This window comes from Streptomyces sp. NPDC030296, assembly GCF_055572815.1.
Window position 1 is genome coordinate 64,048 of the sequence record NZ_JBVICQ010000018.1, and the last position, 57,671, is coordinate 121,718.

Consider the following 57,671-nt stretch of genomic DNA (forward strand, 5'->3'; position numbering starts at 1 on the left):
CCCACACCCTGACCAGCCGTGGCAACCTCGCCACCGCCCTGCGCAAGATGGGGGAGCATGCGCGGGCGGCCGAGCTTAACCAGCAGACCCTCGACGACCGCACCCGCATCCTGGGCCCCAACCACCCCGACACCCTGACCAGCCGTGGCAACCTCGCCACCGCCCTGCGCAAGATGGGGGAGCATGCGCGGGCGGCCGAGCTGCACCAGCAGACCCTCGACGACCGCACCCGCATCCTGGGCCCCGACCACCCCCACACCCTGACCAGCCGTGGCAACCTCGCCACCGCCCTGCGCAAGATGGGGGAGCATGCGCGGGCGGCCGAGCTTAACCAGCAGACCCTCGACGGCCTCACTCGCGTCCTGGGCCCCGACCACCCCGACACCCTGACCAGCCGCAACAACCTCGCCAACGCCCTGGACGGGATGGGGGAGCATGCGCGGGCGGCCGAGCTGCACCAGCAGACCCTCGACGACAGCACCCGCGTCCTGGGCCCCGACCACCCCGACACCCTGACCAGCTGCAACAACCTCGCCAACGCCCTGGACGGGATGGGGGAGCATGCGCGGGCGGCCGAGCTGCACCAGCAGACCCTCAACGACCGCACCCGCATCCTGGGCCCCAACCACCCCCACACCCTGGCCAGTAGCCAGGCCCTGGCGGCGGCGTTGGCCCCCTCGCGCACAACACGTCGCAGGCGAGGCCACTGGCTACGGCGCAGGGCAAGCACCGACTGAGCCGGTGGCGCGTAACGAACGGCATCCTTCAAACGATGCGTACGAACGACCTCTGACCTGCGATAAGAAGTTCGCACGCGCTTATGGGGCCGGGCGCTCGGGCGTTGGTCAGGTCAGCAGTGGACGCGGACGCAGGGGGTGCCGGACGGCTGCGGGGACAGCGCGCACAGCCGCGTCCCGTGGGTCAGCTGCCCCAGCCGCGCACGGCCCCGTCGGCGCGCGCGGAGCTGCGGCGGGCCACTCGCGCCGAGTAGGCGCGGTGGTCGTCGGGGTTGTCGAGTGCGTCGGTGAGGGGTTGCCAGGTTGTGTGGCCGTAGCGCCACCAGACCGGGCCGTGGGCGGCGAGCAGGCGCAGGGTGGTGGCCAGCAGCGGCACCGTGCCCGTGTAGTCGCGGTAGCCGTCCGGCCCCGGATCGTCGGGGGTGTGGTTGTCGCTGTTCCAGTGTCCGCGCCAGTGGTCGCGGGCGAGTTCGCCGACCTCGCGCATGCGGGTCTGCATGGCGAGCTGCCCGACGTTCTTGGTGAACACCAGCGCCACCGGCGGGTGGCCGTCGCGTCCGGTGGCCGGCCACACGGTCCGCCACAGCGGCACCTCGCGGCCGTTGAGGCTCGCGCGGCGGGCGAAGAACCGGTGGTAGCGCTCGATCTTGTCCGCGACGAGGGGCGGTCCCTCGGTGCCGTTGTCGACCTCCACGTACAGCAGCGGCGCAACGTCGTGGCCGGGCGAGGCGAACACCATGTCGGCGCGCAGGCTGCCGCGGGCGGGAGACTGGAACGTGCCCGCGACCGGGAGCACCACCTCGGTGGACCAGGCGGTCAGCGGGCCCAGCCCCTCCGGTCGCGCGGCCGGGGCCGGGTCGGCCGACGGCGCGGCGGGGGCGGGCAACGCCTTGCGGACGACGGGCTGTGTCGGCTCGGGCGGGGTCTGCAGGAACGCGTCCAGGACGTCGGTCACCGCGCGGGCGTGCTTCGCGCCGGAGGCCGCAGCCGCCCGCGCGGTGCCGCCCATCTCCCGGACCTGCCGGTCCAGGACCACGGCTGCCGCCTCCAGCCCGGCCGGGGTCAGCGTCCCCACAGCTTCTCGGTGACCCGCACACCGTCGTCGTTGACGCGCACCGCGCTGCCCGGCGAGACCACCAGGTGCTCGGCCTCCAGGTCCTTCAGCCCGCCGCGCACCGTGGCCGCGTCCTTCGTGCCCGGGCACATCAGCCTGCGTATCTGGTCCGGCGTGGCGATCTTGACCACCCCGAGCGCGGCCAGGCACATCGTGCGGGGGCGTCCCGTCGACCCGTACCGGCTCAGCTTCGAACCGCCCACCGCCTGCCCCCGTCCTCCTGGCAGACCCCTCACGGGCGGGCCCCTGTTGCTGTGCCTGATCATGCAGGACACCAAGTGCCGAGGCTGAACCGGGGGGCCAGAACCCTGAGCTGATCTGCGTAAACGCGAGTTGATCAAGCCTCCCGCATCACAGGGGGAACGCAGGGGAGACGACAGGGGGAAGCCGCAGCGGGTCGGGGGTCCGAACCACCGTGCGTAGGTGACGGCGGCCAAGCCGGGCAGGCGTTGCCCGGCCGGACGCGCACGGCGTTCAGGTTGAAACAGGCAGCGGCTGTCACTGGCGGTTGCGCATGCCGATCTGAACACTGCCGATGGCGGTCACCGCTGTTCCGATGCTGCCTGCTGCCGTTGCGGCATCGCCGTGGTGGGTCAGGGACAGGACGACGACCGCGACGATGGACGCGAAGCCGGTGAGCACCGTGAACCAGGTGAGCGGGGTGGATTTCGGCAGCGGGGTCGTACCTGGGGTACGTTCGAGAGGCGTCATTCGGTCTGGCTCTCCTTGTGTAGGACGGGCCGCTTGACGGCACGAGAGGGAGACCTCCGCGTGGCCAGGCCCGCCAAAGCACGGACCGCGCAGAGGTCTCCCTTCGTCATGCCGCCGAAGGGGCATTTCTGGTAGCCACAACCGTACTGGGGGCCACCGGCAGTCACCGGTTTCAGCGGAATACCGCGAAGGGGAGTAACCAGGACTTTTCCGCTGCGCCAGGGGAGCGTGATTTGAGTGTGTAGGTAAAGTGCGTTGGAGTCATGCCCTCATCCGGGTCGCGGGTAAAAGCGCAGGTCACAGGGCCGTGGAGGCGTGCATCAACACGCACCGCCCAGTGATGCACATCACATGACCAACGAGCCTCTTTGTGTCGTGGGCAGGTACGCGAAGGGCGCCGCGTACAGCTCGAAGTGCAGGTCGTCAGCTACTCGATGGCCCCTCCCAGCGCGCCGGGACGGTAATCCAGAGCACCGGGTCCGTGCGGTATTCCTGCGGGGTGCAGTTCAGACTCACGGCTGGGTGACAGAGTGACCGCCGCTGCGCAGGCCGTTTCCGCGCCGCGCTCCCACTTCCGCAGGATCCGCTGGTCGCCCAGCAAAGCGGCCACGCACCCCAGGAGCGGGGCACGCGCTGTCCCAGGCCCAGGGCGAGGCGTCGATCAGTGGCTGCCGGGAGGGGGTGTACGGGGCGACGATGTGACTTACCGCCCGTGCGGGCGAGCCCACGCCCAAGCCGCGAACAGCTCGTGGCCGGGAGCACTACGAAAGATCACAACCTGCCTGTGATCTTTCGGAAGGACTCCCTGATGCGTCTCTCCCGTACCGCCGGCGCCGCGACCGCCGTCTTCTCCGCGCTCACCCTCCTGCTCGCCCCGGCCACAACGGCGCACGCCGCTCCTGGTGACCTTGTCGTCCTCCCGGTCCGCGACGCCTTCCAGGCCCTGCTCGTCCAGGACGAGGACCGCACCGGCTACGAGCGCACGAAGTTCCGGCACTGGATCGACGCCGACCGAGACGGATGCAGCACAAGGAACGAGGTCCTTTTGGAGGAGGCCGTCACGGCCCCCGCCCAGGGCGCCAACTGCGTTCTCACGGGCGGCTCCTGGCACTCGCCGTACGACGGCACCGTCTTCACCGCGGCCCGCGCCCTCGACATCGACCAACTCGTCCCCCTTGCCGAATCCTGGGACTCCGGCGCCTCCGCGTGGACCCCGGCCGAACGCCAGGCCTACGCCAACGACCTCGACGACCCCCGCGCCCTGATCGCCGTCTCCGCCACCAGCAACCGCTCCAAAGCAGACCAGGACCCCACCACCTGGCAACCCCCCGCCGAGAGCTACCGCTGCACCTACGCCACCGACTGGATCGCCATCAAGACACGCTGGGACCTGACCGTCGACCCGGCCGAGCAGACCGCGCTCACCGAAGTCCTCGACAGCTGCCCGGACACCGTCATCGAGGTCACCCGCGCCCGCTGACCGTCCCCCGCCGCCGCTCTCGCAGGGACCTAGGGATCAGCCGGGTACCGGCGTGGGCGGCGTCCGAGGGTGTAGCAGTACGCGGGGGCTGTCGACGGCCGCGGTGAGCATCGGCTCGGGCAGGGACCACGCCATGCGCTACGTCTTCCTCGGCACCGCCACCTCGGCGTCCGTTGCGATCTGGCCCCGAGCGTGAACTCCTACGCGACCCAGCAGTAGACGTTCTGGCCCTGGCGTCGGGCACTGCTGACGAGGGCAGCCAGATCACTCAGTATCACTTCGGCGATCTCCGGGTCGATGACCTCGCCGTCCTCAGCCCGCTGAAAGGACCATGCGGCGGCGGCATCCTTCACCTCGGACCGCTCGGCCTCAGCGAGCGCTGCGGACAGTCGAGGCGAGATCGCGAAGACGACGCACCCGTCATCGTCCTGGCCTGCAACGAGGCGAGGCTCGTCGGCTTCAACGAGTCGCTCGAACCTGGCGCCGGTCAACAGGCACTCCCACTCGACCACAGCCTCTTCGGGATCGAAGTTGCCGAAGGAGAGCGAGGCGAACGCGCGTGACGGCCCGGTCTGAAGCACGAGAGCCGCTGACGCATCATCCGCAGCCGCGAAGAACTCGACAATGGTGCTCACCCCGGCATCATGCCGGAACGTCCGCCACCATGGATCGGACAGGCCCCAGTCGAGGATGCCGAGGACGGTATCCAAGGCATCGCCGACCACCTCTGCGATCTCGCCGCCAATACCCGGTCGGCGGACTTTGGAGTGAGCGACTGCTGTTCGCTCCCTTACGGGAGGGGCTCAGAGCGTATCGATTTCTTTCCCCTTTGAGTCAATGATCGCGTAGTCACCGGGATAGGGGACCCAAACCCCAATCCCGTTAGGCCACGAAACAATCTCAAGCGAGGCCACGTTCGAGATTGCAGTCCGGAGAAATACCGCCTCACCATCGCTCAGAGAGAAGGTGGTTCCTACCGGCTCGAAGCACACCTCGACGCTCTCCCCTCGCGCCGCCACGAATTTCAGGTCTACGACCTGCTCTCCGTTGCTCACCTGACTATCTCCAAGCATCGATGATCTCCTGAGTGAGTACCACGCGCGCCGGTGCAGTCTTCCCACCTTTTCCTGCGAGTGCTGCACTCCGGTAGAAGTCCTGCAATTTCTCCGCGTCGCCCCTGGTTGCCAGGCCTCGCAATTCAGCCGGAGAGCGTGTTCCTATGAGGTGAGACGGGTCTCCGGATCCCCAGACGCGCCCGCCCACTTCTTGCAGGGTGCCACCTTCAAGTTTCGGAACGCCGACCCTGCCGCCCGGATTGGCGAGATCGGTGGCGTTCCCCTTGGAGTCGACTTCGAATCGAGGATCACAGTTGCTGTTGTGAACCAGGACCGGCGTCTGCCCAGCGAGTACATAGTACGTGTGCAGGCCGTCAACGGTGAGGTTGTACGTAGTCGCATGCTGTGTGTAGGTCCGGTTGCCGGTGACAATGACCGTGTCGCCGTCGTCGGTGAGCAGGCTCATTCCCGGCTTGAGTCTGCCTGCCTCGCTCCAATCACCCTCGGATGGTGACCAGAACGGGTGCTCGTGGGTCGCCGTGAGCTTCTCGATGCCGGCCCCGGTGGCAATGGACAGCTCGTTAAAGTGCTTGTCGTCCTCAGTGACGATGAGGCGGGTAACTTCACGTGGCCCCGTTTCACCGGTTTCAGGGTCGGTGGCCTGAACCTTGTCGCCGAGTTCTACGTCCTCTATGTCCTTCGTGGTGCCGTCGCTCATGAGGACATCGGTGCCTGCCAGGAAGCACTTGGTGCACAGATTTTTGGCGCCCTTCAGCGCGTCCGCAATGTTGTCGACCTGTCGGGGAACCTTGGCGACATCTCCACCTGGGAGGAATCCAACGACTCCTGCGAAAATACCGATCTTGTCGCCTTCGTTCCAGGCCCGCTTGAGGTCGACGTAGTCACAGCCCCAGCCGGCAACAGGAAACCAGCTACAGCCCGCCAGTAGCACCTCTGCGACGGGGGACGGGGCTGCCTCCGGGCTGCTGCCCACTGGGCCGCTGGGGGCGTACAGGCCGTGGGGGCCTGGCTGGGCACAGTACTGGGGATCAGCGAATGCGCAGGAGCGGTTGTTGAGGCCAGGTCGGCCGCTGCCCGTTGTGGCCGTTCCGCCGCTGCCCGTTGTTGCCGTTCCGCCCGTGGGCTTGGGCTCGTCGAAGTCGGTGACCTCTCCAGCGCAGTCGTACGGGTAACAGTCCTCCAGGCCGGTCGGGTCCATGCGGTTGACCGGGTCGTTGGACGAGTAGCTGTAGGCGGAGAGGTTCTGCGGGTCGTACGGTCTGCTGAGCGGGTCCGGGCTCAGGAACCGTCCCAGGTTCGGGTCGTAGGCCCGTGCGCCGAGCAGGGACAGGCCGGTGCTCGTGTCCTCGGTCTTGCCGAGGAAGCCGTTGTCGGTGCCGGTGGGCAGGGTGCCGCTACGTTCGTCGCCGAAGGGGGTGTAGCGGCGGCGGGTGGAGGTGCCGGTGGTGGCGTCGACGGCGATCTGGGTGGAGGCCTGGGTGTCGCCCATCAGGTAGGTGAGCTTGCCGTTGGCGGCGGTGGTGCCTTCCGTGGTGCGCATGGCGACGGTGGTGGAGCCAGCTGTGTAGTAGCGGGTGGCCGTGACGTTGGTGCCGTCGGTGCGCAGTTCGGTGCCACCGAGGGAGGCGATGGTTTCGCTGGGGGTGGTGCGGACGATGAGGTTGCCGTCGGCGTCGTAGGCGTAGCGGGTCAGTTCGCTGCCGCTGGCCTTGGTGGTGGTGACCGTCGCGAGTTGGGCGAACTTGGTCCAGGTGTAGTCGACGGTGGTCTTGTTGGTGGTGCCGGCGGGTTGTTCGATGCGTTGCAGCATCGTGCCGTCGTAGTCGTAGGTGAAGGTGTCGGTCTGGGTGGCCGTGTTGCCGGTTTTGTGGAGGATCTTGCGGACGCCGTGGGGCTGCTTGGCGTTGGCTGTGGTCCAGGTGTCGGCGTCGTTGTAGCCGGGGTAGAGGTAGTCGCGCAGGTCTGCGGTGCCGGCGGAGTTTGTGTCTGTGACGGACTGCAGGTTGCCCATTGGGTCGTAGGTGAAGGCAGTCTGGTAGGGAGCGGTGCCGCCGTTGTCGGTGGTGGTCTGGGCGGTGTTCGCGCAGATGCCGGCCGTGGTGTGGGTGAAGGCCTTCTCGAGTCGGCTCAGGGGGTCGTAGCGGAAGCACTGTGACTGGGCGGTCTGGCCGGTGGCCTGTTCGCGCAGTTCGGTGATCCGTCCGGCCAGGTCGTAGGTGTAGGTGTCCTTCTGGGTTTCGGTGACCAGTTCGTTGACGCTGGTGGTCGTTGCGATGGTCTTCAGCTGGCGGGTGCCGTTGTTGTCGTCGTAGGCGTAGCTGCGCTGAGCGCGGATGCCGTTGCCGTCGAATTCGGATCCGTAGAGGCGGCCGACGAGGCGGCCGTAGGAGTCGTAGTCGGTGTCGTCGATGTAGACGGCGGTGCCGAGGGTGCTGGTCAGGCGGTCGGGGCGGCCGTAGGCGTCATATGTGGTGGTGACCGTCTCCGCGGGGAGCCCGCCTGCGGCGGGGTAGGTCGCCTTGGTGAGGTGGTCGGCGGCGTCGTAGGTGTAGGAGGTGGTGTAGTCGCCGGCCAGCTGCCCGACACCGGAGGGGATGGTGACCGTGCTGCTGAGGGCGCGGCCGCGGGCGTCGAAGGAGCCGGTTTGGGTGGTGTAGGTGTTGCCGGCGGTGTCGCGGCTGGTGGTGGAGGTGATCCGGCCCTTGCCGTTGGGGGTGTTCAGGCCGTCCCAGACCCAGGCGGCGAGCTGGTCCGAGCCGCTGGCGACGGCGGTCTTGCGGCCCAGGTAGTCGTACGCATACGTCAGGACGGTCTTGCCACCGTTGCTGGTGAACTTGCTGATGTTGCCGTTGGCGTCGTATTCGGCTGTGGAGCTGCCCGCGTCGCGGTCCTCGGTCGTGATGCGCTGTCCGGCCCAGTCGTAGGTGTAGAGGGTGGTGTTGCCGAAGGTGTCGGTGATCTGCTTCAGCTCGCCCTTTTCGGTGTACGCGTAGGACGTGGTGTAGGTGGAGCTGCCGCTGTGCTCGACGACCTTGGAGACCTGGCCGTAGACATCGGTGTACGTGTCGATGGGGCTCTGTCCGGCCGGCTGGACGGTGGTGTAGTTGCCGTTGTAGGTGGTGGTGACCTTGCCTTCGGCCTGGGTGACCCCGTTTACCTGAATGCGGGAGCTCACGGTGCGGCCGGCCCAGTCCAGTACCAGGTCGTTGTAGGAGGGCAGGTCGGAAACCTCGGGGCTGGAGGGGCCGCCGGAGCCGGCGGTTCCCTGGTTGCGGAAGACCGCTGAGGTGCCGGTGACCTGGCCGGCGGAGTCGTAGCGGGTGACCGCCACTTGCCGGTACGGGACCGTCTGCCCGGACGGCCAGATGGTGGCGTCCGGCAGTGGGGTCTGCGTCTCTCGCGCTCTGCCGAGGGCGTCCATGTAGGAGTGGGAGGTCAGGTAGGTGCTGCCGGACTGCAGCACGTGGCTGGCGATGTGGGGGTAGCCGTCGACCGCGTCGGGGACGCCGGAGCTGTTGGTGGATGTGGGGATGGTGTAGCTGAACTTCATCGACGGCGAGCTGCCGGTCTCGGTGGGCTTCCACACCTCGGTCACCCGGCCCGCGGAGTCGAGGGTGACCCGGGTGGAGTGGCCGTTGACGTCCTTGACGGTGGTGGGCGCGCCCCAGAAGCGGGAGCTCCACACGGTGGAGGTCATTTCGCTGCGGGGGGTGGCGGCGTCGTCGGGGTCGGGGGTTGTGGTGGTGACGCCGTTAAGGGGCCAGGTGTTGGGCGGGTTGTAGGCGGTGGTGATGCGGTTGTGCTTGCCGTCCTCGGTCCATATCGCGCGGCCGGCGTCGTCGTAGCCGGTCCAGGTGGAGCGGTAGGTGCCGGCTTTGGTGTAGGTGCGTGATGCGGTGGGGTTGCCGTCGACGGGCTTGTTGTCGGCCACGCTGGTGGCGCCGTCGTACAGGGTGGTGGTGTAGCCGTCCTGGTTGCTGTCGGCGATGCTGGAGCAGCCCACGGAGTAGTGCTTGACCTGGTCCTGGAGGACGGTCCAGCGCTGGGCGCCGGTGGAGTCGTAGGGGTCGGTGTTGTAGGCGCGGCCGTAGGTGGTGCAGCGGTTGTCGGAGACGTTCGGCTCGCCCCAGTCGTCGGTGCGCATGGGCAGGCCGAAGGTGGTGGAGGCGGCTTCGGAGGTGTCGTATTCGTTCTCGACGGTGTGCTCGCGCCAGCCGCTGCTGATCTTGCTTTTGGTGATCGTTTTGTTTTCGCGGACGAAGCGGGCGTCGGGCAGGCCGTCGTACTGGGCGGTGTTGTGGGACCAGTACGAGTGGTAGGTGCGCTCGTGGGAGACGTCCTGGTCGTCGCGCAGGGAGGTGGAAAGGACCTTGCCCGAGAGCCAGTCGTGGTCGGTGAATGAGGCGCCGTCGCCGTTGTCGACGGTGACGTTCTTCGTCAGTGACGGGTCGGTCTTGGAGGTGCGGTCGCCGTCCAGGCCGCGGTAGAGCCAGTACTTCTTGGTCTTCTTCCCCGTTCCCGAGCCGGTGGAGACCTTCACCTCCTGGTAGCCGCGCCAGTCGGTCCAGGATTCGTCCTCGTCCTTGGTGAGCGGGTCGTTGGTGAACCGCCAGCCGGCTCCGTCCTCGTAGGTGTACGAGGTGGTCATCACTGGGGCGCCGTCCTGGTTGGTCGTCACCGTCGGGTCGACGTCGACCTGGGTGACGAGGAACTTCTTGAACCAGCCGGTCCTGGATTCGGTTTCGCCTTCCGGGGTCCACTTCTGCCAGAAGCAGTCCTTGGTGTTCGCGGACTGGGCGGGCAGGTTGTTGATGTCGCAGGGGTTGGCGAAGCCGTAGGAGACGGTGGTCGTGGCCCCGAGATCGCCGTGGATCTCCTTGATACGGGGGAAATTCAGCTCGGCGGAGCCGACCTTGTTGTCGAGGTCGACTCGGTTGAAGTTGATCACCGGCAGAACGAGGTCGGTACCGTTGCCGTACGTGCGGCGCTGCACGTAGTCCAGCCACAGCGTCTTGCCGATGGTCCCGTCGGGGTTGGGCATGCCGTACTTGTTCTGGTACTGCTGCACCAGGTCCCAGCCGGTGCCGTCCTGGTCACTGACGTAGGTCTTGATGTCCCACAGCATGTCGGTGGAGAAGAACGTGGGGTAGTAGGTCTTGCCCGCGCAGTGGTAGTCCGCCGCGGTGCCGTCGCACATGAGGTCGATGGGCACGTCGGGGTAGGAGGTCGGCTTGTCGTCGAAGGTGGGGCAGGCCGCGGGCTCGTCGCGTAGTGGGTCGTTCTCGTTGACCCGCTCGATACAGCGGTTGACGTGGCTGAGTTCGACCTTCGCCGGGACCTTGCCATTGGTGATCTGGGAGGACCAGCCGTACTGGATCTCCTTCACGTAGCCGGAGGAGACGTACTGGCGGGCCTGGTCGACGTCGGCGACGGAGCGGTAATGGTTGTACTCCTTGTCGTAGAAGTACATCGTCTCGACCTCGTTGGCGTCGACGACGCGGTCGAGGTTCCAGCGCCAGGCCTGCGTGCAGGGCACGGGGAACTGGTCCCGGCAGGGCTCACCGGTGTCGTTGCCGACGACGGGGACGGTGAACACGGACGCGGTCGCGGTGCCGGTGCGCTCGGAGCGGCCCCAGCCGAAGTAGTAGCGGTGGCCGTCCTGGGAGGAGATCAGCCAGTACTCGCCGTCACGGCCCGCGCCGTGCCCGTTGAGCAGCCGCTGCACACGCCAGCCCGGGTCGTCCTTGACGTGATAGGCACCCGTGCCGGTGTTGTCCTGGATGAGCTCCGAGGTGACCCCGTTGAGGTTGATGACGTAGACCGCCCCGGACGGCTCCTCGGCTGAGTTAGGCGAGTCCCAGCACAGGTCCCCGATCGTGGACAGGCCGTCCTCGGTGCAGTTGCGGTAGCGGCGCTCGATGTAGCCGACGTTCAGATCCCAGCCCATGCCGGCCCAGGACGCCTGGTTGTTCGACGCCGAAGTGCGGCTGTCGACCGACTGCGAGTTGTAGGTCATCGCCAGCGACGGCGCCTCACCCATCGGGGGCTTGGGCAGCTGGATGGGCAGGTTGTAGGTGAACGCGCCCGACCCGGTCGACACGTCCCACGACCCGGTGGGCGACAGCGTGGATGCCCGGTAGTCGCCCTGGTCGGAGGAGGAGCCCGTGTTCAGCAGGAACACGCTGCCGCCGCTGGTGCCCGATTCCCGTATCAGTTGCGTCGAGAGGCCGTCCGCCGTCGTGTCGGCGTCCGCCGGCACCGTCGCGGTCAGGGTGCCGGTCTCGGTGTCGTTGTCCGCCGGCACGATCTCGCGGTCGGTGCAGCCGGCCGCTTCCGGGGTCTGCAGCGCGCAGGCCGGGACCTTCACCAGACGCAGCCGGGCAGCGAAGTCACCGCCGAAGGCGTACTTGAAGCCGGAGTAGTCGATGCCGACCTGGACCTCACCCGGAGCATCGACACCGTCGGTCCGGGTGACCTGCAGACCGAGACCGATACCGCCGGCCGGGGCCACGGCCTCACGGTCCAACACCCGCACATCCACCGCGTCAGGGGAGAGCGGATCCGGATCAGGCTCGGCCGTCGTCGCGGAGCCGGTCGGGTCCGGCGTGGACGTGGGCTCGGCTTGAGGGCTCTGGCTCGCAGCAGCGTCGGAGGGGCTGGGGGTGGCGCTCGGTGAGGCGGTGTCCTCCTTCGCCAGGCGGGACTCCCCCAGCTGGGCCTCGACACCGGTCTCCTCGGCTACGGGCGCCACCTCGACGACCTCGGCGACCTGCGTCTCCTCACCGGCACTGCCGGTGCTGGGCGAGGCCGACGACTCGGGCGCCACGGTGCCCGGCTCCCCCGGCGCCGCCTCCGACAAGTCGACCGTCGCCTCCGCGGCACTCGGCCACTTCGGAGCCGGCAGCGGCTTACCGACCTCCTCGGCCTGCTGCAGCGGCACCGAACCCAGAGGCTGCGACGGAACAACCGGCGTCGTGTCATCAGCCGCCGCGATGGCCGGTTGCGGCGACACCACCGACACCGTCGACAGCAAAGCCGCGAGCATCGCACCCGCAAGGCCGACCGAAACAACACGCGCACGCCGAGCAGCCACTCGAACCCCCGCCCCACGCAGGCCGCACCACAGCACGGACCCGCAGCTCACATGTACAAACCGTCGGCATCAGGGCAGGGTCCAGCCGTGCTCCCCAGCACGGAAACGGAATGACGCGTTCCTGAATTGGATCAGTGAACGAGGACAGTAGCCGCCGTGAACATGGTGTGAATAGGCCACCCAAGCGAAAGGTTCCAGCCAGCCCAGGTGATGTTGATCACCCCGGAGTGTCACTGCCCCGACTCAGCGCCCTCCCGCAGCTTGACCCTCCTGGTCCTCGATCCACTCAAGGACCCGCTCGATCGCCCGCTCGTGCGTGGCCTCGATCACCCGCCGGGTCTCGTCATCCCCCAGCGCCCACAGCAGGTAGATCGTCGGCTGCGGACGGAAGACGAGGTCGAAGCCCGTGACCTTCACCCGGCGACCGAGGGCACCGGCCTTCCACGCGGCCTTCGGCGACTTGCCCTCAGCCAGCAGGTCGGCGTCAATCAGATCCGCGTGCGGGTGCTGGCCTCTCTCCTCGAACAGGTTCCGCAACTGCGCCTCGGTGACAACGTCCCCGGCGGCCAGGCCGAGGGCGGCGAGTCCGCGGCCCATCCAACGGCCGACCGGGACACCGGCCTCCTCCTGAGCCTTGACGAGCGACGTGCGCGCCGAGCGCCGGCCGTCGCCGACGATGGTCTGACGCAAGTGGTAGCGGTACATCTGCCCGGCGGTGATCAACGCGATATCCATCGTCATGCAGACACGCCACACACCCCTGACCTGTAAGAAAAGCACGATCAGTGGTACGTCCCGCCACGCGGGAGCAGCGGCCGAACTTTCTTTCCGAGTGCCCGTCAGGCGGGATACAGTTCCGGTCGGCCAGCAAGTGTCGACGCTCTCACGTGCGTGCCCGCAAGTAGCCGTCCAGATGTCCCAAGAGAGGCTGGACGGCCAGAACAGCGGCGAGCCAGATTCCCTTTCGGCACGCCCGAGATATCCGATTCCCCCAGCCGAGTCGCCCTGCACCAGGCCCTGTGAGGAAGCCCAGAAGCGACTGCAGCGTCCGAGTCCGATGGGGAAGTTTTTTGAAGGCGGACTGTCAGACCTCTGTGCTTAGATCCCCTTCGACCCAGCGTGAACGCCCCACGAGTAGGGCTGTGTTCGCGCTGTCTATCGAACATCAGGGGGAACAACTTGAGATCGAGGAAGCTGTCTTTGGGGGCCGTCACCCTCGGGCTGCTTGTTAGCTGTCTGAGCACCGCGTACGCGGCTGATGAGCCTGTTCCGGGGCGTGACGTTGCAGTGGAGGAGGCGCCGGAGGATCCCGCGACCGTCTCCGACGAGGAGGCCTGGGGGGACGCCTCCTGGGTGATGGACGAGGAGATGTCCGAGCTGCTGGCGGAAGGAGGGGATCCTGCGCCGATACCCGATGGGCTGGAGGAACCCACAGGGGAGGAGCCGGCTGCCGGTGCTGGCGCCGAGCCGCCCTTCATCAAGCCGCAGCAGTCGCCCATGTCCTCCACGAGGGAAGCGTGTTCGGAGCCTGACGAGGAGGGCAAGGCGGCCTGTGTGGAGCAGGTGCCACCGGAGGCACTTCCCCAGAGCCCGACGGCTATGGCTGCGGACGCGGCCCGGGCAGGGGTCGCTCCTCCCCAGTGGTGCGAGCAAAGCAAGGGCAAGGTCGTCGGACTCCGGACGTCTGTGTGCCAGGTCGGCGGTGCCGACTTCACCACCAAGCAGAAGATCAACGGTGTGTGGCGCGAGACCGGCCGGGCCAAGCTGCTGTTCATCAGTTACAGCTACGGGGACACCGGCCTGGGCACCATCGCCCACCAGATCGAGGTCACCGCATTCGACGGCTGGGGCGACGCCCTCAACAAGGGCTCGGTGAAGGGCTCCGCCAAGAAGACCGGAGCCTGCAAGGTCAGCAGTGCGAAGTTCCCGAAGAAGCCGCTGCTGCCCAAGAACTCCTGGCGACTCGGTGAGTCGTTCTACGACACAACGATCCACACCGCCGGCACCAAGGGGAAGTGCAAGAGCACCTGGACACTGACCCTGCAGGCCGCCGGCTACAACGACGCGCTCCTGCCGGTCAGCTTCAACGAGTTCCGCTGTGACAACGCCACAGCCGGCCGGCCCCGCGTCGGCTGCGTCATCCCCTGGTACCCGTCGATCCTCTATTACGACCAGGCCTCCTACCCGGACCTGGCCAAGCACGTCAAGCGTGCCCAGGCCTCCGGCCTGCCCGGCGGTTCCTTCAAGCACCCGCTGACCCGCACCACCAATGCCCAGACCATCCGGGACAACCGCACCAAGGCATGCGGAGACGCCCCGAGCATTCAGGGCAAGTCCTGCGACGAATACCCCATCGCCACCTCCAAGCAGGGGCTCAGTTCAGGCGGATCCCGCCGTTCCTTCTCCGGCTGCGACCTGCCCAACATCCCCACGGGCAGCGGCTCCAGGGGAGCCAGCGCCTGCATGATCAACAAGGGTGACAACGACGCCCAGGGCGGCCTGAACACCCAGTTCTTCCGCAGAGAGCGCATGCTGGACGGAGACCCCTTCCAGATCCGTATCTCCTAGACCGACACAACCGGCCCGCGGCCATCACGACCACGCGGTGACCGCAGGCCGGAGCCGAACCGACGTACGATCGCAGCCCGGGGGCCCGCCCCCGGGCTGCCACCGCATCCCCGGCAAGGAGAGGCCCCAGCAGATGAGCGCCCCCCAACAGCTCTTCGTCGCGGAAGGAACCTTCGGGGTCCTGGACGGCGGAGACATCCCCGTGGACACGGCCGACTGGTCCAACGGCCTGGCCGCCCCCATGTCACACGGCGCCATCATCCTCACCGGCATCCGCACAGGCGACGTCCAGGTGACCGCCGAGGCACGAGACACCCCGCCCCAGACGACCGACCACGCCCCCTGGGACGAGGTCGTCGAGGTCAGCGTCCTGTGCCAATCCGGCCAACTGCTCGTGGAGTCCCTCGACCTCGGCCCCGCCGAAGACCTACCCGACCTGGCCACGGCCGGCCCCGGCTGGTACCGCATCCGCGTCCACGCACACGGCCGCAACACCAACCCCGACGGCACCGACTCCGACCCCATCGAGCACTACCTGCTGACCGCCTGGCCCGCCACCTCCGCGGAAACAGCCATCCTGAAAAGCAGCCAACGCATCACGGCAGAACTCACCCAGCACACCAACCAGCCACAGCACAGCCCTCAAGCCGCTCCCCCCATGATCAAACCGGAATGAGCCCGCGCCAGGCCGAGCAACGCCCACTCCCCCGCCACACTCAGCATCTTCCGCCTCCACTGTGGTCGGCAAGCGAACTGGGAGCTGCCGACCAGCTCTGCCCGCAGGGTGATGCTGTGTGACTGAGCACTTCACTTGGCGAGCTGAGCGTTCATTATCAGCGGTAGGCGCCGATTGCTGTCAGGTACAGGGCGAGGGCGGTGCCGGTCGCGCCGCCGCCGACCAGAAGGGCCGCGGCAGGGTGCGTGCCAGCGCGCCATGCGGTGAAGGCGGCGGCGCAGCCGATGTGCAGGGCCACCGACAGCTCCAGCAGCATCATCAGGACCTGGAGCGTAGACATCGCGGTCTCCTTGGACGAGTGGTCCACTGCGTCATGCGGACCAGATGGGTGCGAGATTGCCTGTCCTGAGGCGTGTCCTGCCGCTGGCCGCCGCAGAGTTGGACGGATCCACTGCCGGGCTGCTGGTGGCGGACTTGGGGAACTCAGTGTCCGGCGGTGTCCTGAACCGACACGGCCGGACACCGACGCGTATAGGACGGGGCATGGGCGACACACCGGACTTCTTCACCGACCTGAAGCGGGTGGGCGATTTCAAGAAGCTCCAGATGAACCGTCGGCCCTCGAACCCCGAGCTGTCCAAGGCCACCAAGCCGCCGCTTTCCCGCGACACGGTCGGCGTCTGGCTGAAGGGCAAACGCTTTCCGCGAGAGCTGGACCAGTTGCTGGCCGTCCTCAAACTGATCAGGGGGGAGGCTGCCCGCCACGGCTTGCTGGACTCCCGGGCCGACACGTCCTCGGACGAAAGCGTCGCCGAGCTCCTGGACGACGACCGCTGGAAACGGACGTGGACGGCCGAGTTGCAGCGCCGGACGCGGTCGAACCATGAGGCGCTGGAACGCCAGCAGGCCCTCGCCGCGCTCGAGGACAAAGAACGGCGGGCTCGCCAGGACGCGCTGGCGGACCGCCCTCGCCCGGTACGGCACTGGACACCGAAGCGACTGGGAGTGCACCCAGCCGTGCCGGGCGGACCCACGACGACGGGCAGCGCCGACTTCGTCCTGCCCACCTATGTGCCGCGCCCCCACGACACCGCCCTGCGGGCCCGTCTGGTCGCCGCGATGGCCGGCGGCGAGCCACTACTGGTGGTGGTGCGCGGGGAGTCGTGCACCGGCAAGACGCGCACCGCCGTGGAGGCCCTGACGGCGGTTCCGGACGACTTCCGGCTGTTCCTCCCCGCGGATGCCGACAGCCTCCTGGCCATGCTGAACGCGAAGGCTCTCGGCCCGCGCACCGTACTGTGGTTGAACGAGGCCCAGCACTACCTGGGTGGCCCCGCCGGCGAGGCCACCGCGGCCGCGCTCCTGCGCCGCCTCGACGACGACGGCCCGTTCCTCGCGTTCGCCACCTTATGGCCCGACCACGACAAGACGCTCACCGTCAGCGCCCCTCCCGGATCCGGCCAGCCAGACCCCCATCGGCAGGCCCGGACGCTGCTGGCCCAGGCGCACCACGTCCGCCTTCCCGCCTCCTTCGCCGACGATCTGGACGCCGTCCGTGACGCCGCCCGGCACGACCCGTCCCTGGCCACCGCCCTGGAGAGCGGAGGAACCGACATCACCCAGGTGCTGGCCGCCGGACCGGACCTGGTGGCGCACTATGAAGACCCGGCCGACCCGCACGGCCCTGCCCCCTACGGCAAGGCCCTGATCAGCGCGGCGATGGACGCGCACCGTCTCGGCGTCACCGGGCCGCTGCCGCTGACCTTCCTTCAGGAGGCGGCGCGCGGCTACCTCACCGACAAAGAAGTCACCGCCGCCGACCCCAATTCCTGGTTCACCGGTGCCCTCGCCCACGCTCACACCATGATCAAGCGGGTCGTCAGGCCGCTGCAGGACGTGCCCCGTCCCACCGGCATGGGCGCTCTGCCCGGCGTGGTCACCCTCGCCGACTACCTCCAGCAGTACGGCCGTACCCAGCGGCACGACATGGTTCCCCCAGACAGCTTCTGGCAGGCGGCCCTCGACCACGCCCCGTGTGACGCAGACCGGCGTGCGCTCGCCCAGGCGGCCCAAGAACGCGGCCGACTTCGTCACGCGGCGCTGCTCCTGCACCACGCCGCGCACGGCGGCGACCAGGAGTCGGCGGCAGAGCTGGCGCGGCTGCTGGACCGGGCTGGACGCGCCGAGGAGGCCCATGCCTGGTGGCGCTGGGCCGCCGAGGCGGGCGACGTCCGAGCCATGGTCACCGTCGGAACCTACCTGCAACGACACGGGCAGGACGCTGAGGCGCTGCGATGGTGGTCCAAGGCGGCCGATGCCGGCGACATGGACGCCCCCTGCCTGGTGGCCTACCACCTGGACGCCGCCGGGTGCGGCGAAGAGGCCCGCGACTGGTGGGAACGAGCGAACCAGGCCCAGCGCGAGTACTACTACGTCAACCGGTCGATCATGGAGTTCTTGCTCGAGGAAGGCCGAAGCGACGAGGCGATCACCTGGGCACCCAAACGCTGCAGCTTCTCGGGAGGAACGTCCGACTGGGCGGTCCTGGCGCGACTGCTGCACCATCAGGGCCGCACCAACGACGCGATCACGTGGTGGGTGCGGCTGATCAGCACCAAGGATCTGGACGACGGCAACTACACGGAAGTCCTGCGCGAGGCGGCGGATGTGATGGTCGAAGCCGGAAGGACCGAGGAGGCGATCGGCTGGCTCCGTGATCTGGCCGATCGCGGTAACTGGCATGCCAAATATGAATTCGTGGCGCGTCTCAAGGCGCTCGGCCTGATCGACGAGGCGATCCGATGGCTGAAGAACTACGCCGCCGCCTCGGCGACCACCGTCAACGACCACACCGTCGGATGGGTGGCCGACCTGCTGGAGGACGACGGGCGCGCACCCGAGGCGCTGGCGTGGTTGCAGCAGTGGGCTGCTGCCGGTGACTGGCCGGCCCTGGCCCGGGCGGTCGCCTCGCTCCAAGCCGCAGGCCGTTCGGCGGAGGCGCTCCAGTGGCTGGCCGCCGACGGGCCCTCCTCCCCGGCGGGCGTGGAACGCACCCGGCCACTGTGCCGGATGGGCGGGCTGCTGCATGCCGCGGGCCATTGTGCGCTCGCCCTGGTCCTGGTGCAGGAGGCCGCGGACCCACTGGGGAACGGTGAACGCCTCCTCCTGTGGTCCGCCGAGGCCTACGTGCGTTCCCGTGCCGATGTCACTGCGGCACAGGCGGTTCAGGAATGGGAAGAGGCCCGCTCCTCCCTCAATGCAAGCGGGATCGTGCTCGCCACGATGCTCCTGGACGCCACCGGCGCCTACGACGACCTGCTCGGCCGGATCGTGGCGGCTCGGGCCACCGCACCACCGGCCAGCGAAGCCGAGGACGAACGGCAAATCCGGGACTGGATGCAGGCGAGAATCGGCTCCGGGGACCCCCGCTTGATCGCCAGTGCGGCGTGCGTGGCCGAGCGGTCCGGTTTCCCCAACGAGGCTCTCAGCGCCTACCAGTACCTGCACGGCACCGGCCGCGGCCGGTTCTCCGCCCCCGACCGCACGCCGCTCGTCCTTCTGCTGGAAGCCCAGGGCCGTGTCGATGAGGCCGTGCACCATCTGTGGGGAGAGGACGGCGACCCGGGTTTCGTCATCCGGTCAGCGGTGACGGCTCTGCTGACCCGTTCCCGCCGCCTCGACGACGCCGTCACCCTGCTCCTGCGCAGCCACGACTTCGGCGGCGTCGCGCGTCTCTATGAGAAGGCGGGACGCAACGAAGCCGCTGCCACGGCCTGGCGACGTTCCGCCGACAGCGGCAACAGGTACGCACTCGACGACGCTGTGCGTCTGCTCGAACAAGAGGGCAAAGCCGACCGGGCCAGGCAGCTGCGGCGCTACGGCTGGAACCAGAACGGCACCCTTGCCGAGCCATGGACCTGCCCGGACGCGACCGCGCCCTTCGACGGTGCCGAGCCCCTGTCGGCCCTCTGAGGGACGATCCGCCGCGCTGCTGTCCCGCGCCGTCGGCAGCCCGCGCTCACCGGCAGGCCGGGCACAGGTCAGGCCCTGGCCCCCGGCTCACCCTCCGCGCGGCGCGGAATGCCGTACACCCGATCACCGAACTGGTCGGGATCGGCTGATACGGGAACCCAGTCGCCAGGTGCCGCGGACGGACTGAGCCCTTCGGTTCGCGAGTCGTGCTGGGCTGGGCGGGGCTTCGGTGAGTCAGGCCGGTGAACCCGCAGGCTCAGCTCGCCAACTGAAGCGCTCAGTCACATGCTGTCGAGGTCGAACTCGAGGTGCTCGATGTCGGTGAAGCGGACTTCCTCCAGTTGGCCGGCGCGGCGGCCACCGTCCTGGAAGTACACCTCCTTGAGCCCTTCGGCGGCGATCTCCCGCAGCTGTTGCTCGGTGGCGCCCTGCTCCTGGGCCTCAAAGAGACGGGCCGCGTACTGCGGTGGCAGCGCGACGGTCAGGTGCCGGATGCGGTCCTGGTCCGTCGACCCGATCGGTGCGGTGTAGCCGAGCCGGGCGCGGGTGTCGATGACGATGCCGCCAGTGGTGGCCGCCTTCTGCCGGGCCCTGGCCCGGATCTGCGGCTGCCAGCGGGCCTTCACCTCCCGCTCCAGGCGAGTAGCGAGGTCCGGGCGCGGCTTCTTGATCTGGTTCTTCACGTACCGTTCGACGGTGCGCTGGGAGATCCGCAGCATCTGGGCGACCGCCCTGGTGCTCTTGAGCTGCTTGACCAGATACCGCATCTGCGCGGGCGCGCTCCTGGGCGCCGGGCGGGTGAACGCCTTGTGCACCGCAGCGTCCAGGCCGTCTGCGAACAGGCTCATCGTCGCCCTCCCCTACTCTCCGCTGTCGGCGTCGGTGACGGTGCCGTCCTTGATGTACCGGGCGAGGTTGAGTTCCGGAGCGTTGAACTGCTCGCGGACGCCCTCGCCCCACAGCATGCTCTGGGTACCCTCGTGCTTCACCAGCCCGGGGTTTACCCCGAGCTTGAAGCCGCCCGGCAGCGGCTTCCCGTCTCGGTAGGGCAGGAAGTCCAGCGGGCTTTCGCCGTCGGCCGCGTAGACGACGCAGTCGGACAGGATCGCTACTGGGTATTGGCCGGTGAACGCCGCATGCCTGACGATCTTGCGGTGCAGGTTGATGCGGGTCCGGGAGATGACGGCCGCGCGGATGTCGGGCCGCCATGTCGGGCGGGACAGGGCCCGCCACGGCTGCCCGGGCTTCCAGCCCTCCCCGCGAGGGCGCTCGCGCAGCTTGCCCAGGCCGCCCTTGACCGTCGCCTTGATGGCCGAGACGACGATCGCCAGCTCCGGGTCGCGCTCCTTGTAGCCGTCCATGGCGGCGAGGAAGTCGGCTGGCGACAGGTCCGCGTCGACGCCGAGGACGGCCATGGTGGCGAGATAGGCGTCGCGCAGCCGCTGGTACCAGCCGTCCAGGTAGCGACCGTTGTCGTAGCGGACGTACGCCTGCAGCGGGCGCACCTCGTAGCCGAGCTCCACCGCGTATGCGACCGTCGGCGTCGCGTACCAGGCCGGGCCTTCGGGACGGTCGCCCTTGGGGGTGAACGGGCTGGGCAGCAGACTCGCGTCCAACTCCGCCCACCTGTCCTTGGCGACCTTCACCCTCGACAGGTCCACATGGGAGAGGTCGACCAGCCATGAGCCGGGCAGTTTCGCATCGAACACCGGCGCCTTGACGTAGGTCGGCGCGCCGAGGCCGACGACCAGGCCGTTGGCTCCGGCCGCGAAGGCCATGTTCACGTCGATGCCGACCAGGTGCCGCAAGGTGCACTCGGCGTCCGTCATCGGCCGCGCCCAGTCGTACGCCTCCTCGAACAACTTCTCCCCGGGGCCGCGGACATGGAAGCGCGGCAGGTTCGCCAGGAGCGGGTGCCCGTCGGGGGCCTCGCACGGTGCGCAGTCGACCGGGTCCTTGCCCAGGCTGCCGGGATTGTGCTCGGAGTGCCGCTTGCCCGCCGCGTCCGGTCCGGAGGCGCGGGTCGGCGGGTGCAGCGCGGTCATCAGCTCCAGGCCGGTCACGGCCGTCGATCCGCGCGGGGTCATCACCCGGGACGCGTACACACCCAGCACCCGGGCCAGTTCCGCCGGCGGCAGCAGCCCGGCCTCGCCCCAGTGCCGGGCATCCAGTGCGTTCCACGACGGGATGCACAACTGCACGCAGGCCCGCTCCGAACCGGTGGCGGGGCGGTAGATCCGCGCCCACGGCCCGAACCCCCGCTTGGTGAGCTTCCACTCCGCGCGGACCAGATGCTTGATGACCTTGTGGCCTTCCGGGATCCGACCGGCGAGCCGCTCCTCATCGGTGAGGGCGACGGGCAGGCCGTAGCGCTCCAGCGCGGCCTCGGTGAGCACCAGCAGCGGGTCGGCATCCTTGCCCGGCCCCGACAGCTTCGGCTGCCCGAGCCTCGCCTCCTTGAGCGTCCACTCCACCAGCGCCGGGATCGACTTTGCCGGCACGTCCAGGACCAGACCTCCTGTGCAGTATGCGAGGACCTGACCATCCGGGTCGACGTCGACGACCGCGAGCGGACCGTTCTCGAAACGCGGGTCCGTGCCACCCTCAGGAGTCGCGGCCGGGGCCGCCTTCCGCACCCCAGGGCGGCGCGATGCCGACGACGGCCTGGCAGTGTGCACCGGGCGCGGCACGGTCGCCCGGGCAGCGGCGACGGGGGCGGCGCTGGTCTGGGTGTTCTGTTCGGTCGTCATAGCCGCAGCCTGCGGCGCCTGGCCGGCGGACAGAGCCTGCGAGTCTGCTGGGGCGGGCTCGGCAGCGAGCGTGGCCGGCTCAGCCGTCTCCCGGGCAGGCGAGACCTCGCCGGCGGGAGCGGGGTAGAGCTCCGCGAGCTTGTCCAGCAGCCGGGCGTAGGCGTCACGCTCAGGCGGACGGGGCTCGGTCTTACCTGACTCCCAGCCCGACACCGTCGCCCTGCGCACCTTCAAAGCGCCGGCCACCTCGTCGATCGTCAGACCGTGCGCCGCACGCAGTCGCTTACGCTCCGCCGGGGGCGGAAGCGGGGCCCGGGACGCAACCAGAGCGTCAACCGCGTCGAACAACTCGGACATCGACACACCTCCAGACTCACAACCTAGCGTACGAACCGCGTACGTTGCCCGTACGGGTCGCGTACGAAACGCGTTCTCGGTTCCTCTTGGCATTCAACGCGCGCCTGTGCCCCTTAGGCGATTGGCTGAGACCGCGAGGGTGGCCGGAAAGCCAGTGCCGTACTGGAAGGGAAGAAGTTTCTCCGCCGCCCTGGCGTTCCCACCGGGCAGGGGCGGACTGGACGGCTGAGTCGTGGAGGTCTGCCTTGCGCAGGCGTGACAGCCGGCCCAGGATGCGGAGACCGAAGACGACCCAAGATCGTAGTAAGTGACTCCGTCTTGAAACGACGTCCTGCTCATGCTCCTCGGCCCTGTCTTTGGCCCGCCTCCACGGAAGCCCGCAGAAGCCATTGGAGGTCTTCCGTATCAGCGGCAATGCGCCATGCGCTCAGCAGCCCTGCTGCCGCCAGTTGCTCAAGCACGTGGGGTAGTTCCGTGGGTTGGATACCGCACTCGTAGGCTGTCCGGTCGGCCTCGATGAGCCCTTGGCCGGTGTCGGGGTGGCTGTGTGCCGTGAGGTAGACACTCATCAGTTGCGGGAGCGGACCGAGCGCCCCGGCCCGGCTCGGACTGCTGGCGCGCAGCGCCCAGTCCGCCGCGTGGCGGCGGTCGCGGCGTGCGGGCGCTTGGCCGAGCACCACGGCGTCCAACAATACGGCGGCCACCCCGTCGGCACGCTCGGGGATCCTGCGCAGCCATCGCGCTTGTTCCAGCTCCTGCCAGGGGCTCAGGTCGGCGCCGAGACGGAGGCTACGCAGCAGGCCACGAGGAATACTGACCCGCATGCTGGTGTTTGTGCGCAAAGCGCACTGCAGGGCGATGAGCCGGGTGGCGGGCGAGGTTCCGTCGGGGAGTGCGGCCGCTAGATAGCTGAGCATTTCCCTGACCCTGATTCGCGCGTCCGGTTCGCTGGGTTGCCGTCGGCGGCGGGAGGCGGCCGGTGCTGGCCGAGGGGTGAGCTGGGTGGTGTCGGGGACGATGGCGGCGTGGGCTGTTGCTGCGGCGCAGGCGGTGCAGGTGTCGGCGAGGCGCCATAGCCGGCCGCTTCGCTCGCAGGCGAGGAGGAGTCGGACGGGGCCGGCGCAGCCGCGGTGGGGGCGGTGCCAGCGGCAGCCTCGTTCGTGGCACTGGCAGGTCCGCAGGTGGGGCGGGAGGGTGTCTTTGTGGGCGTGGCGGGCGAGGTGGGTGAGGGCGGCTGATCGGGCGGAAGTCGCTGCGACAGTGCTGTTGTTGTCGTGGGGGCATTGCCGGCAGGTGAGGAGGAGTCCGCTGGTGTGTGTCCGCAGTTCCACGGTCCAGGCGCGCGGCGTTGGCGTGCAGGGTGCGCGCAGCCTCATGGGCGTGGGTCCTCCTCTTGATGTTCTTGCTGGTCTTTGCCCGGAATTGAGCGGCGGCCAGCGTAGTGCAGAGGTCTGCCCTTGTGCTGGCGTCACCACCTGGGGAAATAGGGCAGAGGTCTACACTGACAGGGCAGGGGTCTGCACCGTCGGATGGTCGGGTGACGATCTTGCCGCCCGATCCGGACCTCAATGCGCTGCGGCTGGAGCTCGCGCGTCTGCGGGCGGTGCGTGGGTGGACGTATGACGAGCTCGCCGCCCGCAGTGGCCTGGCCAGACGCACGGTCATCGAGATCGAGCAGGGTCGCACCATCGGCACACTCAAGACCTGGCACGCCCTCGCGCACGCCCTGGGAACACCGTTTGAGGAGCTGTTCGGCACGTTGTGCCACGGCCACGATCTGCCCGGCTCCAGTGACGACTGATCCCCTGCCCGTGCAGCCACAGTGGATCACCTGAAGCGGCGACGCCATATCGAAAGCGCGCGCGGCGTCTCGTACGTCAGTCGCCCTGTGTTGGGCTGAGCGGGCGATACAGCAGCAGCGTCGCGGTGTGTGCGGCGTGTTGGCTGGCAGGTTCGCTCGCATGCGATCCAGGCCTTCGTCTTCTGTCAGGCACTGGGACGGCAGCCCGGTTGCCGTCCCCGTGCACCGTTCGCTGCGGGTGGCCCCTACGGGCGGGAGCCGTCTGCTGCGTTGCGGCCAGGGCGGCCGCTGCCGCGAGTGCGGCAACCGGATCGAGTGGTACCGGCGCACCGACCAGCGAATGGTCCGTCTCCATCCGCACGAGCTGCCGACGGCCCGGGTCCCGGCCGGCTGCCGCTGGCATGTCAGCTCCGGCATCGCCCATCCTGCCGGGGACAGCAGCAACTGGTGCCGCATCCCTCATGCCCTGCTGTGTCCCGCACGGGATACCCCGGCGGCGGCAAATGGTCTGGCGGGACTGCGCAGGTCCTTGGCCGTGCACACCCGCCGCATGATCGACACCGGCACCTTCACCCCGCCGACCAGCAAGCCGGACGAGACCGCGTCGCAGCCGACCGCGTGCCGGCCGGCCCGGCCGATCGTGCAGCTGCTGTATGTCCGGTACCTGGCCGCCAGCCCGGTCGAGGCGATCCGGTGTGTTGCCCGGACCCGGCGCCGGGACCGCTGCCCGCGCCCTCTGCTCACGTCGGATGCCCCTGCGGGCACCTGGACCCTGGTCCCGGCCACAGCAGCAGCGGCCGGTCAACTGGCTCTTCCGGCCGAGGTGATGGCCGTCTACGACCTCAGCCCCCTCCCCTACTCCGAGCAGTTGCGCTGGCGTGCCCAGCGCTGCTCGCAGCACGCGGCCAGCCCGACGGTCCCCGACCTGGCGGTAGCCGACTGGGAGCCCTTCGACCCCCTCACCCACCATGAGCACATCCACGCCCGCCTTCCCACCTTCGGTCGCCGCGGCCCGTCGAGCCGCGGCCGGAAGACGGTGCGGCCGTGACGCGGCACCACGCCGTCGAGATCCTTCTGACCCGGCCCCTGTCCCCCGGCGAGCTCAAGCGCGCCAGCCGCAGTGTGCCGCTGGCCGTGAACGCCGACCGCACCCGGCTGATGGCCTTGCAGCACGCCTCCAGCCCGGGCAACGCTCTGCACACGCTGCGGGGCCGCCTGGAGGGGCGGTTGCCCATCGACGTCCTGAGCACGCACTACGCGGACCGCAACGGCCAGGTACGGCTCAACGTCACGTTCAGCCGAAGCGACATGGCGGCCATCCGCCGAGCGGCAGCCGCGCGGGGCCAGCGCCCGGCAGAGTTCCTCAGCCGGCGCGTGACCGCAGCGGTGGCAGCGCGGAAACGTGATCGCCTGCGTGCGCTCGAGAACCGGCTCGAAGTTCTGCTCGCCGACCACACGCTCGACGACGTCCTGCTCTGCGCGGGCCGCGCCCTCAGCCGACACCGCCCTACATCCTGTTGACGCGCCTGCCCATGTGACGCCCCTGGTCACAGGCACCGGACATCGTGTCCCCCTTCTGTCCTTTGCGGAGCTCTTGTTGCCTACGTCCACCGATGAACAGGTCCATGCCGCCGACGTCTTCCGCGCGGGCCACCACCTCGCTCTGCAGGCCGGCGCTGGCACGGGCAAGACGACCACGCTGGCTCTGCTGGCCGCCAGTACCCAGTGCCGCGGCCGCTACCTCGCCTTCAACAAGAGCATCGCCCGAGACGCCGCAGCGCGCTTCCCCCGCACCGTGCAGTGCAAGACGGCCCACGCCACCGCCTATGCGGCCCTCGGCCACCGCTACACAGGCCGCCTCAACAGCCCCCGCCAGCCGGCCTGGAAGACCGGGCAGGCGCTCGGCATCACCCGGCCCGTCCGCATCGGCGCACACGAGATCAGCGCCAGATCACTGTCCAACACCGTGCTGCGCACCGTGACCCGCTTCTGCCACTCGGCCCACCGCACGCTAAGCAGCCAGCATGTCCCCGCCCTGCGCCGCCTGACAACGCCCGGCGAGCACGCGCAGCTGGCCGAGGCGGTCCTGCCGTTCGCCCGCCGTGCCTGGGCTGACCTGCACAACCCCGACCAGGGCGTGGTCCGCTTCGAGCACGACCACTACTTGAAGATGTGGGCCCTGACCGAGCCGAAGATCGATGCGGACTTTCTCCTGCTCGACGAGGCCCAGGACACCAACCCCGTCCTGGAACAGGTCTTCTCCGCCCAGCGCGGCCATGCGCAGCTGGTCATGGTCGGTGACTCCGCTCAGGCCATCTACGGCTGGCGCGGCGCCCGCGATGTGATGACCGGCTTCGATGCCACACACCTGGCCCTCACCCGGTCCTTCCGCTTCGGTCCGCTCATCGCCCAGCAGGCCAACCGGTGGCTGGAGCTCGCCGAGGCGCCCATCCGGTTGACCGGCAGCGAGACGATCCCTTCCGAGGTCGGGGATCTGGCCTGCCCGGACGCGGTGCTGTGCCGCACGAACATCGGCGCCATGACCGAGGTCATGCGCCTGCTCACCGACGGCAGGCGCGTCGCCCTGACCCGCGGCGCACCAGCTCTGGCCGCCCTCGCGCTCGCCGCCCGCAGCCTCCAGGAAGGCCGCCCCACCACCCATCCCGAACTTGTTCTCTTCAGCTCCTGGGGCGAGTTGCAGGAGTACGCCGAACACGACCCCGCCGGAAGCGACCTGCAGCCCTTCGTCAACCTCGTCGACACCCACGGCCCCGACGCCATCCTCGCCGCGATCAGTCAGCTCACCGACGAGAAGACCGCCGACGTCACCGTCTCCACCGCCCACTCCGCCAAAGGCCGCGAATGGCCCACCGTAAGAATCGGTGACGACTTTCCCCCGCCCAAGGACACCGATCAGTACGACGCCCAGGGCCGCCACATTCCCGAACCCGTCAGTGACACCGACGCCCGCCTCGCCTACGTCGCTGTCACCCGTGGCCGCCACCACCTCGACCTCGGCGGCCTGTCCTGGATCGACAGCCACCTCTCCCACAGTTCGAGCTGATGACGCAACTCCCCTTCACTGAGGGTGCGTTGGGGTGCACCTACTGTTCAGGCCGCATCATGCTGTTCCTGGCCTCGGCAGCTGCAGGACATCCCCGATCTGGGGCTGTGGCGGGCGCAAGAGCTGTGAAGACAGAACGGGTGAGTAACATCCCTGGCCAACAGCACAGTCTTTCGCCCAGAGGGAGAACAGTCATGGCCGCGACACCAGCACAGACAATCGATCTCAAGGCGCAGTACAGCGCCCAGGTCACCGCCGACCTCGAGCACAACGCCAAGGAACAGGACCGACTTCGCGGGGAGATCGACGCCCTCAACGAGCAACTTCTGCGTCTGCAGCAGGACCACACCGTGCTGGTGAACATGCAGCAGGCACTCGGCGTCGTCACCCCCGAACCGACCCCCGCAGCTACAGACACCGCGGCGCCTTCCGTCCCCCGACAGAAGGCCACTCCCCCGGCAGCGGCCAAGCGGTCCCGTACGAAGAAGACCACCGCCCCCCAGGGCGGCAAGCAGACGAAGGCGAAGAAGCCTGCGGCCAAGGCCGCGGCCCCCAAGGTGACTCAGCCGACCCTCGTCGAGCTCATCCGCCAGCACCTCACCCACCAGAGCGAACCGCGCTCAGCAGCCGAGGTCGCCACCGCCCTCAGCCAGGCCCACCCCGACCGTCGCATCCAGACCAACGTCGTGCGAACCACCCTCGAAGGGCTCGTGGCCAGGAGCAAAGCCCAGCGCACCAGGCAGGGCTCATCCGTCTACTACACCTCCCCCTGAGGCACAAGAGCCGACCACACCGCCCCAGGCCGACTCCCAGCCCGCCCAAGGCAACCGCTGAAGCCGCCGTCTTTCCACTTCCCCAGAGACGGGCCGAGAGGCGCCGCACGCGCATCCTCCATGGCGCACGTACTGGGAACGCATCCCGGCCAGGCACTCATGCCCCGCGAGGTGACCTCCGCAAGTGGGACAGCCCCGTTGCCCAGACCGCATCGGCGTCACCGCCACCGTCTACGCTCACGTCCGGCTCCGCCTCCGAGGCCAGGCCATCGACGACTTCGGCACCGCCCTCAACGATTCGGCGAACGCCAAGACAGAAAGGACCGACGGCGACGTACCGCCACCCTCCACCACTGGAGTCCTCTGACGTTGCCGACAACTACTGCCGTCGGACACCTCTGTGGCCCCTTCGAGGCCACAGATTTGCTCCTGCACGCAGGTGTGGTGCGGAGGTCAAGCTTTCCTGCTACGGCCGGGTATCACTCACCACTCCACACCGCAATGTCCCCTCCGGGCATGCAGGTCACTCGCCTTCCCTTGGGTCCGACAAGCTCCCAAGCCTCATACTCCTCATCTGGCCGGACAGCCAGCTTCGTGCCGCTTTCGAATTCGATCACGAGATCTCCAGCTGTCCGCACCTCGGCAGTAGTGATCATGTCTCGGGCCAATCGGACGAGATTGGGGGCCGCGTCGTCCGGGGATTCTGGATCGAAAGACACGTGGTCCCCGGCCGGGAGCTGGAGAACTGCCTCTGTCTCAATGCGCAGTTCACAATCTGCGCTAGTCAGGACCGTGAGAGCCGCGTCGAAGCAGACACGGGTAACTGCTTGACCTCGAAGGTTCAGGTCCATGCCTACCACCCCACCGGAAGAGGATAGGTGCCATCGGGATTCATCGGGATATGGGTAGCTGCTTTCGAGCCGGGTTTTCCGTCGAGACCGATCGGCTGGCCATTGCCAACGCCTGGCGCTCGGGGGCCGCCGACTGGACGCAGGACAAGCGCAGGGAGTTCGCCGACGACATGAACCACCCGCAGCTGCTGGCGGTGTCGGCGTCCTCCAACCGGTCCAAGGGCGACCAGGGGCCGGACGAGTGGCAGCCACCGTCCAAGACGTACTGGTGCATTTACGCCCGCTCCTGGGTGTCGGTGAAGGCCACGTACGGGCTGTCGGTGACCGAGGCGGAGAAGAACACGCTCACCGACATGCTGGACACCTGCTCGTGACCGGCAGCGACAGCGCGCCCGGACGGCTGGTCGACGCGGTGACGGCGGGGCCCGGCGGGGCGATGACCGACGAGGTCGGCGTCATCACCGGCGACCTCACCATCGCCACCAGCCTCCGGCCCGACGGGCGTGCCCAGATCGTGATCCAGTACACGGGCGCGGAGGAGTGGTACACCCTCACCGGCAGCCCCGCCCCCCTGCCGCCGGGCGGGCTGGCCGCGCTCCAAGCGGACGTCGTCCAGCGCGTCCGTCACGGAGGCGCGGCACAGGCCCCGCATTAGCCGGAACGCGGGAGGCTTGGCGGCCGCGTTCCGCCGGGGGTCTTCAGCAGGCGTAGGTCTTTCCGTCTGCTGCGGTGTTCCAGTTGCAGGAGCTGATGGTGCCAGCGGCTGCGTTGTTGTCGGCGCTGCCGGGCTTTTTCAGCCGCAGGTCGGGGTTCTTGGCGGTACTGGTGTTGAGCAGCACGTGCCGGCCGTAGCCGCGGTAGATGTGGTGGTTGCCGCTTGAGTCCTTGTGGTTGGTGCCGCTGCCGGTGTGCACGTACGCCTTCGCTCCGGCCGGCAGGCTGTAGGAGGGCAGCGCGCGGCCGTAGGTGTTCGTGGTGATGTCCGGGACGTAGCCGCCGGTGTTGACCGTCTTGGTGGTGACGTTCTTGATGACGAAGTACTCGCCGTTGAGATTGACCTGCTTGCCGTTCTTGACGTCGGCCCCGGCCGCGTTGGGCCGGACGTGCGTGACCATGAGAGCCCCGCTGGTGGAGGCCGCATGGGCGGGCATCGGCAGAGCGATGACGGCCACCGCGGCCGCGGCAAGGGTAGCGACACGTGAGGAACGGCGCAAAGGGGTGCCTTTCTCGTAACCGGGCACAGGCAGAACCCCGCGCCCAGGAAGCGGCGCCCAGTCTGCACCAAATAGCGATCACACATGGTGAGATTCTGTGATTTGCATTCTCCTCGGTCGCAGCCTGAACTTCGGGAACCCGGCAAGCCGCAGCCTCGTCGTGGTCGACGGGCGCGCTGCGGAGTGTGGGTAGCGGGCCCAGGATCTGCGCCAGGAGTTGACCCAACCGTCGGCCTGATCATCGCGTGCCAGCCGCCGGTTCTCGTCCGGAGCCGCGGCGTGCGGGCCGCGGACCAGTACCTACGTAGCGTTCACCAGAGTGCCCGCACCCCTCAGGTGCTGCGATGAGCTGTTGTGCACGGAGGGGCCGGTGCGGACGCCGCTCCGCCGCCATCGGCCAGACGCGGTCCCCGCCTCGTACTCGCGGCCGCCGCCGATGCCGATACGCGGTGTCCTACCACCACTGGCGGCACCGCCGCCGGGGTACTTCTCCATCAGAGGACCCAGGTGCGGGGGGGGCAAATGGACTGGACTGTGGTGGTAACCACGGTGCTGGGTGCCATGATCGGTATTGCATCGGCGTTGGCGCTGGAACACGCGCGGTGGCGCAACCAGGCCAAGGACCGGCGAAGTGACACTCTGCGCTCGGTCTACGCTGCGTATCTCGGTGCGGTCTCCCAGGCTGCCGAGCAGATATGGCAAGCAAGCCGGGCTGGGCTCTCGACCGCCGACGACTCAGCAAACAAGTCTCATTCCGCATTCGGCGATCACGATGTATTCGCGAAACGGTACGAACTCGTGCTCCTGGCTCCGGCCGACGTGGCCGCCCTCGCGAACGACGTGGTGTGGAAGCTGGTCAAGTGGAGTGACCAGGTCATCGGTGGGGCCACCCATGATCTGCCCGACTGCAATGCCGCCCGGCTCGCGTTCAACCAGGCACGAGACAGCCTCATCGAGAGAATGCGCCAGACCTTGCCTGGAACAATGGACTGAGCGCCGTGAATACCCGCACCCTGGGCTCACGGGAGCGCCGCTGCATCGCATGACCGGGGCCGACTGCGCAGTCGGCTCATCGAGGACGGGGCGCAGCCGCGGCTTCGGCTCGGGCCTTGTTTGGCGACCCACCTCCTTCCGGGCATGCTCGCGGGCCCACTCCTGGGCGGTCACGGTCTGGTGCAGCAGCTACCCCTGTGTCGCGCGGCGCAGCGTCGCCGCGTCGACGCCTGACAGCACCGCACTCTGATGACAGCGGCCATCGCGTCCTAGGATCGTCGAGGCGGGCACGTCCGCACAGCCGACTGACCCGGTCTACCCCTATCGTCGCTGGCACGCCGTCAGTCGATGAAGGTCCGTCCTTCTCCCGGCCGCTCCACCGCCGCGTCGACCAACTCCTCGATCCACCGGTACAGGGACGTCGCGGTCCGGGTGAGGGGGTGGTCACGTCCAAGCTCCCGTGCCAGACCCGCTTCGGTGTCCTCCGCAACGGCGAGGGCGACGTCGCGCTGCCCGTCCATCTGGTCCATCAGGGCAGTGGCGTGCGCCAGCCAGAGCTGCGTCATCAGCGCCCGCACCTCGTCGTCCTCGCCGCTGTCTGCCATCAATTCCTGTGCAGAGCAGGCCAGCTCGAAGGTCTCGATCCTTCGGTCCATATCGTCGACCTCCAGGCGGACACCGCCGGACGTCACCCCGTGCGGCAGCGTCTGCACAGGCTCCATCCGAGGCGTCGGCAGGGGCGGACCCTCGTCGCCGGCCGGGCCGTCGGCGGCTGTCCCGCGGCGACAGGCGACGAGGCAGTGGCGCAGGGTCGTGACCGTCGCCGGGTGGGACGGCCCCTGGAGGTCGAGCCTGCACCGGTACACCTCGCGGAAGCCCTCCTCCTCGCGGTCCGGCCCCGCCGTCCCGTCGTGGTTGGCCGACGCGGCGACCAAGCGGTTCTCCAGCGCGTCGAGGGTGTCGCCGTGCCGCTCCCCGTACAGGTCCCGGCGTAGCCGGTACGCCCGGTCGAACCAGTCGGCCGCCTCCGCGCGGTGCCCGAGCGCGTACGCGGTGGTGCCCATGCCGTTCAGCGCGTCCGCGTACTGCGGGTGCCGGGTGCCCAGCACCCGGGCCGTGCGGGCAAGCAAGGATGTGCGCAGCCGCAAGGCCAACGCGTGGCGGCCCTCCAGGGAGGCGGCGACCGAGGCGTTGGCCAGTGCCAGCAGGGTGTCCGGGTGCTGCGCGCTGTTCCTGCGGGACCTCGCCCTGTACACCTGCCCGAACACCCGCCATGCCGTGCGGTACTCGCCGCGGTCGAGGTGGGTCACTCCGACGTTGTTGAGCGCCGTCAGGGTATCGGGGTGGTGCGGTCCTAGGAGGGCAGCGAGCCCTTCATACGCCTGGTGCTTGAGACGCACCGCCGTGTCGTGGTCTCCGCACATCCCGTGGGCGACCGCCAGTCCGGCCAGCACGCGCAGGGTGGTGATGTCGGACGGGCCGAGAGCCGCGATGCACCCGTCGTGGAGCAGGCGCAGGAGTCCGAGCCCGGTCCCGGGGTCACCGCTCTCGGAACGCACCCGGCCCGCCTCGTTCAGGAGGTGCTGATCGTCCCGCTCCGCCAGCGCGACGGCGACCGTCCGCACGTGCGGAAGCGCCTCGAAGGTCCTGAACCGGGAGGCGGCGCCCGCCGCAGGTCCTTCCAGCCTCTCCCCGAGCACCCGGACGGCGGCCCGGCGAGCGCGTTCGCGCGCAGTGTCGTCGTGGTCGGCGAGCCGGACGGTTCGGCTGACGAGGGCGTGCACACTCAAGCTCCCCGTGCCGTCGGGGCGGGCCAGTGCCAGCCGCTCGGCCTCGGCGAGACCGCGGCGGACCAACTCCCGGAACTCCTGCCGGTCCCGCCCCTCCCCGTCCGACTCCGCGAGGATGTCCGTGAGCAAGTTCGGCGAGAACAGCGCCGGCGCGAGCAGGGACGCCAGCCGCATGACGGTCAGGCCTTCAGGCGTCAGCCGGTCGATCCCGCGCAGCAAGGTGGCGCAGATGCTGACGCCGTGGGCCGTCGGCAGATGGACGCCGAGCCGCTCCGCGGTCTCCAGGACGTCCGGGCTCGGCTCGGCGAAGGAAGCGAGGAGACCGGCGAAGCCGCCGGTCTCCGGCAGCGCGACGAGTTCCGCTGCGACGGCCATCGCCAGCGGATGGCGCCCCAGAGCTTGCGCCAGCCTCCGGCGTGCCTGGCGCTCCGCACCGGGGGACGGCGACAGCCTGCTCGACAGCAGCGCCAGGGAGTCCAGCTCGCCCAGCTCCCCGACGTCGATGCGCGCCCCCTGACCCCCGGGTCCCGGGGCGCGGGACGTCACGAGCGTCCTACCCAGCGCCGTGGGAGCGACCAGAGTGCGGAAGACGGCCGTGTCCACCCCGGCTGGCAAGTCGTCGAGGATCCACAGGTAAGGCGTGCCGGTGGCGGCCAGACGCGTGCTCAGCGCCGCACGGGCCGCCGCGGCCGGGGCATCGGGTCCGACGAGTTCCAGACGGCGGGCGATGGCCATGATCCGGTCGTCCACCAGGGCGGCCACCCGCAGCGGGTCCCGGGAGCCGTCAAGGTGGGAGCCGAGACCCCCGAGGACGAACACGCCGCCCGGATGGTCTTCGGCGAACAGCCGCCCGTATTGTTCCGCGAGCATCGTCTTGCCGATGCCGCCGCCCCCGACCAGGAACACCACGGGCGGGAGGTCGCTGCCCGCCCCGTCGTCGCCGTCGAAGGCGTCCCGGATCTGCCACAGCTCCTGCAGCCTGCCGCGGAAGTGCCGGCTGCCGACGGCCGGTTCCGGATACCAGGACGGCACCGGCGGTTCGGGAGCGTCGCCGAAGGTCTGGTGGTCCATACCGTCGACCAGCCGGTGCACGGAGTCCGACACGTCGGCCAGTGCGGCCGTGACGGCGGGCAGCCGCAGGCACTTCAGCCGGGAGGACAGCACCTGCGAGAACCTCATGCCACGGACGACCGCCATCACCCGGCGGGTCTGCCCGGACAGGTGGTAGGAGCGGGTCAGCGCCGTGTACATCTCCCAGCGGCAGTACTGGCTCTCCGGGAAACTGGGCGTGTAGAGCGCTACCAGGGTCCGTGAGCCGTCGAGGGCGGCGCGGATGACGGTCGGGATGTCGTCGTAGTCCCGCATACCGGTGACGTCCCTGAAAACCGACAGGCCGTGGGCCTCCAGCAGTTCCTGGAAGCGCACCGCCAGGTCGATGTCCTCCCAGGCGTAGCTGAGGAACACGTCGTATCTGTGCCCGGAACGCGCCGGACCCTCCACTACCGCCGAACCCACGGCCTCCCCCTCACCCGTCCTGCCGGTTCTTCCGGTCGGTGCGCGGCACCGCGCCGGACAACTCTGCCGCTGCCAGGGCGAGATGGTGCAGTGCCCTCGCCTCCTCGTGGCGGCTGCCGCACGTGCGGCTGACGACGACGGCACGCTCCAGCCACTCGGCGCCCTCCCGCGGCCGGCCGCTGCGCAGGTAGGCCTCGCCGAGGCAGTTCAGTGCCATGGCCGTGTCCAGGTGCAGGTGCAGGCCCAGGTTGTCCAGTGTGGCGAGCGCGGTCTTCAAATGCCCGATGGCGGCGTCGAACTGGCACAGCTCCACCTCGGTCAAACCGATGCCGCGCAGTGTGATGGCGACGTTACGGCGGGCGCCGCTGCGTGTGTAGTAGGCCAGTGCCGTGCTGAACTCCCGCAGGGCCTCGGAGTGTTCGCCCCGGTAGAAGTGCACCCAGGCCCGGTTGCCGACGGCGTTGGCCGCACCGTGCTCGTCGCCGATGCCGTGGAAGATGCGGTGGGCGCGTTCGTAGTGCGCGGCGGCGCCGTCGAGGTCACCGGTCTCGATCAGGGCCAGGCCGAGGTTGTTCGCGGTGACCGCCTCGGCGGCGGGATCGGCGACGCGGTGCGCGGCGAGCAGCGCCTCACGGTGGCTGGCGACCCAGGCGTCCCAGCGCTTGGTGAGGAAGAAGAAGTCCCGCAGGACGTACGCCAGTCGCCAGCACTCGGCGTCCATGCCGAGCCGGGCGCTCTCCCGGACCAGGGCCACGACGGTCTCTTGCTCTGCGGCGAACCACGCCAGCGACTCGTCGTGTCCGGCGACCGGCGGCAGCAGCGCGGCGGTCACGTCCAGGCCGTCGGTGACCGGGAGACGGTAGCGGTGCGGTGCCAGCACGCGCCCCATCGCGTCGGCCGCGGCGACGTAGTGCCCGGCCAGCCGTGCGGTCACCGCCGCCCGGGTGCCCTGCGCGAATCTGCGGTCCGCGACCTGCCGGGCAAACACCCTCAGCAGGTCGTGCAGGCGGAAGCGGCCGGGACGGGTCCGCAGCAGCAGGTGGGCGTCGGCCAGCCGGTTCAGTGCCCGCTCCGCGGCGGGTAGGTCCCAGTCGGCCATGACGGCGGCCGACGCGGCGTCGCAGTCGTCGCCCGGCAACAGGCCGAGCAGCGCGAACAGGTGCTGTTCGGAGGGGCCGAGCGCGTCGAAGGAGACGGTGAGCGGCGCGACCACACTGCGCTCGCCGTCGTCCAGTTCGGCTAGTCCCCAACGCCGATCGGCCAGCCGCAGCGCAAAGTCCGCCACCGTCCGCGGTCCGCCGGGTCGGCACCGGGTGGCCGCGATGCGCAGCGCGAGCGGCAGCCGGCCGCACAGTTCAACGACGTCGCGTACCCCCGGCGGGGGCGGACCCTCGCCGGAAGTGCCCCGGTCGCCCGTGCCGATCCCGGAGATACTGCTGAACAGTGCCTCCGCGTCGAGTGCAGGCAGCGGACCCAGCGGGACGTGGTGGCCCTCGTCCAGTGAGGGCAGGGCACTCCGGCTGGTCACGAGGACGGGGCAGCCCGGTTCACGCGGCAGCAGCGGCCTGATCTGGTGGGAGTCGACGGCGTTGTCCAGGACCACCAGGGCCCGTCGGCCGGTCATGGCCCCCCGGTAGACAGCGGCCCGGTCCTCCACGTGGTGGGGAATGGTCTCGGCGGGCATGCCCAGCATGCGCAGCAACCGGTCCAGGGCGTCCGCGACCGTGACAACGGGCAGGTCCTGCGAGTAGCCGTGCAGGTCAAGGTAGAGACAGCCGTCGGCGAAGTGGGCCTCCGTCCGGTGGGCAATCCGCAGCGCCAGCGCCGTCTTGCCGACGCCGGCCATCCCGGTGATCGCGCACAGTACCGTCCCGGCACGCCGGCGGGGGCCGGCATCCAGGACGAGCGACTCAATCAGCTTCGTCTCGTTCTCACGGCCGACGAAGTGCCCGCTCGGCTCGGGCAGGGCGTAGCGCTGCCTCGGGATCTGACGGACCGCGTCCTCGGGCGCCGTCGCGGCCGGGGACAGGTCGTCGGGGCCGAGCACGTCGCCGCAGAGGCGCGCGAGCTCGGCGCTCGGTAAGGCCAGTCCCCTCTCGACCTTGCTGAGGTAGCCCTTGCTGTAGTGCACGAGGCGGGAGAGGTCGGCCAGGGACAGTCCTGCGGCTGTCCGCCGTCGGCGCAGCGAGAAACCGAACCCGGCTCCCGCTCCTTGGCCGGTCCCGTCCCGTCCATGTGGGTCCCGCCCGGTCATGCCGGACGTGCTCCTGCCCGGCCCATCGGCGTGCCGCTCGCGGCGGATCGCCGCCGCTGTCCCTCGCGCGCCCCGCTTCCGGGTGACGGGGGGTTGCACAACTCCCCCGTCACCGCCCGGGTTTCCGCCCGCTGAGCTGCGGCGATCCGGCCGCCAGTGTTTCCACGGGTTTCCTGTGGTGGGAAACCTGTCGGCGGTGCGCCGCCGCAGGGCGCATGGTGGGTGCCGTCCGGTCGGCAGTGCGCGGGATCGAACGCGTGAGGGCGAGGAGAAGACATGGATACTGGCACCAGAGGGCTCTTCATCGTGCTGCTCGGGATCGATGGCAGCGGCAAGACCAGTCTCCTCTCCGCGCTGCGCGGCGGCACGTTCGCCGCCGTCGGCTGGCGCGACCTCCGCAACCACGATTTAACCGCCGTCATGGCGCCGGACGCACCCAGCGCCATCAAGGATCGGCTCTCCGACGTGCCGCGCGCGATGTTCGTCGGGGGTCACATTGTGGCCCAGTACGAGTACTTGGTGCGACCGGACGTTGTCGAAGGCAGGCACGTTCTGCTGGACTCGTACTGGTACAAGGTGCTGGCGAAGGAGCGTGCCCTCGGCCGCCTGAGCCCGGCGCTCGACGAGTTGCGCCAACTGCTCCCGGTGCCGGACGCGGTGGTGTTACTCGACGTGGACCCGCGCACGGCCTGGGCGCGCAGGGGCGGGACCTGCGCGCCGTACGAGCGGTTCGACGATCCGGGCGGCCAGGCGGCTGGCTTCGTCCGCTTCCAGGAGTGCCTGCTCGCGCAGTGGGAGATCGACTTGAGCGGTCATCCGGCGGTGTACCGACTCGACGGCGAGCGGCCCTTCGACGAGGTGCTCACGTCGCTGCGGGACACCCTGGAGCTCTGTGCCGTGCCGCGCCTGCCCGCACTGGAGGCACTGTCGTGAGCGGGCGGGCGACGGGCGGCAACCGGTTCGCGTCGTCGGTGCTCGACACTTGGGCGACGATGTTCGTCGACCCAGAGCGGACGGAGCGTGCGGCGACGGGACTTCACCGGTTGGAGGGCCGACGCAGGGCGGTCGGAGACGTCCTGCGGGTGCACAAGGCCGTTCCCCAGTTCCAGTACGGGCTGGACCAGTTGGCGGTCTCGGGTCCCGAAGCCCACCGTGCGCGGGCCGCCGCCGCCAAGTCCTGGTACGCCGCCGAGGCTGGCCGTCTCGCGAACCATCTGCGGCTGCTGCGCTCGGAGTTGGCCTGGCTCGCCGGACAGCCGGAGGTGGCGGGCGCCGGCCTGGCGGTCATCAAGGGCTTCAACAACGCCCGTTTCTATCGGGATCCGTCACCTCGCTGGAGCCGCGACGTCGACGTGTACGTCCCCGACTGGGGGGCCTGCCTCGCCGTGGTCCGGCTGCTGCGCGAGCGGGGCTACGTCTTCGACGAGGAGGAATGCCCGTGGTTCAAGGCAGAGTTCGAGCATGGACGGGCCGAGTACGGCCAGCTCTTCCTGGTCCGCGCGGAGGACGGCCGGTTCTCCCGGGTGGACATCCACTTCGGCACCTACTCGGTGGGGGCCGGGGACTACCTCGACTTCCCGCTGACCGACTTCTACGAACCGGTCGCGCCGGATCTCGGCTACCAGGGCGTCAATCCCACCGGGACCCTGCTGGTGATGTTCGCCCATGCCCTGTCCGACGGGTACGTGTCGGTCAAGGACGTCAACGACACCGTGTCGCTGACCCTGACGCGGGGCGACGTGGACTTCGGCCGCCTCGCACGGGAGATCCGGCGGCACTCGCTGGAGCCGCAGGCGCTGCTGCTCGCCGACCACCTGACCAGGCTCTACCGCGACCCGCGCATCGGCGGCTTCGCGCGGGCTCTGCGCCGCGCGGCGGGCGGCGGGCGCACCTCGCCGCTCTGGCGCATGCACGACCGCAACTGGCACCGGCGCGCCGCCGTCAACGCGGTCCACGCGTACCGGTCGGCGCTGCGCCGGCGCCGGGGGCCGCTCGTCGCCGCCCGACGAGCCGGCCAGTGCGCCGTGTTCTACAACCGGCGGCTGTCCGTCACGCTCAGCGACCGCACCCTGCCGCAGCAGCTGCTGGTGCGGCTGATGGCGCGGACCGACCTGACCCGGTGGCGGCTGCGGTCGGACGCCTGCCCGACCATGATCCACACAGGTCACCCGGCCCTCATTGGGGTCGCACCGGACCGCTTGGCCGCGCCGGACGGCTCGGCTGTGGGGCTTCCGCGACTCAGGCCGACGCCCGCCGCGGGGGTGCGGGTGGGCGGCACGTTCCCCGACCGGCAACTGGTAGCCATAGGTGACGACGTCTTCCTCTGCTCGTGGGACCAGGTGGTCACCCGCCGGGACGCTGCACTGGCGAAACACCTCGCGTCGGTGCAGGGCGCCGCTACCCAACGGAAGGGAGAGCTGGCGGATGACTGAGCACGCCGTGCACGACGACGGTTTCCGACCAGCGTCCGATACCGGCCGGTTCTTCGACTGGGCCTCGACCGCCCCGCTCTCCCGCGCCTGCGTCCGGGCGGTGGCGGAGTTCTCCACGGCGGCGGCCGCCCACCGTTCGCCGCCGGACTTCCAGAGCGAACGGACGGCCGGTTTGGGCGCGCTGCGGGAACGCATCAAGACGGTCTTCGGCGCCCGGCCGGACGCGGAAGTGGCGCTCGTCCGCAGCGTCTCCGAGGCGTCTTCGGCCCTCGCCAGCGGGCTCACCGTGCCGCCGGGGGGCGAGGTGCTCGTCACCGCAGCGGACCATCCCGCGCACGCCGCGCCGTGGTGCCGGCTGGCGGGACAGCGCGCCGACGTACGGCTGCGCACCCTGCCGTGCCTGCCCAGCGGGCTGGTCGACCTGGAGCGCGCCGCCCTCTTGCTGTCGGAGCGCACGGCGGTGGTGGCCTGCACACACCTGACACATCTCGACGGCGTACTGCAGCCGGTGGCCGAACTCTCCTCCTTGGCACGCAAGTTGTCACCCGCCGTGGTGATCGTGGACGCGGCGCAGTCGGTGGGCCGCATCCCGGTGGACTTCGACGCCCTTGGGGTGGACGTCCTCCTCGCCACGGGCCGCAAGGCGCTGCTCGGCCCGATGGGCGCCGGATTCGTGATCGCCGCGCCCGGGGCTCTGGACGGGCTCTCCCCGCTGCTGCTGTCCCCGCGCAACTGCGAGGCACGTACCGCGGCGGACGGCGCGTGGCAGCCGGGGCCTTGCGAGCGCGGAGGCCCAGCCGCCCTGGAGGGAAACCTGCCGGACCTCTCCGCGCTCCACGGCCTGCTGGCGTCCCTGTCCGCCTACCAGCGTGCAGGCCCGCGGCACCTGGCCTCGGTGTGCCGGACGACGGCAGCCGACGTGCCGGTCGCCGCCGCGCACGCGGGTTTCCGCACGTTCGGCCCGGCATCGGCCCCGGGAGGGTACGGCATCGTCCGGGTGCGCTCGCCCCGCGTCGCGGACCACCGTGCCGTGAAATCCCGCCTGCGCGCCCGGGGCTGGTCGGTCGCCGCGACCGAGGAATGGCTACGCGTCAGCGTGCACGCCTGCACCACGCCGGGCGACGTCGCCGCGCTGTTCGACTACCTGGCGCCGTTCGGCGCCCCCGGACCGACCGCACGGAGTGTGCCGTGAACCCGCGATGGACCGTGGTCCACGGACGCTTCCAGCCCTTCCACCTCGGGCACCTCGAATACGTCGCCATCGCCGCACGCAGGAGCCGGCACGTCATTGTGGGCATCACCAACCCCGCCCTGGGTCGGCTCGCCGAGGAGCGGACCTCGGCCCACCGGCACACCAGGGACGCGAACCCCTACACCTACTTCGAACGGGCCGAGATGGTCACCGCCTCCCTGCCGGAGGCGGTGCCGGCCGACGCGTGCACCGTGCGTGTCGTGCCGTTCGACGTCTCGGACCCCGGCACGTGGGACGACTACCTGCCCCGCGGCTGCCTCCACCTGGTCACCCTCAACGAGCTCTGGGACGAGGAGAAGTACCGGCGTTTCCAGACCGCCGGGTACGCCGTCTCCGCGGTGCCCGGAAATCCGCGCCGGGTGACCGCGACCGAGGTACGCCGGCGCATGGCCGCCGGAGAGGACTGGCGCGCGCTGGTGCCCCGCGGCACCGCCCGTGTCATCGACGGCCTGACCGCCGCCGTGCCGCGTGAGGGAGCCGCACCACCGCAGTCGCCGTGAGCAGTACCAGCAAGCCCGCACGCACGCTTCCCCTGGAGATCACCGAACCGATGACTGCCACCTTCTGGAACACCAAGCACCGCTCGTATCGGGGCACCGACTGGATCCGTACCCCCACCTACTTCGCCCAGGAGGTCGTCAGCCGCTTCCCGGCCGGCTCGGCGGTACTGGACGCCGGCTGCGGGCAGGGACAGGACAGCGCCTATTTCGCCGCGGCCGGACACCGGGTGACGGCGATGGACCACTCGGACTTCGCCCTCGCCCAGTTCCCCGAGGAGGCCCTGTCCGCGTCGGTCCGACGCGTCACCGCCTCCCTGGCGGACTTCCCGCACCCCTTCGACGACGGGTCCTTCGACGTCGTCTACGCGCACCTCAGCGTCCACTACTTCGACCTGCCGACGAGCCGGGAGATCATGACCGAGTTCCGGCGGGTACTGCGCCCCGGCGGCCTGCTGTGCGTCATGGTCAACTCCGTCGACGACCCCGAGCACGGCGAGGGCAGACAACTCGGCCCTGACTACTACGAGCTCGAACCGGGTGACGCCAAACGGTACTTCAGCCGACGCACGCTCTACGACCTCACCTCCGACCTGTTCGTGCCCTACCTGCTGGAACAGCACGGCCGCACCCGCAAGGACCCCCACCAGTCCTTCGTCCGGCTCGTCGCCGAACGGAACGAGTGAGGAGGAGCCATGACCGACATGCCCGCCCCGACCGTCCACGCGTCGGACGTCAGAACCACTGCGTTCGGCGACTGGATCTCCGTGGACTCCCGGACCGTTCAACTGGCCGGAAGCCAGAGCATGGAGACCCACGTCGTGCGGTTTCCCGCCATCGCCCTGATCGTCGCGCTGGACGGCGACGATCTCGTACTCATCCGCCAGTTCCGCTTCCCTCCGCAGTCCTGGGTGATCGAGGCCCCCGCAGGCCGGGTGGAGCCCCGCGAGGACCCGGCGCGGACAGCTGTCCGGGAACTGCGCGAGGAGACCGGATTCCAGGCCAGCCAGGTCGAGTTGGTCGGCACCCTGCGGATCAGTCCGCACCTGTCCGACGAGACGACCTACGTCTACGCGGCCACCGGTCTGGTGCCGGGTCCCGCGCACCCGGACAAGGGCGAGTTCATCCAGCGCTTCATGGTGCCGCGCGGCAACGTGCGCGCAATGGTGCGCGAAGGCCGGATCGTCGACGCCAAGACCATCGCCGCCCTCGCCGTGTGCGACGTGATCTGAGTCCGAACAACGCACGCCTGAATAGGAGTTGTGACGCCGATGGGATTCCTTCCCCGGATCGCGGGAGCAGTCCGCGCACGACGGTATCCCGACGCGTACACGGGGTGTCTGCTCGCCGTCCTGGTCACCGTGCTGGAGATCGTCTCCGGATTCACGCAGAACCGGAAGTGGATCGACGTCCTCTTCTCCGCGACCGTCGTCCTGCTGCTCGGCCTGATCGCGCTCGCCACGGCCGACATCCGGATCCGGCAGAACACCGTGATGAACGGCGCCCGCGGCGGTCTGCTGTTCACCGGCCGCTCCCAACTCCCGGCACTGGGTCCGCAACTGCAGGGAGCCCACCGGAGCGTCGAGATCTACGGGCTGCAACTGGGCCACGTCGTCCACCACATGCTGCCCACCATCGCCGACCGGGCGCTCTCCGACTGCCACTTCAGGCTCGCCCTGCTCAGTCCCGTTGACGCCAACGGCGACAAGGTGCCGTGGATCGGTGACATGGGGGCGGTGCACGGCTTCCCGAACCTGGAGGACGTGCTGCGCGCAAACCTGGCGCACCTGCGGCACTGGCACGCGGGCCTGACCCCCAAACAGCAGCGCAACATCGAGATACGCGCCTACCCCGTCATCCCGACGGCGTCGGTAATCCTCTTCGACGTCAAAAAGCACTCGGGATACGCGCACGTGGAGCCGATACTCCACACCCTCCCCCCGATGGAACGGCCGACCTTCTGGATCACCGAGAAGGACGACTTCAAGCTGTTCCACCTGCTCGTCGACCACTACCAGGAGCTCTGGCAGCAGGCGATCGCCCTGCCCGACCTCGCCCTCTGATCCTGGCCAGCTCCCCCGCCTTCCGGGCGACAGACCGGAGCGGAACCACGGAAGGTACTTCATGGACATCCCCGCCCTGAGTTCCCTGCGCGCGGCCGACAGCGGCCGTGTCGGCGGCAAGGCCGCCGGGCTGGGCGAACTCCTCGCGATCGGCCTGCCCGTCCCGCCGGGATTCGTGCTGCCTGCCGATGCACTGTCCCCTCTCCTCTCCGACCGGGGCGGGCTGGCGCGGCTGCTCGCGTCGCTGGTGGACGAACACGGCCTGCGCCGGCCGTTCGCCGTCCGTTCCTCGGCCGCAGCGGAGGACGGCGCGAACGCCTCGTACGCGGGGCAGTTCGTATCCGAACTGGACGTCGGGGTCGAGGATCTGGCGGCGGCCGTGGAGCGCTGCGCGCGCTCCGGCGGATCGGACCGTGCGGCTTACTACACCGGGCGGATGGAAGCCGACGAGTCCGGGGGCGGGACGGAGGTCGCGAGCGGGGAGGGCGCGGCTGCCGGCGAGCGCGTTCCCATCTCGGTGATCGTGCAGGAACAGGTGGCGGCCGACCTGTCCGGTGTGCTGTTCACCGCCGACCCGGTGACGGGGGACCGCGAGAGCTACCTGCTGGACGTGGTTTTCGGCGCGGGAAGCGCGCTGGTCGGCGGTGAGACCGAGCCCCTCTCCGTCCGGCTCTCGGGTGATGGCATGCGGACAGTCAACCGGCCCGACTGGTGCGACGCCGCGCTGGAGACCCGCGTGCTGGGGCTGATCGCGGAGATCCGGAGCCTGGGCAAGGCGGTCACCGACCACCGGGCGGCGCCGCAGGACATCGAACTGTGCGTCACCGCCGACAACGCCGTGATCCCGGTGCAGGCTCGTCCGATCACCGCGCTGCCCGCACCGGCGCACCGGGACTTCGCCCTCCGCTTCATCCCGGTGACGTCGGCCGACCGGGCCGAACTGGGCGGCCTGACCGGCCTGGACAAGGTACGGCTGCGGCTGATCGCCGAGGAGAACGACCTGGCGGTGGGGCGGGCCTGGATCGTCCGGGCCCGCCCCACGGCCGACTCCGCAGGACCGGACGCCTCCCCGCTGCCCGAGGCCCTGCGCGACGCCTCTCAGATCAGCTTCGTCCTCCAGGACCCGGCCAGACTGTCCGGTTCGATCGTCCGCCGCTTCAGCGCTGCCGGCACCAGGCGCGAGGACCTCGACGGCATCGTGCAACTGGTGGGCGCTGCCCACGACGAGTTCGCGCTGATCGCCACGGAGGTACGGTCGGCTGTCCAGTCCGGGGTGGCACGCAGGTTCGGCGACCGCGTCCTGGTCGAGATCGGGTTCGGGGCCTTCGTGCCCAAGGGAGTCGTGACCACCTCGCAGTACGTGTGCACCCTCGACGGCAAGGTGGTTCAGCGCGAACTCACCCTTCAGGAAAGGGCGTTCGTCATTGAGGACGGTCAGCCCAGGAGTGTCGTGGTCGGCAGGACGCCGGAGCTGTCCGACCGGCAGATCGAGGAGGTTTGCCGGGCCGTTGCGGTGGCGGGCGCGTACTACCAGCAGCCCTCGGTGGAGTTTGGTATCACCTCGGACGGCTCGTTCTTCCTCATCGACTTCGTCGACGAGGACACAGAGGGAGCCGCCCCGGAAGCGCTCAACGTCATCGCTCCCGGCCGGGTCAGCGGGCGGGTGATCCGAATCGACGACGATCACGACCTGCTGATGGAGTCCCTCGACTTCCACTTCCACACCGACCGGACCGACGCGGCAGGCGGCCGGCCGGCGGACGACCCCGTCGTAGTACTGGCCCGGCTGCCGTACCTCTCGCTCGAACGGTTCATCCGGGGCCGCGACCCCAGGTCCGTCGGGTTCGTCTTCCGCAACTGCTCCTACCTCAGCCATCTGTCGATCGTGCTGCGAGAACTGGGCGTCCCCGCGCTGGTGGACGCGGAGGCATTCGACACGCTCGCCGCGGACTCCGTGGTCCTGCTTGACAGCGCCTCGCAGACCGTGGGGCCCGTCACGCCGCGGCAGGCCGGGCAGGGGCAGACCCTGTGATCCTCTCCGACCAGGACATCCTCGGTGCCGTCCGGTGCGGCGACATCGGCATCACGCCGTTCGACGAACGGCTTGTCAAGCGCAACAGCTACCTGCTGCGGCTGGCGGGGCCGTTCCGCCGCATCGAGGGCGACGAGATTCTCGACACCGCGGACCCCGAGAGTTTCGCCCGGTGCGAGGGCGTCCTCGAAGCCGGTGACAGCGTGGTGCTCACGCCGGATGCCCTCGTGCTGGCCGGCACCCGAGAACGCGTCAGCCTCGCGCCCTCACTGGTCGGCCTGCTCTCCGGCATCTCCAACGTCGCCCGGCTCGGCGTCCAGGTGCACGCCACTTCCCAACTCGTCAACGCGGGCTTCGCCCACGGCGCTCCCTCGCGCCTCGTCTTCGAGCTGTCGACGGTCGGCGGCCGCCGGGTGCGGTTGTACGCCGGCACTCCAGTCTGTCACCTCGTCTTCGCCCGGCTCTCGGCACCAGCGGCGGCACGGCACCCCAGCGGCAGAACAGGCCAGCTCGGCACCGCCCCAAGCCGCCTCCTGGACCAGTTCGGCCACTTCTACGCGCGGGGGGAGGGCGGTGCCGTGGCTGCTTGCACACCGCTGGCTGAACCCTTCTGACACTGACCTTGCGCTTCAGACGGGCGAAATCAGCCGGTCAGCCGCTTCGCGACGGCCTGCACGACCGGCCCGGCGACGCGGACGTGCGGCGGGGCGACGTCGGCGCCGACCGCGTTGAACCGCAGGAATTCACGCATAGCGAGCCAGGCGGTCCGCTTGTTCCGTAGACGAGCGCGTGATGGCGCGCGACGGAGTGCAGCAGGGCCGCCGCCTTCTCGTGCGTTGTCGGGTAGAGCTCGATCCCGAACACGTCGGTCCGCGGCCGTTCGATCGCCCGTCGGCACAACGTGAACGTGCAGGTCGCGTCATCGATCCCGCCGGTGAGCTGCCGTGGATCTCGCCCGCGCTGCCGGGCCGTCCTTCTGCTGCGCCTCGAACGCGGCCTGCGAGTGATGGAGCGCGCGCCGTCCGGAGTGATCTGGTACTCGCGGCCGTTGGCGTTCATCACCAGGATCTCGCCGGGGAGCTGCGGCCAGCGGACCTTCCACCCGCGCTCGTACGACTCCCGCGGATTGTCCTCGAACCAGCCGTTGCACAGTGCAGGCGAAGAGCAGGTTATGGCGCGCGGTGGCGACCCGTTCGTCGAGACGACCGCGCTCGCCCACACCACGCCTGGGTGCTGTACCAGCGCGGCAGACACGCGGAAGCCGTCGCCGAACAGGACACCGTCCTCGCGTTCCCGCGGGGCAACTGCCTGCCGCGCAACCTTGCCCTCGCCCTGCGCGACGCGGCGGCGATGGAACGAGCCGCCGGCCTCGGGCAGGCCGCCCAGGAACACTTGGCCGAGGCGCTGGCCCTGTTCATCACACTCGAAATGCACCTGGACGCGGCGATGGCGCTGAACGTGCAGGGCGAGTTCGCGGCGCAGGACGGCCGGACCCGGGAGGCCACCTGTCACTTCGTCCGCGCCCTGGAGGCCGCGCGCGACTGCAGCAGCTCCTACGAACGGGCCTGCTCCCACCATGGACTCGGCCCGGTGGCAGTTCACCGCGCGGCGAGCGGAGCGGAAGGCGGCCCGCGTCGCCGCCGATGCGGGCCGCGGCGTACCCCTCCTCACGCCCCCCAGTGGACATGGCCAGCCCAATGCAGCGGGGACCCCGGCATGATGTCCCGCACCGACCGGGCGGCGGCCGAGACCGCCGCGGCGGCACGCCAGGTCTCCAGCGTTCCCCCCGGCCCCCGCAGGGCTTCGTAACAGCGGGTCGCGACCGTGGCCGCGTGCACGTCGCTCACCGGCCACAGCGTGCCGATCACGTGGGAGAAGCCGGCCAGTTGGAACGCCGACGTGATGTGCACAAACTCGTCGGCCAGCCGGGGCGCCGCCTTTGTGGTGGCACAGGCGGACAGGTAGCAGAGCGCGCCCGCCGGGTTCGACACCCCGGCGATCTCACGGACCGTCAGCGGCCGTTCCCGGTGGTCGCAGAGCAGGAGCCTGCTCCGGGACGGCACTCGGGGGTCGGCGACGGCGTGGCAGGCGAAGTGGACGGTGCGGCGTGCCTCCAGGGCGGTCAGCACCGCGTCGTGCCCGGCGTCGGCCGCGCTCAGCACCGTGCAGTCGGGCAGCAGCGCCCGCAGCGCCTCGGTCTCCCGCTCCGCCCCCGGCAGCGGGGGCGCGTCGGGGGGCTCGGCCACCGACACCAGCAGCAGGGCACCCACCGCGCCTGCGTCCGGGCCGGCCTCCGTGTCGGGGGCGGCGCCCCTCCGCGCGTAGTCGAGGGCGCGCAGCGTCGGCGTGTACGAACTGGTTGTTCGGTCCATGACGGTACGTCCCGATCGCTGACGGTGGTACCCGGCGGCGTGCAGCGGCAGCATCGTGAACACCCCGACCGGACACCACCACAGTCGGTCGGTGACCGTACCGTCCTCGTCCCTACCGTCGGGGACCCCAACACCTCCGTCCGCCCCGTCCGTGTCCGCCAGCGCCGTAAGCACCGGCTCCGCCACGGTGTCCCACAGCCACTCCAGCACCCGGCTCATCTCCCGGTGGGCACGCAGCCGTTCGCCGTATCCAGCGGCCGTCGAGGCCGCGCGTACGGCGGTGTCGAACGCCTCGGCTTGGTGCGCCGCGGCCGCCGCCGTGGCGCCGTCGCAGGGCACGTGCCGGGGCGCCCCCGCGCCGGCCGGCAGGATCACCGCGCCGCCGGCTTCTTCGGCCGCGTACACGTACACCAACGGGCCGTCCGCGGACATGCGGTGCGGTTCGGCGGGCGGCCCGGGGTCCAGGAAGTCCCGCATCCCGTCCTGCTCCCGGATCCGGGCGAGCAGCGCGTTCCACTGCTCGTCCAGCCGGGCCCGTCGGGTGGCTGCGGCGGCGGCCCGGGACCCGTCGGGGGTGTACAGGTCGACGCCCGGTCCGGCGTCGGCGGCATACTCCTGCCGCAACCGCGTGAACTCCGCGGCCAGTTCGGGCGCGACGGCGGTGAGCGCCGCCAGGTCCGCCGACCGTTCCAGAATCGACTCGGTCAGCAGCACGCCCCGCGCCCGCTCCAGCAGCCCGACGCCGTACGCCACCCGGCCGACCGCCACCGCCGTCGAGACGACCTGCGCCGCGAGGCCGCCGACCCGCCCCAGCGCGTGGTCGCGGTCAGGCCTGTCCAGGGCGCGCCCGGCCAGCCGGGGCAGCAGGGACACGGCGGTCTCCAGCACCGGTAGGGCGGCCCCCGGATCGCCGCGCTGCGCGACGATCCTGGCCTCTTCGCGCAGCGCCCAGATCCGCAGCACGACCGGGGCGCCTGGACTGCGGGACGCCTCCGCGTAGACCTCGGCCGCCTCGGCGAGCGTCCGGTCGTCGCCCGTCCGGGAGGCGAGCGTGGACAGGGCGAGCCCCAGATTGGCGAGCACCGAGGGCCGGTTGCCGTGGCCGGGCGGCAGGGCGGCCAGCGCCCGGCGCCCCGCCGTGACCGCGTCGTGCAGGGCCGTCACCGCGCCGGAAGCGTCGTACTGGGCGCGCAGCGCGATCATCAGGTTGGACAGCCGGCCCGGCAGGTCGGGGTCGCCCTCCTCAGTGGCGTCGGCTACCTCGGTCATCACGCGCACCGCCTCGCGCAGGCTGTCGTCGTCCCCGGCGGCCCCGCGCAGCCGCAGCAGCAACCCGAGCGTGCTCAGGACGGCGGGACGGTCCGGGTCGGTGTCGGGCATACGGGCTGCGGCCTCCCGGCACACTGCGATGCCCCGCTCGACCTGCGCGAGGTCGCCGGTCCGCTCCGCCGCGCCGCGCAGCACGATCCCGAGGTTCGCCAGTCGGCCGGCCCGGTCGGGGTGAGCGTCCGGAGTCGACGCCACCGCGTCGGCGCCCCGGGCCACCGCCTGCTCCAGCAGGGCGGTGTCCCCGGTCGCCTGGTACGACATGTGCAGCGACAGGCTCAGATTGGCGAGGGCCGCCACCCGGTGGGCCGGGTTCAGCGGCCCGGTGAGCGACACCCGGCCGACGGCGACGGCCTCGGCGAGGAGGTCGGGGTCACCGGTCACCTCGGCGCGGGAGCGCAGCACCAGTCCCAGCCCCGAGAGCAGGGCGAACCGGACCGGCGGTGCGGTACCCCGCGCCGCGCAGGCGTCCCGCAGCAGGGTCTCCGCCTCGGCCAGCGCCTCCGTGTCACCCAGCGTCTCGTACCGGGCGAGCAGACACATGGCGAGATTGCCGGCCGGGTGGCATCGCGCAGGGTCGCGGGGCCCGAAGAGGCCCAGGGCCATGCGGCAAGCCGCAACGGCCTCCCGGAGGACGTCGGCGTCGCGGGTACGGGTGTGCAGCGCGCTCAGCGCGGCGGCGTGGTTGGTCCAGATCCTGGGGTCGGACTGCGGCCCGGCCGGGCCCGGAGCCACCGACGCCCGGGTCATCACCAGGGCCTCATGGAGCAGCCCGACGTCCCCGTTGCGCGTGTAGCAGACGTGCGGCACGTCGGCGAGGAAGCTCAGCCTGCTGGGCAACTCCGGAGCGTCATCGGGCGTCTCAGAGACGGCCCGACGCATGACGGCCAGAGCCCCGTCCAGCAGGCGCCGCCCCGGCCGGTGCGCCCCCGAAGCGGCCAGCGCCTGAGCGAGGTTGGCGAGCCGTCCCGCACGGGCGGGACCGGAGCGGGGAGTCAGCTTCACGGCCTTCCGGCAACAGGCCAGCGCTTCGTCCAAGATGTCGCCCTCGCCGGTGTGGTCGGCCAGCATCAGCAGCGCGGCACCCAGGTTGGCGAGCGCGGTGGCGCGCTCCCCGGCGCCTGCCTTTATCGCCGCCTCGGTCTTCGCCTCCGCGCTCGTCTTCTCCAGCGAATGGCGCAGGAGGCGTACAGCCTCGTGGAGCCTGGCGGGATCACCATCGGCCCGGTAGACGTCCAGAAGATCGAACGCCGACTCCGGTGCGGATGAGCGGGAGAGCGCGGGATGCCGGCGTAGCGGTTCGGGCACCAGATCCGGCGTACTCTCGCATAGCGGGGCAAGCAGGGCGACCGCCCGGGCCAGTTCGTCCGGATCGCGGTTCAGGACCAGGTGCCGGAGCCAGTGCAGGACGCCCAGGGCGCTACGGGATTCGGGATCGGCCTCCAGATCGGTCGCGGCGGCGAGAGCGGCCCGCTCGGCGTCCGCCTCCGGACAGGTCAACAGGCCGGAATCCCGGGTCTCGCCGAACCTGGCGATGCGCTGCCTGACCGCCACTAGCAGACGCTGCCCTGCGACCGCGTCCTCCTCGTTCACGGTGCCCCGCCTTTCCGTCGCTGAACCATCCCTGGTCAACAGCGGTTTCCGACAGGGCTGTTGACGGCCTCCGGGGCATCCGGAACCGGCGGGACGACCGTGGCATGATATGTCGCCCGTGCGCCCGCTCCAGGAGCAGCCAATGACCGACCGAGTTCCCGAGGCCGACGGTGTCCCCGCGGCCGACGTCGCCCTGCTGCTGTCGGACGGCGCGGGCAGATGGCTCGACGCCGAGCCAGCCGACATCCCCATCGGCGCCGTTCGAGTCGGAGCCCGGCAGATCCATCCGGTGCTGCCACCCCCGCCCGCGTTCCCCGGGCACGACGCCTATCTCGTGCGGTTCCCCTACGAGTTGCTGCTGGAGCCGGACGTGCCGGGCCCGCTCTGGTTCGAGGTCGCCTTCCGGCTGTCCTGCGCCGACGGCTCGGCGGCGGTGGTGACGGACGCCGTGCCCCGTACGGTGCTGGCGCAGCAGGCGCCATCCACCGTAGTCCTCGACGGGCTGCTCAACTTCACGGCTGCCGGGCCCGGAGAGCCGGGAGCGTTCGCCCTGCCCGAGGCCCTGCCCGTGGTCGACGTCTTCGGCATCGGCGGTTCGACACCCCGCTGGCGGCACAGCACGAAACAACCCGACGGCGTGCGGCCCGGCTCCTACTCGGGGTGGGTCGCGATGCTGGTGCCCGAGGGCTGCGACGCCGTCGACGTCGTGTGCTCGGCTCGCTTCGACCTCGGTCCCGACGACGCGATGGGATGTCTGCCCACCGCCGTCCCCACAGCTTTCACGCTCCGTCTCGCCGCGGCGCGGGCCGCCACCGCCGCCGCGCCGCGGACAGCGCGGGAGCCCGCCCTGCCGCCAGCGCCCACGCGACCGGCCGTACCCGCGCCGCGAGCGGTCCCCGTGGTCACAACCAGGGCCGACGCCCAGGCCGTAGAGGGCGGGCTCTGGGTCGAAGCCGGAAACAGAGGTGAGACCGGGCTCGGGACCGAGGCCAGAGTCGAGGCCGCGCCCGGGGGCGGGGGCGGCGGCGACTCCAAAGTCCGGCGCCCCGACGGCGTGCCGCGGGTGTTCGTGTCCTACGCCCACGACGACGAACCGCACGTTGAACAGGTGCGTCTCTTCGCCGACTTCCTCGCCCGGGACTGCGGTCTCGACGTCGTCCTGGACCGCTGGGACACCGACCGGCGGCGCGACTGGTACCTATGGGCCGCGGAACAGGTGCGGGAGGCCGACTTCGTCCTCGTGGTGGCCTCGCCGATGTGCCGCAAGGTCGGGGACGGACAGATCGACAACACGCGGCACCGCGGACTTCAGTCCGAACTCGCCCTGATCCGCGAGAACCTCCACGCAGACCGGGCTACATGGACCACCAGGCTGCTGCCCGTGGTGCTGCCCGGAAGGACCCCGTCAGACCTGCCCGCGTTCCTGCAACCGCAGTCCGCGGACCACTACATCGTCTCCGACAACACGGTGGGCGGTGCGCAGGACCTGCTGCGCGCCATCCTCCGCCGGCCCCTCCACCGCCGCCCCGCACCCTCCGAGCGCGTACGCCTGCTGGACCGGCTCCACTGAGGCAAGGGGCGGCGGACCGGCTCCGCCGACGCGCGGGCGGCGCCGGACGGCCACAGCACCTCGACCAGTACACCGTGGGCGCGTAGGCCGGGCTCAGCGCGCCCCGATCCCGGCCAACCCGTGGGGCGGACGGGCCATACGCCCGCTGCTCGCCACCACGGTCATGGTCCCTGACGTGCGGGAGTTGTGCTCCTGTCGTCTCGGGGTCAGACCTGAGCTGCGAGTGACGCGATCTCCAGCGCAGCGGGAAGAGCTCGTCTGTCGAGTGGCCCGGCGAATTCGGTGGACTCGCTGCTCCACAAGTTGACGTTGAATTCGAGTGGTTGGTCGGGGATCGGCGTCGGGTCCCACACCACCCGCTCGTGCACCACGGTCCCGTCCACCTTCCATTGGATGCGGTCGGGCTGCCAGTCGATCTCGTAATGGTGGAACTTTTCCGACGCATCGAAGCCGAGATCGATGACGGTAGGTGTGCCCCGATAGCCGTACTCCAGCTTCGTGCCGGGGATACCGGGGTTGTAGAAGACGTTGACGAGCATGCGGGTGGTGTCGCGGCCGAGGATCTCGATGTCGATCTCTTGGCGAGGGCCGTTACGGTGGAGGAACACGCCCGTCACCAGGCCTGACCCGGCGGGCACACGCAGGCGGGCTGCGAAGGTGCCGTAAGTGAAGGACGGGCGGCTGGCGATGGCGGCACCAGTGAGGTCGCGAACCCTGATCGCCTCCTCCCGGAGCGTGAGCGTGGCAGGTCCGCTCGGCGGCAGGATGGCGTTGCCGGGCCGGAAGAGGGCCCTATTGCTGGGAAAGGTGTCCTGCCTGAGATACCAGTGGCTGTCCTCGAGCCGGGTACCTTCGCGCCACGTCAGCACGGTCCGGGCAGCCTGGCCAGCGTCGGCCTGCGGGGCGGGTGTTTTGAGCACGATGCCCTGCCAGCCTGCGCGTTGCACGATCCAGGGGCTTGTGTCCCAGGCGAGGGGGCGTCCGGAAGCGGTCGTGTCATCGGGTGAGCGGGGGGTGAGGTGTCGCTGGCCCTGCTCTGGCTGGCGGGGCCAGGGATGGACGGGGTAGTCGCATGCGAGGAACCGGGCGAGCGTCTGCCAGGGGTCGGGGTCGTCGGCGGCCAGAAGGAGCCGGCGTTGCGGTCGCTGCTGGTCCCACGCCTCCCGGAACGAGGACGGCAACTCTTTCGCCGTCGCGGCCGTGACGATGAGACGCACCCGGGTCGATGAGACGATGCTGGCGACCTCGCGCGGAGTGAGGGAGCCGATATTGGCATATGCGTCGAAGATGCGGCGTCGGCTCCCGCGGAGCAGTGCTCGAATTTCGTGAGAGGGCAGATCCGTCGAGTCGCTGGCGCAGCGCAGCCCCAGGACGGAGAGGGCCTTGGCTGCCGTGGTCAGACCGGTGCCGGGCTCGCCGACGACCAGAACCGGCTCTCGTGTCGGGCGGCGCTGGAGGGTTTGGGGTGTCTCGCGGCGGAGGGCGCCCACTTTCGCCAAGACCGGCATGACCGAGTAGGAGTTGCTCGAGGTGATGCCGGGGCGCTGCTCCATGACGGGGCGGTCGGTCATCTGTACGTGCAGGCGGTCGAACTGCTGGTTGATCCACAGATCGACGGGGCCATGGGCTGGCATCTGGTCAAGGAGCTTGCGTGCGCCGGCCCGGGAGAGCACGTAGCCTGATAGCTGCCACACGCCCCTGGTGGGGCGCCGCAGCAGGGGCCCGGTGCGGCGTCGTGGTGGTGGTGTTTCCTGACCGGTCTCTTGGTAGGAGAGGTAGAGGAGGTCGACGGGGTGATCCGAACTTGAGGCCGCCTGGACATCGTTCCATGCGTTGTGGAGCACGGACATGCAGGTCCGTGTGATGTAGGCGTCGTCCTCGAGGATCAGGGTGTGAGAGGCGTTGCCGTCGGCGACGAGCTGCCAGACGTGGATGTGTGAGAGTGCTACCGCGATCTCTTGCGGCGTCATGTCGATGCGTGTGGCGCGTGCGGCGTCGTCCATGGTGAGGCGGGGGTGCGGGTCGACCTGGAGTTGCTCGGCCAGGGTGTAGGTGGGGATGAGGAGTTCCGGCGCCGGCGGACCCTGGAGGTGGCGGGCGTCGATGGCCGGGAAGCGTCTGGCGAGGGTGTGCAGCGGACGGCCGTCTGCTTCCTGGAACCGGCTGAGTTCACGGTTGACCGTCCTCCACCGCTCCTGAGCACGGTCGAGGTTGATCACGTAAATGCGTCCGATGGCCAGGCTCTGGGGGGCGGAGGAGAACGCGGTGCTGCGTCGTCGGGTGGTCAGGCGTCTGGTGCGGTAACGGGCGTGGTCGCGCAAGGGGACAGAGAGGCCGTGCAGAGAGTTGATGTTCATGGGCGGGCAGACACTGCCTTTGCGATTCGAACGGTCTGTGGTGGCACCGGGCCTGCGGCCCTGTGGTCACTGCTGCTGGCTCCACAAGCGCCAATTGCGTTCATCTGCGCGGTAGCTGAGCGGCCACCGGCTGACGGCTACGGTGTCCCAGTCCAGGAGGATTTCGACGTCGATGGGTTGGGCGGACCGCTCCCGTTGGAGCGCATGCCGGGCGAGTGCGACGGTGAGATTGCCGGGCCCCGTCATAGTCTGGATGTCCAGGCGGCCGCCGGGGTGAGCCAGGAGCGCGGCCGTGGATGCCTCGAGCGCCGCGACGACGACGGGATGCCCGGCCCGCGCGATGATCGGGTTGTTGTTCACGTAATGGATGAATGTGCCGCTGTGGCCGTCGGCCGCCATGGCCTGCCGCGGGTCGACCATGGTGTCGGTAGCGGTGTCGTAGCACAGGGCCTGCAGTCGCAGCCGCGCGTCGCGGAACAGAGGGGTCCAGTCGGTGCCCTGGTAGACGTCGTCCGCGTCGACGTAGAAGCCGCCATTTCGGGCGAGGTAGCACAGCCGGAAGTAGTCACTGCGCATCGCAGGGTGGCTGCAGGAGTCGAAGGCGGCCGTGTGCGGGTGCCCGAACTGGGAACGGATGAACGAGCGCGCCGAGGCGTCGTCGTAAACCTCCCGTTGAAAGCCCTGGCGTTCCAGCGCTCTCCAGCTCGTCATGCACTCGCCGACGTCGGCAGGGATGTGCGCGCCGTCGTCCCAGAACTGAACGATCACGCGGGGAACGAGACTGCCCGGTGCTGCTGGGGCGGGCTTGGACAGCATGCCGGTCAGGTAGCGAAGGTATCGGGACCGGCTCGCGTGATCGTTCTCGATGTCCTGCGCGGTGAGGGTGCACTCCCCGGCCGTCTCCGGCTGGCCGTAGTGCCCAGGGGATAAGGACGCGGTCTTCTGGCCTTGCGCCAAAAGCTGCTCCGGTTGGTGGAATGCGCTGCGCCGAGCCACGACCCCTCCCCGTACTTGTGTGCTCTGTGCCCAGTGTTGCAGGCAGGACTGACAGCAGTCGGGACCGACATCGGGGATGAGGACGGCGGGCGGCCCCCAGTGGGTCGGACGGAGAGCAGGAGTGGTCACCCGCGCACAAGATCCGCTTTGCCGAAGGGCAGCGGCTTGCACCAGAGCCAGCAGCTCCCCCACCGTGAACGCCTCTTCTTCCAGGCCCGCCCACGTGGCGACCCCGTACCCGGCCACGCACCCGGCCGCCGCTTCCTCTTCCAGGACCTCGAACGCGTCCCGGATCGCGCGGTGGAGGGCGGGACTGTCGCCGGGGTGGGCCTACTCGGGTTGTGCAGCAGGACCAGGTCCAGCCGCTCACGCCCGAGCTGCACGCGATTGCGGCGGATCTGCCAGCGCACGTAGTCGGGGGCGAGGCTGTGCCCGGCGACGGCCTGATCCTCGGTGAGGGCACCGTCGTTCACGGCGTCGGCGCCGGTGGCCGCGGTGAAGAACCCGGCCTTCGTGGAGATGCGCACGTGCGGGTGGGCTGCCAGGACCGAGGACAGGAGGGTCTGCGCCTGGCCGGTGGCGTAGTTGGGGGCGGTATCGATCCACGCGCCGGAGGCGGCCGCACGGACGGCCGCCTCCGGGACCGCCTGGCACCGGTAGGTACCGAGGGCGAGTTGTGCGGTCACAGCAGGCTCCCCACCGTCGCGGCCTGCCCGGCAACGAGCTCCTGGACCAGGGCGGCGACGTCCTCCAGGGGAAGGCTGGCGGTGTCGGCGAGCGAGGCCAGGTCCACGGTCCGGCCGTCGACCAGCGGGCGCAGCACCGCCTCCGCCTCGGGCGCGAACTCGAACGTGCTCCCGACGGCGGACAGCGTCACCGTGTCCTCGCCGACGTCCAGCACCGCGACGGCGGTCGTCAGCCGCACCCGCAGACCGCCGTCGACGGGGACGGTGTAGATGTACGGCAGACTCGGCACCATCCGGCCCACGGCCTGCCCGTCCATCGCCGCCCGGTAGCGGGCGATCAGCCCGGGATCGTCCAGCAGTTCGGCGAGCCGCTTGCGCATCTGGTCCACGGCGTCGGCCTTGACCTCCGGCGCGGCGAGCAGCGGCAGGTCGCGCCGCCAGTCCTCGTGCGTGAGCAGCTGCTCGGACACCCTTGTCATCAGGTCGGTCGCGGTGTGGGTCTGCAGGCCGCAGGTGACGTGCAGGGAGCGGGTGCCCTGGTCGGCAGAGACCGCGTGCCAGACTCCGCGCGGCACGTACAGAACATCGCCGGGGTGCAGGATCAGGTCGGCGACCGGCTCGGTGGGCGCCTCGCCCGGGTCCTCGATGTCGCGGTACAGCGGGAACGGGCGGGTGGTGCCGTAGATCCGCCACCGCTTCGCGCCGTCCAGCTGGACGATGACCGTGTCGTGGTCGTCCCAGTGGATGCCGAAGCCCTCGGTGGCGCTCCATGAGGCGTAGAGGTTCGCCTGCACGCGGGTGCGCAGCTCGCGCTCGATCGCTTCGCAGAGGCGGGTGATCGGCGGGTGGAGTTCGTCGACGCTGTCCAGGGCGAGCGAGGCGCCCTCCTGAAGACGGGCGTGCAGTTCGGCCGGGTGCAGGCGGTACCACACCGTGTGGCGGCGGGTGGCCACCGGCGTGGTGTAGCCGCCGACCAGCAGCGTCTCGCCGTCTCGGGACAGCCTCATCCGGGGCGGCTCCATGCGGTGGGCGGCCAGGATCTGGTTGAGGTCGTCCCACGTCATCAGTCCGGCGACATCGAGGGCGACGGGTACGTGGCGGTGTTCGCGGTGCAGTGCCTGGGCGAGGAAGTCCTCGCCCAGGCACGCCGCGATGGACAGGCGCGTCATCGCGTCAGGGCTCCCGGTCCGTCAGTCGTTGCCGTCGCTCTTGCCGGTGCCGCCGCCGTCCGAGGCGATGGCGTTGCGGGGCCCCAGGCGGCGACGATCGACCGGCGGGAGCGGACCAGGCCACCCGTCGACGGCCCGGACGTGGCGGGCGGGGGCGTGGCAGGACTCTGCATGGAATCCTCCTGCGGGGCTGGTGGCCGGGCCTGGATAGCCGCAGCCGCGAACAACACGGGCGATAACTCCGTGACGGGGCCCCACGATGGGTATGGTCGTGGGGCTGACGCACTGTCATTCCACAAGAGTTCTAGGGGATTTGTGGACGACTTACCGCCGTCACCGCCCAAGTGCCGCGCCGTCTGCTAGCCGACCCGGCGTTCGTCCGGGCCCTGCGCGAACGGGACTTCACCACCGTGTTCGCCCTGGCCCACGACGTGGGGATCTCCTTCAACCGGATCGCCGAAGCGTGCGCGCTGAAAGCCGAGCGGGTCAGCCAGATCGCCCGGGACACCACAGCTGTCACCGCTCTCACGACTGTCG

Annotated in this window: 44 protein-coding genes and 2 pseudogenes (1 of these 46 running past the window's edge); 25 read left to right on the forward strand and 21 right to left on the reverse strand. The window is 69.9% G+C overall.

Features of this window, described 5'->3' with window-relative positions:
• Positions 1 to 737 (forward strand): tetratricopeptide repeat protein (locus ACZ4Z3_RS36830; RefSeq protein WP_468505138.1); only part of this gene is annotated, 737 nt, incomplete at its 5' end.
• A 184-nt stretch (positions 738 to 921) separates the two neighbouring features.
• Here the strand turns inward: ACZ4Z3_RS36830 and ACZ4Z3_RS36835 are convergent.
• From ACZ4Z3_RS36835 to ACZ4Z3_RS36845, 3 genes are all read right to left on the reverse strand, one after another.
• Complete coding sequence (locus tag ACZ4Z3_RS36835) at positions 922 to 1,812, reverse strand: replication-relaxation family protein (protein WP_468505139.1); 891 nt, start codon at positions 1,810 to 1,812, stop codon at positions 922 to 924.
• On the reverse strand, positions 1,800 to 2,054 hold the full coding sequence (locus tag ACZ4Z3_RS36840) for a hypothetical protein (protein ID WP_468505140.1): 255 nt from the start codon (positions 2,052 to 2,054) through the stop codon (positions 1,800 to 1,802). Before ACZ4Z3_RS36840 ends, ACZ4Z3_RS36835 begins: the two co-directional genes overlap by 13 nt.
• A gap of 295 nt (positions 2,055 to 2,349) precedes the next feature.
• A complete protein-coding gene (locus ACZ4Z3_RS36845) occupies positions 2,350 to 2,562 on the reverse strand; it encodes a hypothetical protein (protein WP_468505141.1) in 213 nt (70 codons plus the stop codon).
• 808 nt (positions 2,563 to 3,370) lie between these two features.
• On the opposite strand from ACZ4Z3_RS36845, the gene ACZ4Z3_RS36850 reads away from it, so the two are divergent.
• Positions 3,371 to 4,042, forward strand: coding sequence for an HNH endonuclease family protein (locus tag ACZ4Z3_RS36850; RefSeq protein ID WP_468505142.1), 672 nt, complete (start codon positions 3,371 to 3,373; stop codon positions 4,040 to 4,042).
• A gap of 200 nt (positions 4,043 to 4,242) precedes the next feature.
• Here the strand turns inward: ACZ4Z3_RS36850 and ACZ4Z3_RS36855 are convergent, their stop codons facing one another.
• The 4 genes from ACZ4Z3_RS36855 to ACZ4Z3_RS36870 form a co-directional block, all read right to left on the reverse strand.
• Entirely contained in the window at positions 4,243 to 4,752 is a 510-nt protein-coding gene (locus ACZ4Z3_RS36855) for a hypothetical protein (protein WP_468505143.1), read from the reverse strand.
• 93 nt (positions 4,753 to 4,845) lie between these two features.
• A complete protein-coding gene (locus tag ACZ4Z3_RS36860) occupies positions 4,846 to 5,097 on the reverse strand; it encodes a hypothetical protein (protein ID WP_468505144.1) in 252 nt (83 codons plus the stop codon).
• A gap of 4 nt (positions 5,098 to 5,101) precedes the next feature.
• Positions 5,102 to 12,163, reverse strand: coding sequence for a polymorphic toxin-type HINT domain-containing protein (locus ACZ4Z3_RS36865; RefSeq protein ID WP_468505145.1), 7,062 nt, complete (start codon positions 12,161 to 12,163; stop codon positions 5,102 to 5,104).
• A gap of 291 nt (positions 12,164 to 12,454) precedes the next feature.
• Positions 12,455 to 12,952 (reverse strand): relaxase domain-containing protein, encoded by a 498-nt coding sequence (locus ACZ4Z3_RS36870; protein WP_468505146.1) that lies wholly within the window; start codon positions 12,950 to 12,952, stop codon positions 12,455 to 12,457.
• 546 nt (positions 12,953 to 13,498) lie between these two features.
• Here ACZ4Z3_RS36870 and ACZ4Z3_RS36875 point away from each other — a divergent pair.
• Both ACZ4Z3_RS36875 and ACZ4Z3_RS36880 read left to right on the forward strand, forming a co-directional pair.
• Complete coding sequence (locus tag ACZ4Z3_RS36875) at positions 13,499 to 14,779, forward strand: NucA/NucB deoxyribonuclease domain-containing protein (RefSeq protein WP_468505147.1); 1,281 nt, start codon at positions 13,499 to 13,501, stop codon at positions 14,777 to 14,779.
• Positions 14,780 to 14,912: 133 nt separating this feature from the next.
• A complete protein-coding gene (locus tag ACZ4Z3_RS36880) occupies positions 14,913 to 15,455 on the forward strand; it encodes a hypothetical protein (RefSeq protein WP_468505148.1) in 543 nt (180 codons plus the stop codon).
• A gap of 157 nt (positions 15,456 to 15,612) precedes the next feature.
• Here ACZ4Z3_RS36880 and ACZ4Z3_RS36885 read toward each other — a convergent pair whose 3' ends face one another.
• Complete coding sequence (locus ACZ4Z3_RS36885; RefSeq protein WP_468505149.1) at positions 15,613 to 15,795, reverse strand: hypothetical protein; 183 nt, start codon at positions 15,793 to 15,795, stop codon at positions 15,613 to 15,615.
• Positions 15,796 to 15,998: 203 nt separating this feature from the next.
• On the opposite strand from ACZ4Z3_RS36885, the gene ACZ4Z3_RS36890 reads away from it, so the two are divergent.
• On the forward strand, positions 15,999 to 19,427 hold the full coding sequence (locus ACZ4Z3_RS36890) for a tetratricopeptide repeat protein (RefSeq protein ID WP_468505150.1): 3,429 nt from the start codon (positions 15,999 to 16,001) through the stop codon (positions 19,425 to 19,427).
• Positions 19,428 to 19,708: 281 nt separating this feature from the next.
• On the opposite strand, the gene tpg is transcribed toward ACZ4Z3_RS36890, so the two are convergent.
• The 3 genes from tpg to ACZ4Z3_RS36905 form a co-directional block, all read right to left on the reverse strand.
• Complete coding sequence (gene tpg / locus ACZ4Z3_RS36895) at positions 19,709 to 20,275, reverse strand: telomere-protecting terminal protein Tpg (protein ID WP_468505151.1); 567 nt, start codon at positions 20,273 to 20,275, stop codon at positions 19,709 to 19,711.
• 12 nt (positions 20,276 to 20,287) lie between these two features.
• Positions 20,288 to 22,534: a telomere-associated protein Tap gene (gene tap, locus ACZ4Z3_RS36900; protein WP_468505152.1), complete on the reverse strand. Its 2,247-nt coding sequence runs from the start codon at positions 22,532 to 22,534 to the stop codon at positions 20,288 to 20,290.
• 335 nt (positions 22,535 to 22,869) lie between these two features.
• A complete protein-coding gene (locus ACZ4Z3_RS36905; RefSeq protein ID WP_468505153.1) occupies positions 22,870 to 23,451 on the reverse strand; it encodes a hypothetical protein in 582 nt (193 codons plus the stop codon).
• 620 nt (positions 23,452 to 24,071) lie between these two features.
• Here ACZ4Z3_RS36905 and ACZ4Z3_RS36910 point away from each other — a divergent pair.
• The 6 genes from ACZ4Z3_RS36910 to ACZ4Z3_RS36935 all read left to right on the forward strand — a co-directional run bounded on the left by ACZ4Z3_RS36910 (position 24,072) and on the right by ACZ4Z3_RS36935 (position 28,539).
• Positions 24,072 to 24,335 (forward strand): helix-turn-helix transcriptional regulator, encoded by a 264-nt coding sequence (locus tag ACZ4Z3_RS36910; protein WP_468505154.1) that lies wholly within the window; start codon positions 24,072 to 24,074, stop codon positions 24,333 to 24,335.
• A 160-nt stretch (positions 24,336 to 24,495) separates the two neighbouring features.
• Positions 24,496 to 25,383, forward strand: coding sequence for a DUF6083 domain-containing protein (locus ACZ4Z3_RS36915; RefSeq protein ID WP_468505155.1), 888 nt, complete (start codon positions 24,496 to 24,498; stop codon positions 25,381 to 25,383).
• The gene (locus ACZ4Z3_RS36920; RefSeq protein WP_468505156.1) at positions 25,380 to 25,856 is read left to right on the forward strand and encodes a hypothetical protein; all 477 of its coding nucleotides are present in this window, start codon (positions 25,380 to 25,382) and stop codon (positions 25,854 to 25,856) included. Before ACZ4Z3_RS36915 ends, ACZ4Z3_RS36920 begins: the two co-directional genes overlap by 4 nt.
• A gap of 76 nt (positions 25,857 to 25,932) precedes the next feature.
• Positions 25,933 to 27,399 carry a UvrD-helicase domain-containing protein gene (locus ACZ4Z3_RS36925; protein ID WP_468505157.1) on the forward strand — a complete coding sequence of 489 codons (1,467 nt, stop codon included), beginning with the start codon at positions 25,933 to 25,935 and terminating at the stop codon, positions 27,397 to 27,399.
• A gap of 194 nt (positions 27,400 to 27,593) precedes the next feature.
• Complete coding sequence (locus tag ACZ4Z3_RS36930) at positions 27,594 to 28,172, forward strand: hypothetical protein (protein WP_468505158.1); 579 nt, start codon at positions 27,594 to 27,596, stop codon at positions 28,170 to 28,172.
• Positions 28,173 to 28,356: 184 nt separating this feature from the next.
• Positions 28,357 to 28,539 carry a hypothetical protein gene (locus tag ACZ4Z3_RS36935; protein WP_468505159.1) on the forward strand — a complete coding sequence of 61 codons (183 nt, stop codon included), beginning with the start codon at positions 28,357 to 28,359 and terminating at the stop codon, positions 28,537 to 28,539.
• A 112-nt stretch (positions 28,540 to 28,651) separates the two neighbouring features.
• Here ACZ4Z3_RS36935 and ACZ4Z3_RS36940 read toward each other — a convergent pair whose 3' ends face one another.
• On the reverse strand, positions 28,652 to 29,023 hold the full coding sequence (locus ACZ4Z3_RS36940; RefSeq protein ID WP_468505160.1) for a DUF6188 family protein: 372 nt from the start codon (positions 29,021 to 29,023) through the stop codon (positions 28,652 to 28,654).
• 101 nt (positions 29,024 to 29,124) lie between these two features.
• Here ACZ4Z3_RS36940 and ACZ4Z3_RS36945 point away from each other — a divergent pair.
• Together ACZ4Z3_RS36945 and ACZ4Z3_RS36950 are read left to right on the forward strand one after the other, a co-directional pair.
• A pseudogene (locus ACZ4Z3_RS36945) lies at positions 29,125 to 29,397 on the forward strand (GmrSD restriction endonuclease domain-containing protein); the annotation flags it as partial.
• Positions 29,394 to 29,678: a hypothetical protein gene (locus tag ACZ4Z3_RS36950; RefSeq protein ID WP_399098128.1), complete on the forward strand. Its 285-nt coding sequence runs from the start codon at positions 29,394 to 29,396 to the stop codon at positions 29,676 to 29,678. The pseudogene ACZ4Z3_RS36945 and the gene ACZ4Z3_RS36950, both read left to right, overlap by 4 nt.
• A 43-nt stretch (positions 29,679 to 29,721) precedes the next feature.
• Here ACZ4Z3_RS36950 and ACZ4Z3_RS36955 read toward each other — a convergent pair whose 3' ends face one another.
• Positions 29,722 to 30,195, reverse strand: coding sequence for a hypothetical protein (locus ACZ4Z3_RS36955; protein WP_468505161.1), 474 nt, complete (start codon positions 30,193 to 30,195; stop codon positions 29,722 to 29,724).
• 564 nt (positions 30,196 to 30,759) lie between these two features.
• On the opposite strand from ACZ4Z3_RS36955, the gene ACZ4Z3_RS36960 reads away from it, so the two are divergent.
• Positions 30,760 to 31,230, forward strand: a complete 471-nt coding sequence (locus tag ACZ4Z3_RS36960) for a hypothetical protein (RefSeq protein ID WP_468505162.1) — start codon at positions 30,760 to 30,762, stop codon at positions 31,228 to 31,230.
• A gap of 341 nt (positions 31,231 to 31,571) precedes the next feature.
• Here the strand turns inward: ACZ4Z3_RS36960 and ACZ4Z3_RS36965 are convergent, their stop codons facing one another.
• Together ACZ4Z3_RS36965 and ACZ4Z3_RS36970 are read right to left on the reverse strand one after the other, a co-directional pair.
• Positions 31,572 to 34,535: a tetratricopeptide repeat protein gene (locus ACZ4Z3_RS36965; RefSeq protein WP_468505163.1), complete on the reverse strand. Its 2,964-nt coding sequence runs from the start codon at positions 34,533 to 34,535 to the stop codon at positions 31,572 to 31,574.
• Between the two features lie 10 nt (positions 34,536 to 34,545).
• On the reverse strand, positions 34,546 to 36,789 hold the full coding sequence (locus tag ACZ4Z3_RS36970) for an ATP-binding protein (protein ID WP_468505164.1): 2,244 nt from the start codon (positions 36,787 to 36,789) through the stop codon (positions 34,546 to 34,548).
• Positions 36,790 to 37,065: 276 nt separating this feature from the next.
• On the opposite strand from ACZ4Z3_RS36970, the gene ACZ4Z3_RS36975 reads away from it, so the two are divergent.
• The 9 genes from ACZ4Z3_RS36975 to dcd all read left to right on the forward strand — a co-directional run bounded on the left by ACZ4Z3_RS36975 (position 37,066) and on the right by dcd (position 45,679).
• The gene (locus ACZ4Z3_RS36975; protein ID WP_468505165.1) at positions 37,066 to 37,722 is read left to right on the forward strand and encodes a dTMP kinase; all 657 of its coding nucleotides are present in this window, start codon (positions 37,066 to 37,068) and stop codon (positions 37,720 to 37,722) included.
• The gene (locus tag ACZ4Z3_RS36980; protein ID WP_468505166.1) at positions 37,719 to 39,221 is read left to right on the forward strand and encodes a nucleotidyltransferase family protein; all 1,503 of its coding nucleotides are present in this window, start codon (positions 37,719 to 37,721) and stop codon (positions 39,219 to 39,221) included. Before ACZ4Z3_RS36975 ends, ACZ4Z3_RS36980 begins: the two co-directional genes overlap by 4 nt.
• A complete protein-coding gene (locus ACZ4Z3_RS36985; RefSeq protein ID WP_468505167.1) occupies positions 39,214 to 40,413 on the forward strand; it encodes an aminotransferase class V-fold PLP-dependent enzyme in 1,200 nt (399 codons plus the stop codon). Before ACZ4Z3_RS36980 ends, ACZ4Z3_RS36985 begins: the two co-directional genes overlap by 8 nt.
• Positions 40,410 to 40,973 (forward strand): adenylyltransferase/cytidyltransferase family protein, encoded by a 564-nt coding sequence (locus ACZ4Z3_RS36990; protein ID WP_468505168.1) that lies wholly within the window; start codon positions 40,410 to 40,412, stop codon positions 40,971 to 40,973. The genes ACZ4Z3_RS36985 and ACZ4Z3_RS36990 overlap by 4 nt, the downstream gene beginning before the upstream one ends.
• Positions 40,970 to 41,656, forward strand: a complete 687-nt coding sequence (locus ACZ4Z3_RS36995; RefSeq protein ID WP_468505169.1) for a class I SAM-dependent methyltransferase — start codon at positions 40,970 to 40,972, stop codon at positions 41,654 to 41,656. Before ACZ4Z3_RS36990 ends, ACZ4Z3_RS36995 begins: the two co-directional genes overlap by 4 nt.
• Positions 41,657 to 41,665: 9 nt before the next feature.
• Positions 41,666 to 42,202: an NUDIX hydrolase gene (locus tag ACZ4Z3_RS37000; protein WP_468505170.1), complete on the forward strand. Its 537-nt coding sequence runs from the start codon at positions 41,666 to 41,668 to the stop codon at positions 42,200 to 42,202.
• A 39-nt stretch (positions 42,203 to 42,241) separates the two neighbouring features.
• Positions 42,242 to 43,033: a hypothetical protein gene (locus ACZ4Z3_RS37005; RefSeq protein WP_468505171.1), complete on the forward strand. Its 792-nt coding sequence runs from the start codon at positions 42,242 to 42,244 to the stop codon at positions 43,031 to 43,033.
• 61 nt (positions 43,034 to 43,094) lie between these two features.
• Positions 43,095 to 45,065 (forward strand): PEP/pyruvate-binding domain-containing protein, encoded by a 1,971-nt coding sequence (locus tag ACZ4Z3_RS37010; RefSeq protein ID WP_468505172.1) that lies wholly within the window; start codon positions 43,095 to 43,097, stop codon positions 45,063 to 45,065.
• Entirely contained in the window at positions 45,062 to 45,679 is a 618-nt protein-coding gene (dcd, locus tag ACZ4Z3_RS37015) for a dCTP deaminase (RefSeq protein ID WP_468505173.1), read from the forward strand. The genes ACZ4Z3_RS37010 and dcd overlap by 4 nt, the downstream gene beginning before the upstream one ends.
• A 29-nt stretch (positions 45,680 to 45,708) precedes the next feature.
• Here dcd and ACZ4Z3_RS37020 read toward each other — a convergent pair.
• Together ACZ4Z3_RS37020 and ACZ4Z3_RS37025 are read right to left on the reverse strand one after the other, a co-directional pair.
• Positions 45,709 to 45,953 (reverse strand): annotated as a pseudogene (locus ACZ4Z3_RS37020) (type II toxin-antitoxin system death-on-curing family toxin); the annotation flags it as partial.
• Positions 45,954 to 46,732: 779 nt separating this feature from the next.
• A complete protein-coding gene (locus ACZ4Z3_RS37025) occupies positions 46,733 to 50,356 on the reverse strand; it encodes a CHAT domain-containing protein (protein WP_468505174.1) in 3,624 nt (1,207 codons plus the stop codon).
• Positions 50,357 to 50,498: 142 nt separating this feature from the next.
• On the opposite strand from ACZ4Z3_RS37025, the gene ACZ4Z3_RS37030 reads away from it, so the two are divergent.
• Complete coding sequence (locus tag ACZ4Z3_RS37030) at positions 50,499 to 51,926, forward strand: SEFIR domain-containing protein (protein WP_468505175.1); 1,428 nt, start codon at positions 50,499 to 50,501, stop codon at positions 51,924 to 51,926.
• Between the two features lie 206 nt (positions 51,927 to 52,132).
• Here ACZ4Z3_RS37030 and ACZ4Z3_RS37035 read toward each other — a convergent pair whose 3' ends face one another.
• The 4 genes from ACZ4Z3_RS37035 to ACZ4Z3_RS37050 all read right to left on the reverse strand — a co-directional run bounded on the left by ACZ4Z3_RS37035 (position 52,133) and on the right by ACZ4Z3_RS37050 (position 57,134).
• On the reverse strand, positions 52,133 to 54,283 hold the full coding sequence (locus ACZ4Z3_RS37035) for a family 16 glycosylhydrolase (protein ID WP_468505176.1): 2,151 nt from the start codon (positions 54,281 to 54,283) through the stop codon (positions 52,133 to 52,135).
• A gap of 66 nt (positions 54,284 to 54,349) precedes the next feature.
• The gene (locus ACZ4Z3_RS37040) at positions 54,350 to 55,279 is read right to left on the reverse strand and encodes a glycosyltransferase family 32 protein (RefSeq protein ID WP_468505177.1); all 930 of its coding nucleotides are present in this window, start codon (positions 55,277 to 55,279) and stop codon (positions 54,350 to 54,352) included.
• 125 nt (positions 55,280 to 55,404) lie between these two features.
• Positions 55,405 to 55,965 (reverse strand): aldo/keto reductase, encoded by a 561-nt coding sequence (locus ACZ4Z3_RS37045; RefSeq protein WP_468505178.1) that lies wholly within the window; start codon positions 55,963 to 55,965, stop codon positions 55,405 to 55,407.
• Positions 55,962 to 57,134 carry a JmjC domain-containing protein gene (locus tag ACZ4Z3_RS37050; protein WP_468505179.1) on the reverse strand — a complete coding sequence of 391 codons (1,173 nt, stop codon included), beginning with the start codon at positions 57,132 to 57,134 and terminating at the stop codon, positions 55,962 to 55,964. Before ACZ4Z3_RS37050 ends, ACZ4Z3_RS37045 begins: the two co-directional genes overlap by 4 nt.
• Positions 57,135 to 57,478: 344 nt before the next feature.
• Between ACZ4Z3_RS37050 and ACZ4Z3_RS37055 the strand changes: the two genes are divergently transcribed.
• Positions 57,479 to 57,671, forward strand: the 5' end (the start) of a protein-coding gene (locus ACZ4Z3_RS37055) for a hypothetical protein (RefSeq protein WP_468505180.1). It continues 638 nt past the right edge of the window; the window shows 193 of its 831 coding nt (coding positions 1-193); it begins with the start codon at positions 57,479 to 57,481; its stop codon lies off the right edge, out of view.

Excerpts from the sequence above, each read along its gene's own strand:
- ACZ4Z3_RS36845 (WP_468505141.1), bottom strand. The coding sequence starts at position 2,562 with ATGACGCCTCTCGAACGTACCCCAGGTACGACCCCGCTGCCGAAATCC.
- ACZ4Z3_RS36850 (WP_468505142.1), top strand. The coding sequence starts at position 3,371 with ATGCGTCTCTCCCGTACCGCCGGCGCCGCGACCGCCGTCTTCTCCGCG.
- ACZ4Z3_RS36865 (WP_468505145.1), bottom strand. The coding sequence starts at position 12,163 with ATGCTCGCGGCTTTGCTGTCGACGGTGTCGGTGGTGTCGCCGCAACCG.
- ACZ4Z3_RS36870 (WP_468505146.1), bottom strand. The coding sequence starts at position 12,952 with ATGACGATGGATATCGCGTTGATCACCGCCGGGCAGATGTACCGCTAC.
- ACZ4Z3_RS36880 (WP_468505148.1), top strand. The coding sequence starts at position 14,913 with ATGAGCGCCCCCCAACAGCTCTTCGTCGCGGAAGGAACCTTCGGGGTC.
- ACZ4Z3_RS36885 (WP_468505149.1), bottom strand. The coding sequence starts at position 15,795 with ATGTCTACGCTCCAGGTCCTGATGATGCTGCTGGAGCTGTCGGTGGCC.
- ACZ4Z3_RS36890 (WP_468505150.1), top strand. The coding sequence starts at position 15,999 with ATGGGCGACACACCGGACTTCTTCACCGACCTGAAGCGGGTGGGCGAT.
- tpg (WP_468505151.1), bottom strand. The coding sequence starts at position 20,275 with ATGAGCCTGTTCGCAGACGGCCTGGACGCTGCGGTGCACAAGGCGTTC.
- tap (WP_468505152.1), bottom strand. The coding sequence starts at position 22,534 with ATGTCCGAGTTGTTCGACGCGGTTGACGCTCTGGTTGCGTCCCGGGCC.
- ACZ4Z3_RS36905 (WP_468505153.1), bottom strand. The coding sequence starts at position 23,451 with ATGCTCAGCTATCTAGCGGCCGCACTCCCCGACGGAACCTCGCCCGCC.
- ACZ4Z3_RS36915 (WP_468505155.1), top strand. The coding sequence starts at position 24,496 with ATGCGATCCAGGCCTTCGTCTTCTGTCAGGCACTGGGACGGCAGCCCG.
- ACZ4Z3_RS36930 (WP_468505158.1), top strand. The coding sequence starts at position 27,594 with ATGGCCGCGACACCAGCACAGACAATCGATCTCAAGGCGCAGTACAGC.
- ACZ4Z3_RS36940 (WP_468505160.1), bottom strand. The coding sequence starts at position 29,023 with ATGGACCTGAACCTTCGAGGTCAAGCAGTTACCCGTGTCTGCTTCGAC.
- ACZ4Z3_RS36960 (WP_468505162.1), top strand. The coding sequence starts at position 30,760 with ATGGACTGGACTGTGGTGGTAACCACGGTGCTGGGTGCCATGATCGGT.
- ACZ4Z3_RS36970 (WP_468505164.1), bottom strand. The coding sequence starts at position 36,789 with ATGACCGGGCGGGACCCACATGGACGGGACGGGACCGGCCAAGGAGCG.
- ACZ4Z3_RS36975 (WP_468505165.1), top strand. The coding sequence starts at position 37,066 with ATGGATACTGGCACCAGAGGGCTCTTCATCGTGCTGCTCGGGATCGAT.
- ACZ4Z3_RS36985 (WP_468505167.1), top strand. The coding sequence starts at position 39,214 with ATGACTGAGCACGCCGTGCACGACGACGGTTTCCGACCAGCGTCCGAT.
- ACZ4Z3_RS37000 (WP_468505170.1), top strand. The coding sequence starts at position 41,666 with ATGACCGACATGCCCGCCCCGACCGTCCACGCGTCGGACGTCAGAACC.
- ACZ4Z3_RS37005 (WP_468505171.1), top strand. The coding sequence starts at position 42,242 with ATGGGATTCCTTCCCCGGATCGCGGGAGCAGTCCGCGCACGACGGTAT.
- ACZ4Z3_RS37010 (WP_468505172.1), top strand. The coding sequence starts at position 43,095 with ATGGACATCCCCGCCCTGAGTTCCCTGCGCGCGGCCGACAGCGGCCGT.
- ACZ4Z3_RS37030 (WP_468505175.1), top strand. The coding sequence starts at position 50,499 with ATGACCGACCGAGTTCCCGAGGCCGACGGTGTCCCCGCGGCCGACGTC.
- ACZ4Z3_RS37035 (WP_468505176.1), bottom strand. The coding sequence starts at position 54,283 with ATGAACATCAACTCTCTGCACGGCCTCTCTGTCCCCTTGCGCGACCAC.
- ACZ4Z3_RS37050 (WP_468505179.1), bottom strand. The coding sequence starts at position 57,134 with ATGACGCGCCTGTCCATCGCGGCGTGCCTGGGCGAGGACTTCCTCGCC.